The organism is Bacillus sp. JNUCC-21, from assembly GCF_041222765.1.
In the GTDB taxonomy this organism is placed as follows: Bacteria; Bacillota; Bacilli; order Bacillales; family Bacillaceae; genus Bacillus; species Bacillus velezensis.
Genome location: NZ_CP166019.1, coordinates 2,557,848 through 2,614,916 on the forward strand (window position 1 = coordinate 2,557,848; position 57,069 = coordinate 2,614,916).

Genomic DNA, 57,069 nt, shown 5'->3' on the forward strand with positions numbered 1-57,069 from the left:
GCGTCTGCAGTTTGATGAGCAGGCTCTCTACTCAATCATACCCAAGAAAAAAGTCACAGAACGAAAAGCCGGAATCAAATACGAGGCACTCAAAAAGATGTTTCCGGGATATGTGCTGTTTAAAACGAAGATGACAGAGCGGACATTTCATAAAATCAAAGAACTCCCCATTTCATGCAGAATCGTGAATAACGGCGCATATTATTCCAAAGAGCGTAAAACCTATTTCACGACAATTAAGGATGAAGAAATCCTCCCTATCATTAGGCTGATCGGAGAAGGAGACACTGTAGATTATTCAAAAGTCTATATTGAAAATTCAAAAGTAACCGTTGCCTCAGGGCCTCTTAAAGGAATGGAAGGCATTATTAAAAAGATCGATAAAAGAAAAAGACGCGCCAAAATCTGCCTGTCTTTTATGGGACTGGACAAAATGGTCAACGTCGGAATTGAGGTGCTCTCCAAACCCTAGCATTTCAAAAAAAGCATCAACAGCATATGCCGTTGATGCCCTTTTTATATACAAACGAAAGCCCGACACCGAAATAACCCCGCTCACCACCGTCACGGTCAAACTTTTTAGCATAGTTGACCTGAAGCCGGGCTGCGCCCATGAGGCAAAATCACATTTAGGGGAAGATACATTTTAATCAAGAGCGGTGAATTGACGGTTGAGCTTCATGACGAAAAGCATGTGCTGACTTCGGGCGATGCCGCACAGTTATTTTAATTCCTCGGATGAACCGGTGACATATTTTATGCTGTTCTACTATGCTGAACCGGCTTAAACGGTCCATCAGGCTTCTTCAGACAGAAGCCTGACGGACCGCAACCCATTCTTGTATGCATTGAATCAGTTTCTGGACAGAAGGTGTCTGCGTCTCCTTTGCATGAGCTGTCAAAATGCCGAGCTGCCTGGAGACATACCGGTCGAACCGTTTGATGAGCACATCACAATCATTCACCAAAAGCTGCGGCAAGATGCTGATCCCCAGATTGTTCCGCACCATTGCAATAATCGCTTCATCCCCTCTGATTTGATAAGCGACCCGCGGCGTAATCTTTTCTTCCTTCAGCACTTTCAGCACATCAAAATGTGTCTCCGGATAAGGCACGATACATTTGACGGACTCCATGACATGTAACGGAACCGTTTCACATTGCGCCAATTCATGCTGCGGGCTCATCACCGCTACAATCTGATCCTCGGCCAACGGGTAAAAATGCCACCTCTCGCTGTGGGATGTGCCGATCGCCGCATCAATCCGGTCATCTTTCAGCCATTCTTCCAGTTCAGTAGAATTTCCTTCAAACAAATGCACCTTAATGGAAGGATACAGCTCATTAAATTCCCTCAAAATTTTCGGCAGCCATTTTACCGCCACGCTCGTAACAGTGCCGAGCCGGACTTCCCCTCTTTCTAACCCATTAATATTATCAACGGTTTCAGACAGTTTTTCATAGTTTTTTTGAATTTCCTTCATAATATGTAACACTTTCAAGCCATTTGCGGTGGGCCTCACTCCATGCCGCTGTCTGATCAAAAGCGGAAAACCGTACTCTTCCTCTAATTTACTGATCATTTGGCTGATGTTCGGCTGTGTGTAATTCAATATGGCAGCGGCTTGGGTCAGGCTGCCGCTTTCAACCGTTTTAATAAAGGCTAAATGCTTCTTTAAATCCAACCGGCTTCATCTCCCAGATATCATTCTTTATTATCCAATGCATTAGTTATATTTAGTTTACTTATACATCAATCAAAAATAAAATGGCAATGTCTCCATCATTATACTTGATAACAAACAGAAGGTGAGCGTTTCAGCATGGGTTTTCTCATTCAATTTTTTATCGGCGGCACCGTTATGGTGGCCGCCGCGTATTTAAGCAAATCGAAATACTTATTCTTATCAGGCGTTATTACATTGCTGCCGATCATGACGTTACTGAATATTCACTTGCAGCTGAAAAATATGAGCCCCGACGATTTCAGAGCCGCTCAAAAAAACGGAATATTCGGTGCCTTCGGCGCAGTGATCTTCATCAGCAGTATTTTCATCCTGACAAACTGGTTCAAAGGAGGCCAGGCAGTCATCGGTGCGTTTCTCATCTATATTTGCTATATGATCGGCTGTAAATGCCTGTTATGAAGATACGGCCACGCTGTGTATAAAAAAATGCCCGTCCAGAACAATAAGAACGATGTGTTCAGTTGTGAGCAGTTTATATGACTGAATGATCATGAGTTGTTATAATCAATGTCTAAAAACATTCCGGGAGGCGAAATAAATGGCCAGAAAATTATTCACACCATGGACCGTTAAAGATGTAACGATCAAAAACCGTATTGTTATGGCACCGATGTGCATGTATTCCTCACATGAGAAGGACGGAAAACTGCAGCCTTTTCATATGGCGCACTACATATCGCGTGCAATCGGACAGGTCGGCCTGATTATCGTGGAAGCGACAGCCGTTAATCCTCAAGGGCGCATTTCCGATCAGGATTTGGGCATTTGGAGCGATGATCATATCGAAGGTTTTGCCAAACTGACGGAACAAGTGAAAGCGCAAGGATCTAAAATCGGCATTCAGCTTGCGCACGCCGGACGTAAAGCTGAGCTTGAGGGAGACATTTACGCTCCGTCAGCCATTCCGTTCGATGAGCAGTCCAAAACACCGGCTGAAATGACGACAGAACAAATTAAAGAAACCATTCAGGAATTCAAACAGGCAGCGGCGCGCGCGAAAGAAGCCGGCTTTGATATTATTGAACTTCATGCGGCACACGGCTACTTAATGCACGAATTTTTGTCCCCTCTGTCCAATCACCGTACAGACGAATACGGAGGCTCACATGAAAATCGCTACCGCTTCTTAGGCGAGACCATTGAAGCCGTCAAGGAAGTCTGGGACGGCCCGTTATTTGTCCGTATTTCTGCATCGGATTATACAGACAAAGGGCTGGACATTGCGGATCATATCGGTTTTGCGAAGTGGATGAAAGAACAGGGAGTCGACCTCATTGATTGCAGCTCAGGCGCACTCGTTCAAGCTGATATTAATGTCTTCCCAGGCTACCAAGTGAGCTTCGCAGAGAAAATCCGTGAACAGGCCGAAATCGCAACAGGCGCCGTCGGTTTGATAACGACGGGAACAATGGCGGAAGAAATTCTGCAAAACAACCGCGCTGACCTTATTTTTGTCGCGAGAGAACTTCTGCGCGATCCGCACTTTGCAAGGAGTGCAGCGAAGCAGCTGAATACTGAAATACCGTCACCGGTTCAATACGACAGAGCATGGTGATGAAATGGCAGCCGGAGTTTTTCGATCCGGCTGTCTCTTTTTTTATTTTTTGAGAAACGATTGCCGAAGCTTCTCCGTCTTCCCTATAGAACCAATTAGAGGGGATGACTCCAATGAAAGCAGCATGGATGGAAAGGACATATCTGATTGACGGGTGTCCGTTTTATACGAAACACCGTAAAGGCGCCGGCGAAGTGACGATCGTCTTTGAAGCCGGCTACGGCACTTCTTCTGAAACATGGACATCATTACTCGCTGACATAGATGAAGAATTTGGGGTTTTCACATATGACAGAGCCGGAATCGGCAAAAGCGGACAAAGCCGAAACAAGAGAACGGCGGACCACATGGTACAGGAATTAAACGCTCTTCTTCTGAAGGCCGGCGTCAAGCCTCCTTATCTTGTCGTCTCGCATTCATACGGCGCGATTATCAGCAGACTTTGGGCGAGCCGGAACCGCCGTGATATTCTCGGGATGGTGATGCTTGATCCGGTTTCTGAGGATCAGGAGACGAAAGTGCTTCCGCTTCTTCCCGAAGAAATGAAAGCCGCCTATTTGAAACAGTTCATATTGGAAGGATCACACGCGGAATTTTTGACGAGCCTTCGTCAGATCAAGCATCAGCAGATTCATTTCGGCGATATGCCGCTGTTGATTTTATCATCGGGAGAGCGGGATGAGCGCTTAAAGCACGCTCATGAACAATGGGTGAAACTGCACAGAAGCATGCTTGATGTCTCTTATCAAAGCGGATGGATTCAGGCCAAAAACAGTTCTCATGCCATTCACCACGATGAACCGCACATCGTCCACCTTGCCATTTATGATGTTTGGTGCGCGGTGCGCCAGCAAATGAATGCTCCTGCCTATCAGGCGGTAAACTGATAAAACAAAAGCCATTGTGCAACGGCACAATGGCTTTTGTTATCGTGATCTATTTTGTCTCACGATGCAACGTATACTTTTTCAACCGGGGGGAATACTTTTTCATTTCTAACCGGTCCGGATTCGTCCGTTTGTTCTTCGTCGTAATATAATTTCTGTCCCCTGTCTCTGTACAGGCCAATGTAACATTCACACGCATCATTTTCACCTCTTTAAATCGTAATTATTACGTTTTATTATATCTCACCAGAAAAAAATGTCAAGCATCCATTTTTTAAGACCGCTCCACAGTGACCTCCATGAAGTCAAATGCGATCTTACTGTTTTCAAATACCGCTTTCGCCTCATGTTCGAGACGCTCTATCGGCGATTCACCCTGATACCTTGCGCTGATATGAGTTAAGATCAGCTGTTTGGCGCCTGCTTTTTTTGCCGTTTGCGCAGCCTGTTCTGTCGTCGCGTGATAATAATTATGTGCGAGCTTTGCATCTTCCTTGGCAAATGTCGCTTCATGAACAAGCACATCCGCATTGCTCGCCAGCTCCGTTACCCGCTCTGATGCCCTCGTATCCCCGGAAAAAGCGACGATTCTTCCTTTTTTCGGGGGTTCCAAAAAATCCCGCCCGTTAATGATTCTGCCATCGTCAAGTGTGACCGTTTCGCCTTTTTTGATTTTCTGATAGACGGGTCCGGGCGATATATTCATTTCTTTCAATCTGCCGGCCTGCAATGCGCCGGGAATATCCTTTTCCTGAACCCGGTAGCCGAACGCTTCCACGCCGTGAATGACGGATGCTGCGGTAACAATGAATTGCTCATCTTCAAAAACCGTCCCCTCTTCGATTTCAAGTACGGTAAGAGGATACGTCAGATGAGTCGCCGTCACGTTCAGGCTTGTTTCGATAAAGGCTTTAATGCCTTTTGGCCCGTAAATCGTCAGCTCTTCTTCACCGCCCTGAAATGAACGGCTCCCCAACAGACCCGGAAGACCGTAAACATGGTCGCCGTGAAGGTGGGTGATGAAAATCTTCTCAATTTTCCTCGGTTTGATTGTTGTATGTAATATCTGATGCTGAGTGGCTTCTCCGCAATCAAACAGCCATACGGAACGCCTTTCTTCAAGAAGCTTCAGCGCGACGGACGTTACGTTTCTCGTCTTTGCCGGCATGCCGGCCCCCGTCCCTAAAAATAATAATTCCACAATGCTTCCTCCTAGATCTTTGTACTACTAAGGATACAGGATCAAGCTGAAAATGTGAATTCACCCGGGCCTTCTCCGGCCTGATTAATTTTTTTCCGCAAACCGCAAAAAACAGGCTGAAATGTTTGCTTTCAACGAATTTTAGATTTAAAATGAAGGAAATATGCGGGGTTTTAAACCATGCTTCAGATAAAGTGAGGTACTCTAAGTGAAAACAAACGACAAACCAAAAGCAGTAATTGTAATATTTGGTGCCACAGGGGATTTGGCAAAACGAAAACTTTACCCATCCATTCACCGTTTATATAAAAATGGTCAAATTGGTGAAGAGTTTGCAGTTGTAGGTGTTGGAAGAAGACCTTGGTCAAACGAGGACCTCCGGGAAACCGTTAAAACGTCTGTTTCTTCTGCCGGGCAAAAAGACATAGACGATTTCACATCTCATTTTTATTACCATCCGTTTGATGTAACGAATCCGGGTTCCTATCAGGAGCTGAATGTCCTGCTTGATCAGCTTGAACATACATATGAAATCCCGAACAACAGAATGTTTTACTTGGCGATGGCTCCTGAGTTTTTCGGCACTATCGCAAAATCACTTAAAAACGAAGGTGTCACAGCGACAAATGGCTGGTCCCGTCTCGTCATTGAAAAACCGTTCGGCCATGACCTGCCGAGTGCGAAAGAGCTTAACAAAGAAATACGCGAAGCTTTCACGGAAGATCAAATTTACCGGATCGACCATTACTTAGGCAAACAAATGGTTCAAAATATCGAAGTCATCCGGTTTGCGAATGCGCTGTTTGAGCCGCTGTGGAATAACCGCTACATCTCAAACATCCAGATTACGTCAAGTGAGGATCTCGGCGTTGAGGATCGTGCAAGATATTATGAGAAATCAGGCGCACTCCGTGATATGGTTCAAAACCATATTTTACAAATGGTCGCTCTCTTGGCGATGGAACCGCCGATTAAACTGAACACGGAAGAAATCCGCAGCGAAAAAGTGAAGGTGCTGAGGGCTCTCCGCCCTGTCGCCCCAAACGAAGTGAGCGACTACTTCGTCCGCGGACAATACCAAGCGGGAACGATTGACGGAAACTCCGTACCAAGCTATACAGATGAGCATAATGTAGCACCGGATTCCAATACGGAAACATTCGTGTCCGGAAAGCTGTTGATCGATAACTTCCGCTGGGCCGGCGTTCCGTTTTATATCCGCACAGGGAAACGGATGAAAGAAAAATCAACGAAAATCGTCGTTCAATTTAAAGACATTCCGATGAACCTTTATTACGGCAATGAAACGAATGTAAATCCGAACCTGCTTGTCATCCATATTCAGCCGGATGAAGGCATTACACTATATCTGAATGCTAAAAAATTAGGCGGAGCCGCTCATGCTCAGCCGATTAAGCTGGATTACTGCAGCAACTGCAGTGACGAAATGAACACACCGGAAGCCTATGAAAAATTAATCCATGACTGTCTGCTCGGTGATGCGACAAACTTTGCCCATTGGGACGAAGTGGCGCTTTCATGGAATTTCGTCGATGTGATTTCCGAAACGTGGGCAGCCGACAAAACCCTTTCTCCGAATTATGAAGCCGGGTCAATGGGACCGAAAGCTTCAGACGATCTTCTTGAAAAAGACGGTCTCCACTGGTGGAATATATAAGAAAACATCAAAAACCGCGGCGCCGTTCATGACGGTCCGCGGTTTTTAATATCAGAAAAGCCCCCGCAATAACTGCGGGGGCTTCTTCATTACTTCATCCATTCAGTATGGAAAATGCCTTCTTTATCTGTGCGTTCATACGTATGCGCGCCGAAGTAATCACGCTGCGCTTGAATCAAGTTTGCAGGAAGCACTGCCGTACGGTAGCTGTCGTAATACGCAAGTGCGCTTGAGAACGAAGGTACCGGCACGCCTTGGGCTACGGCAAGTGAAATCACTTGGCGAAGGGCGCCTTGGTAGCTTTCTGCAATGTTTTTGAAGTAGCTGTCTAACAGCAGGTTGTCAAGCTCCGGTTCACGGTCATATGCGTCTTTGATCTTTTGCAGGAACGCCGCGCGGATGATACAGCCGCCGCGGAAGATCATCGCGATTTCACCGTATTTCAGATCCCAGTTATACTCTTCAGACGCGGCTTTCATTTGGGCGAAGCCTTGTGCGTAAGAACAGATTTTACTCATGAAGAGCGCTTTTCTGACCGCTTCAATCAGCTCTTCTTTATTTTCAGTGACCGGCTTAACGTCTGGTCCGGACAGAAGGCTGCTTGCTTTCACACGCTCTTCTTTCATTGCGGAAATGAAACGCGCAAAAACAGATTCAGTGATAATCGGAAGCGGCACGCCTAAGTCAAGAGCGCTTTGGCTTGTCCATTTACCCGTTCCTTTTTGGCCTGCTTTATCAAGGATCACGTCAACAAGCGGTTTGCCCGTTTCTTCATCTTTTTTAGTGAAAATGTCAGCCGTGATTTCGATCAGATAGCTGTCAAGCTCTCCTTTGTTCCACTCAGCGAATACTTCGTGAAGCTCTTCGGCAGACAATCCGAGCACCTGTTTCAAAATGAAATATGACTCAGAGATCAGCTGCATGTCACCGTATTCGATACCGTTGTGCACCATTTTTACATAGTGCCCCGCTCCGTCCGGGCCGATGTATGTCGTACAAGCTTCTCCGTCCACTTTAGCAGAAATGGCTTCTAGAATCGGCTTCACGAGTTCGTGCGCTTCCTTTTGGCCGCCCGGCATAATAGAAGGCCCTTTCAGCGCTCCCTCTTCACCGCCTGATACACCCGTTCCGATAAAGTGAATGCCGCTTTCGGCAAGCTCTTTGTTCCGGCGCTGTGTATCTTTATAGTATGTATTTCCGCCGTCAATCAAAATATCGTCTTTTTCCAGATGAGGAAGAAGAGATTGAATCGTCGCATCCGTTGCAGTTCCCGCTTTAACCATTAATAAAATTTTACGGGGTGTTTCAAGAGACTGGACAAACTCCTCAATGCTGTATGTACCGACAACATTTTTGCCTTTTGCCTCTTCTAAAAACTCTTCCGTTTTGCTGCTTGATCTGTTGTATACAGACACAGAAAATCCCCGGCTTTCGATGTTAAGAGCCAGATTTTTACCCATTACCGCAAGACCGATAACTCCGATTTGTTGTTTTGACATATTCTAACGTCCCTTCTTCAAACGTTTAACCATTTTAAAATTTAAATTAAAATAAAATGATATTTATACTAAAGAAATTATCATACATAACCCCTTTTTTCAAGTTATTCACCTTTTCTTTTCATCCTGAAAAAAGTCTCTGTTAAAGCTCGTTCCCCTTGTTTTGCTTTCTTCTTTTTTTATAACGGCGCCTTTTCTGATCAGGTTTTGGCCGTACTTTTCATTCAGCTCGTTCATCATCTGAAAAATCGGCTCATCCTTTGCGTCCTCCTTGAATGAAAACAGATCAAGCTGTTTATACGCCTGCTGTTTTTCAACCAGTTCCGTTCCGGTGATGCCGAGAAGCCTTACCGGATTTTGGTTCCAGTGCTTGTCAAACAGTTCCATCGCCGCTTCCATGATGTCTTTTTTCTGATCAGCCGGATTGCTGAGGGTCATGCTTCTTGTGACCGTTTTCCAATCCGCATACCGAATCATGATGAACAGCCTGCAGGCCATGACCTCCTTACGCTGGAGCCGTTCGCTCACAGACAGCGCGAGCCGGTCAAACACGCCCGTTAATTCATCCCAGTCAGCCGAATCATGCGACAGGGTGGATGAGTTGCCGACGCTTTTAAATTCATATATCCGCTCGGGATTGACTTCTGCAGGATGAATGCCGTTCGCTTTATCCTTCAGCCTCGGGCCGTTTATGCCGAGAAGCGTTTTCAGCGCATGTTCATCTCCTTTTGCCAAATCACCGATCGTTTTGATGCCGAGCGTTTTTATTTTTTCCGCAGTTTTCGTTCCTATACCGTGCATCTCTTCAATCGGAAGAGGCCATAAGACGTCCGGCAGCTCTCTTTTTCTTAAAATGGTGATGCCGAGCGGTTTTTTCATGTCAGACGCCATTTTGGCGAGAAATTTATTCGGGGCGATGCCGATGCTTGACGGAAGCAAAAGCTCTTTTTGCAGTCTCGCCTGAATGTCTTCGGCTGTCTCATACGCCCTGTGTCTGTGCGGTGTGTCCGTAATATCCATGTATCCTTCATCAATAGAAACAGGCTCGACTAAATCCGTATACTCCCTCAGAATGCTGAACATTTCTTTTGACGAACTCCGATAGCGGTCAAAATTCGGAGGCACGACGATGAGTTCCGGACAGAGGCGTTTTGCCCGCCACACCGGCATGGTGGTCTTTACGCCCCGCGCTCTCGCTTCATAGCTGCAGGTGACGATGATTCCTTTCCGTTCCTTCACGTTTCCGGCAACGGCGATAGGTTTTCCTCTTAAAGACGGATCATACGCCATTTCTACGGAGGCATAAAAACTGTTCATATCGATATGAAATATTATTCTCCCTTTTCCGGCCACTCCCGGCGCCTCCTTTCCTTTCATAGACAACCTTATATATATGTAGTAAAATAAGAGCTGAATGGATGTGATAAAATGATTCTTGAGTCAATGAATGACTTTTTATTTTTAGTCGATTTTTTCACAATTATTCTTCCCGCTCTGACCGCGATCGGCATCGCTTTTCTTTTGCGTGAGCGCCGCGCAGGCGAGCATTGGAGAACGAAACGAATAGATGAACATCAAGCAGTCGTTCAGCTGAACCGAACAGACTTTCTTATTATTATATATCATCGCATTACAACTTGGATACGTAAAGTCATCCGCATGAATTCACCGGCGAATGATGATGAAGATGTCAGCTTCCTCCTTTTATAACGGCAAGTGAAGATAAAAAGGAGGAGACATAATTGTCTAAAACATATCAAAAATGGATCGCATTCGGATTGTTTTTTATCGTACTGTGCACAGGCCGCTCGGCTTTTGCGGCGACATCTCAGACTCAGACGGGAGGCCTCGGGAATATCGGGTTTTTCCACGATTACCTGATCGAGCCGTTTTCGGCACTTTTAAAAGGTGTGGCGGGCCTGTTCCACGGTGAGTACGGACTGTCGATTATTCTGGTGACGATTATCGTCCGGATCGTTGTATTGCCTTTGTTTGTGAACCAATTTAAGAAACAGCGGGTGTTCCAGGAAAAAATGGCTGTGATCAAACCGCAGGTCGACAGCATTCAGGCTAAAATGAAACAAACGAAAGATGCGGAGAAACAAAAAGAACTGCAAATGGAAATGATGAAGCTTTACCGTGAGCACAATCTGAATCCGATGGCAATGGGATGTCTTCCGATGCTGGTGCAATTCCCGATTTTGATCGGTTTTTATTACGCCATCCGCTCAACGCCGGAAATCGCTTCACACTCATTTCTGTGGTTCAGCTTAGGGCATTCTGATATTCTTGTATCACTGTGCGCGGGGGCCATGTATTTCTTACAGGCTTATATTTCCCAAAAATTAAACGAGAAATATTCACCGGCTGCTCAAAATCCGGCCGCGATGCAGTCAGCAAAAATCATGGTCTTTATTTTCCCTGTCATGATGACCATTTTTTCACTTAACGTACCGGCTGCGCTGCCGCTTTACTGGTTTACAAGCGGACTGTTTTTGACAGTGCAGAATGTACTTTTACAGCAGACGCATCATAAAAAGAAACAAGCTGCGGCTCAGGCGGAGCCCGCCAAATCATAATACTGAAACCCTGCCGGAACCTATCCGGCAGGGTTTTTTCTTGTATCTGCAAGGCTTTAAACCAATTATCATGAAGAATGAAAAAAGCACCCAAACAACTGGGTGCTTCGTTTTTAGTTGGCCGCTGTTTCGATAATGGCAACGACCATTTCCGCCGTTTTGACGAGCTCTTCAATCGGCATTTTTTCATTTTTCGTATGGATTTGTTCATAGCCTACTGACAGGTTGACTGTCGGAATGCCGTGGCCGGCAATGACGTTTGCGTCACTTCCGCCGCCGCTTGTCTGAAGTTCGCTCGGCCGGCCGATTTTTGCCGCCGCTTTTTTCGCGACTTCCACAACCTGATCGCCGTCCTGATATTTGAAACCCGGATACATGACCGCGATGTCCACTTCCGCGCGGCCTCCCATCTCAGCTGCAGCAGATTCGAAAGCTTCTTTCATTTTCTGCACTTGCGCTTCCATTTTTTCAGGCACTAATGAACGCGCTTCAGCCAGAATATCAACCTGATCGCAGACGATATTGGTTTGCGTGCCGCCTTCGAAACGTCCGATATTAGCCGTTGTTTCTTTATCAATACGGCCGAGCGGCATTTTAGAGATTGCTTTTGATGCGATTGTAATCGCGGAGATGCCTTTTTCCGGTTCTACCCCCGCATGAGCCGTTTTCCCGAAAATGGTTGCTCTCACTTTCGCTTGTGTCGGTGCGGCTACAATAATGTTGCCGACTTTTCCGTCTGAATCAAGCGCAAAACCGTATTTCGCGGTAATGTCTGAACGATCCATTGCTTTTGCCCCGACTAATCCCGATTCTTCTCCGGCCGTGATAATGAATTCAATGGTGCCGTGCTCGATGTTTTGTTCTTTCAGCACTTTAATGGCTTCAAACATTGCGGCAAGTCCCGTCTTATCATCAGCGCCGAGAATCGTCGTGCCGTCGGATTTTACATAGCCGTCTTCCACAATCGGCTTAACGCCTTTGCCCGGGACAACCGTGTCCATGTGCGATGTGAAATAAATCGTATCCGCATCTTTTGTGCCCTTTAACGTACAGATTAAGTTGCCGGCTCCATGCCCCGTCACTTCTTTTGTATCATCTTCTTTTACGCTCAATCCTAAATCAGTGAATTTTTGTTTGAGCACCTTGCTGATTTCCGCTTCATGTTTTGTCTCTGAATCAATTTGAACGAGTTCAAGAAATTCTTCAAGCAGACGTTTTTCGTTTACCATTTTCAGTTCCCTCCGTTTAAAGCGGTATATTACCGTGCTTTTTTTTCGGTCTTTCCTCTTCCTTATGCGCAAGCATGTCAAATGCCTGAATCAATTTTTTCCTCGAGTCTTCCGGCCGGATGATATCATCCACCATTCCGCAGGCCGCTGCTTTATACGGACCGGCGTTTTCCTTTTCGTATATGGCTTTTTTTTCGCGCTTCGTTTTCTCCGGGTCGTCAGAAGCCTGTATGTCTCTGCTGTATAAAATCGACGCCGCGCCTTCCGCTCCCATCACGGCGATTTCCGCATTGGGCCAGGCGAATACAAGATCTGCCCCGAGCCCTTTCGAATTCATGGCGACATAGGCGCCTCCGTAAGCTTTTCTGATGATGAGCGTCACTTTCGGCACCGTCGCTTCGGCAAAAGCATACAGCAATTTTGCTCCGTGACGGATGATTCCCGCATGTTCCTGCTGAAAGCCCGGAAGAAATCCCGGAACATCAGCGATCGTCAATAGCGGAATATGAAACGCGTCGCAAAAACGGATGAATCTCGACGCTTTGTCAGCGGCATCAATCGTGAGGCTCCCCGCCAAGTGTTTCGGCTGGTTTGCGACAACACCGACTGTACGCCGTCCGAGTTTCAGAAAACCGACAGCAATGTTTTTGCCAAAATACGGCTGAATGTCAAAAAACGTTCCGTCATCCGCCAGCTCTTTTATTACCTGTAACACATCGTAAGGTTTCGAACTGTCCGCGGGAACGAGGGTGTTTAATAACGGTCTGGCGTCTTCCTTTTTAACGGGCAATGCCGTCTGTCCGCCGTGCGGGAGATAAGAAAGCAGGGTTTTCACAGCGGAAAGAGCCTCTTTTTCCGTTCGTGCGGAATAGTGGGCATTTCCGCTTATCACATTATGTATTCCCGCACCGCCTAAACTTTCCGCGTCAATCTGTTCACCCGTCACCTGTTCAATGACTTTCGGGCCTGTAATAAACATGTGCGACGTATGCTCCGCCATAATCACAAAATCCGTCAAAGCGGGTGAATAAACAGCACCGCCGGCACACGGCCCAAGGATGACAGAAATTTGCGGAATCACTCCCGAGTAAAGGACGTTGCGCCTAAAGATATGACCGTATCCATTTAATGATACCACACCCTCTTGAATTCTCGCACCACCTGAGTCGTTCAGCCCGATGATCGGAGTTTTATTTTTCGCCGCCAGATCCATTACCGCCGCGATTTTTTCCGCATGTGTCTCGCCGAGCGTCCCGCCGAGTACGGTAAAGTCATGGGCAAACAAATACACGGGCCGTCCGTCAATTGTGCCGTATCCGGTAACAACGCCGTCTCCCGGAGCATTCTGGCATCCGGGCATGCGGCTTTTGGCAAACGGCTGCAGCTCTGAAAAACTGTCTTCGTCCAATAAATAGTCAATTCTTTCTCTTGCCGTCAGCTTGCCTTTTTTGTGCTGTTTTTCATTTTTTTCCGCTCCGCCGCCGTTTGTTAAAAAGGAACGTCTTTCATTTAAGTGTCTGATATGATCACTCATGCTCATCTTGAGTTTCTCCTTTTTCAATTGTTTCACAAAGCTCAATCAGGACCCCGTTCGCCTCTTTTGGAGAGAGAAATGTGATCTTCTTCCCGCCCGCTCCGTTTTGCGGTTCATGATGGATCAAAGTCATGCGGCATGCTTCAAGCTCCTTGATCGTTTCCTTCATATCGGCGCAGCGGAATGCCAAATGATGCAGCCCTTCGCCTCTTTTCTGTAAAAAAGAGCTGACGGGAGACGCGTCCGACAGCGGCTCAATCAGCTCAAGCTTTGTGCCTCCCGCTTCTAAAAAAGCAACTCTCACATTTTGGCCGCTTACCAGCTCGTCTCCCATATACGTAAGCCCGAGCATCCGTTCGTAAAATCCTCTCGCAGCTTCAATAGAGCTGACGGCAATGCCGACATGATCAAGTTTTTTCATAGCGCGGCCACCTGCTTTCCGCCATAGGATATGGCTTGTTCATACAAGCAAAACACGTTAAAATGATAGACAGTAATCTTAAGGAGTGAAACAATGTCTCAAAAATTTATGAAAAGCGCCGTCATCGTCATTTTGGGCGTATTTATACTTTCAACCCTCCTCTCAGGCATTATGATGTATTTGCGGTAAAAAAGCAGGCGCCTCATTGCAAGGGGGTTTCCTGCTTTTTTATGAGGGCTTTCCGCTCTATTGCGATGTCCTCGAATGAGCGGTTTTCTTTTGTAATCAACACTTTCGTTCCGGGAGGGATAATCCGGAAAATACGGATGACATCCCGGTTTTTCATACGGATGCAGCCGTTTGAAACAAACCCCCCGATCAGCTCTTCTCTGTTTGTTCCGTGAATGCCGTATATCCTGCCGTCGGTGCCTTTCGCGTCAAAACCGATCCAGCGGACGCCGAGCGGGTTTTCCGGCGCGCCTCCCTCTACATTTTTCTTCCGGTAATACGGATTGACGGCTTTGACCGTTACCGTAAATTCTCCTTCAGGCGTCAAATCATCCGTTTTTCCCGTCGCCACCTGATAAATGCCTTCTATTCGGTTATCCTTCACAACAGCAAGCGCATTTGTGGCTTTATTGACGATAATATAAGGGTCACCCGGCAAAGGGTTCGCGCCAAGCGGCCAAAGCGGAGACAGCAGCAGGGCGGCTGACAATAAAAAAAATCGCATGGGCTCCCCTCCTTTTTTCATTAGAATGACCAATGAAAGGAGGACTCATGCGATTGATCCATATGTTTTTTACAGCTTGATGCCTTTGAAATAACTTTTAATCACGAGATATTGTTCCATCTCACCGAGGAGATGGAACAAAGCCGCCCGCGCTTCAAACTCCTCGCGCGTTGCCGGGAGCGGCATTTCTTCAAATTCCGTTCTCATTTCTGCAAGTCTTTTTAAAAATTTATGAGCGGTATTGCCGGGGTGAATGGCTTCCCTTAATTCATGGATGAAATGGGCGATTATTTTGCCCTGCTCCACCGTTATTGAAATAGAGGTAATCTTCGGCAGCAGCCGTTCAATGATTTCAAATTGTTTCTGTCTCATCTTAAAATAATGATAGTAAAGATTTTCATGGCGCAAAATATGATTCTGCACGTCCCGATAGGCGAGGTTTTTCGCCTCTTGAATCATCTGATGCGTCTCCGGTATTTCCTTCCCCGACCAATCTTGCTCACCAGTTAACAAATACCGTTCGATTTCGGCGAAGATGACGGAAAAGTTGTCCTCGATTTTTTTCCGGTACGCCGCGAGTTTTCTGTCGAGGCTCGGCATATACAGATTCATTAACAGCGCGACGCCGATACCTACGGTAATCAGCTGGAACTCATTCCAGATAAACGCCATCGTAATGCCGCCGGACATATATAAATGAAGAATGATTACTGAGCTGGTGACGATCCCTTCGTTTATTTTTAAAACGACTGTAGTCGGAATGAACAGCACCAGCAATATTCCGATCGCAAACGGGTAATAGCCGATCAGCCCGAAAAAGACATATGAGAAGACGATCGCCAATAAACAGGCGGCAAATCGGGCCCACGAGGCCTGAAGCGACCGCTTTTGCGTAATCTGGATGCACAATATGGTGATGATTCCTGCGGATGCGAAGTTTTGCAGATGCAACAGCTGGGCTAAATAAATGGCCAGCGCCGTTCCAAGTGCGGTCTTTAGTGTGCGGTAACCGATTTTAAACATTGCTTGCTCCATTCTGTTTGTTTCTTTCTCAAAAAAAAGAAGAAGAGCATTCTTCTTCTTTTCTTCCAGTTATATTTTATAATATTTTTTCTAAAAAGTCCTGTGCTCTTTTTGACTTCGGAGAAAGAAAAAATTCTTCCGGCTGCCCGTCTTCCACGATCGTCCCTTCATCCATGAATAATACGCGGTCTGCCACTTCTTTGGCAAATCCCATTTCGTGCGTTACGATCACCATCGTCATGCCCGTCTGCGCGAGCTCTTTCATCACCTCAAGAACTTCTTTGACCATTTCCGGGTCAAGAGCCGAGGTCGGTTCATCAAACAGCATGATGTCAGGATTCATGGCAAGCGCCCGCGCGATGGCGACCCGCTGCTTCTGTCCGCCTGACAAACGGTTCGGATAGTCGTTCCGTTTGTCAAGCAGTCCGACTTTTTCAAGGAGGGCGCACGCCTTTTCCTCCGCCTCCTTTTTAGACTCTTTCTTCACGCTGACTGGCGCGTATGTGATATTTTCAAGCACCGTTTTATGAGGAAACAAATGAAAATGCTGAAATACCATGCCGATATTTTCCCGCACTTTCAGTTTATTCGTTTTAGCTGCGGTAATTTCATTTTCTTTAATGGCAATCGTTCCGCCGCTCGGGGTTTCCAGCAGATTTAAGCAGCGCAGAAACGTTGATTTGCCGGAACCGGAAGGGCCGATGACAGCGACGACTTCCCCTTCTTCGATCTGTGTTGAAATGTTTTTCAGTACTTCATGTTTCCCGAATGATTTTGACAGGTTGTCGACCTTAATCATTGGCTTTCAGCTTCCTTTCTACGCCTTTTCCGATGAATGCTAAGATCAAAACGAGCACGTAATAGATTAAGCCCGCCACAATAAGAGGTTCTAAATAGTTGTATGTTGCGGCGCCGGACTGGTAGGCCCGTCTCATAATGTCGCCAAGACCGATAACTGTGACGATCGCCGATTCTTTCGTTAAGGTGATTAATTCGTTAATAATAGCCGGAGAAATGTTTTTAAACGCCTGCGGCAGCAGCAGATCTTTCATCATTTTTCCGTACGGCACGCCGAGAGCGACGGCAGCCTCTTTTTGTCCTTTGTCAATTGCGTTGATTCCCGCTCTGATAATTTCAGAGACGTAAGCGGCTGAATTGAGCGATAATGCGGTGACCGCCGCCCAAAATTGATCGATCTGAAAGCCCAGAAGCTGCGGCATACCGAAATAGATGATCATCAGCTGCAGCACGAGCGGCGTGCCGCGGAATATCGAAGTATAAAAATCCGCAATCCATTTCAGCGGACTGATCGTGCTGATTTTAAATAAGCTGAGCACGATGCCTAATACAAGACCGATGACCGCTGAAACGAGCACAATTTTTAATGTGACCGCAAGGCCTTCCAATATAAAAGGAATTTGGGGGATTGTCGCTGAGAAATCCAAATTCATACGTGTGATCTCCTTTGTCTTTATTCAAGATAAAAAGCTCAACGAAAAGTTGAGCTTTCTTTTATTTCTCGTTGGTGAACCATTTTTTCTTCAGTTTTTCGATTTCTCCGTTTTTCTCCATTTCTTTCAGCGCTTTGTTGAACTTCGCTGTCAGATCACTGTCTTTGCGGAACGCAATCGCGGAACCCGATTCCTCTGATTTCGCATCTGCTGACGCAAAGCCCTGCAGATCTTGATTTGAACTGAAATAGCCTTGTGCTACGATGTCTTCGATAATCGCGGCATCAAAACGCCCGGATTTGATCTCTTCGGTTAAGTCTGAGATCCGGTTGCGGTCTTCGAGCTGAAAACCGTATTTCGAAGCGAGCTTCTTGCCTTTTTCCTCTTGAATGGAGCCGAGCTGAACACCGACGGTTTTGCCTTTCAGATCATTCAAGGATTTAATGCTGCTTCCCTTTTTCGTAACGATCATATTGTTAGCAGTATAATAAATATCAGAAAAATCAACTTGCTTTTTCCGTTCCGGCGTAGGTGTCATTCCAGATAATATCATATCTACCTGCTTGGACTTCAAGGCTGTAATCAGGCTGTTGAAGTCCATGTCCTGCACCTCAACGTCATAGCCGGTCTTTTTGCCCAGAGCTTTTGCCAGATCAACGTCAAACCCGGTGATCTGATCGCCGTCTTTATATTCAAATGGTTTATAGTCAGCCGATGTACCCATAATCAGCTTGTTCTTTCCGCCTTCTGAGCCTGAATTGCCTGATCCGCAGGCGGACAGCGCAAAGGTGATACATGCGGCAGCTAATACCAACAGCCATTTCTTCATGATTCATTTCCCCCATATCTACTGATCTCTTAAATTTGAATATTTATTCGTTAACTTGTATTTTAAACACTTTTTAATTGTGATGCAATACTATTTTTGAAAAATATATTTTCCTCTCTGTGTTTATTATAGTCATTGTTTTTCAGGTTAGTGACAGCTGAACGCCGATGTATAAATATTTATATTTATACAGATGCCATATAAAAAAACCCCGCAAGCGCTTGGCTCCGGGGTTTTTCTTTCACTTATACTTCTTCACAATATTCTTCAAATGCTTCCTGCAGTTTTGTGACGACGGCCATCGGCTCATGGCCTTCAATTTCATGGCGTTCCACCATTTTCATGATTTTCCCGTCTTTTAAAATGGCAAATGACGGAGAGGACGGCGGATAGCCTTCAAAGTATTCTCTCGCTTTGGCTGTCGCTTCTTTATCCTGTCCGGCAAATACCGTCACAAGCTGATCCGGGCGTTTATCGTAATGTACGGAATGGTACGCGGCAGGCCGTGCAATACCGCCTGCGCATCCGCACACAGAGTTGACCATGACGAGTGTCGTTCCTTTTTTCGAAAGCGCTTCGTCCACTTCCTCAGCGGTTTTCAGCTCTGTATACCCGGCGGCCGTGATTTCCTGGCGGGCTTGACGCACGACATCATTCATAAATAAATTAAAATCCATATTCAACTGGGACCTCTCCTTTTTGATCATCTCTTCTTATGATAGCAAGGAACCTCCCTATCGGCAAATGACACCGCTCATATCCAATTGTTTTTTGTCCCTTTTATGTTCCCGATGTAAGTTTATGACCCTTTAAAAACGGGAAACTTGTTAAGGAGATTGTCTGAAATAAAGGAGCAGTCATATGAGCCAACGGAAAGCAGTTTTAATTTATAACGGAAACGCCGGTCAAAAACAGATTGATAAAACGCTCGGCACGGTCGTCCCCATTTTGGCCCAGTCAGCTGATGAACTTTTGATTAAACCGACCAAACATCAGGATGATGCCCGTCAGTATTGTGAAAATCTCGACAGTTCAGTTGACCATTTATATATTTTAGGCGGAGACGGCACTGTGCATCAATGCATCAACAGCATCAGCAAGCTTGATCACAGACCCGCTGTCGGCATTTTGCCGGGAGGAACGTGCAACGATTTCTCACGGGCGCTCGGCATCCCGCAAAACCTTCAAAAGGCCGCTGAAGCGCTCGCGGCCGGACATAAACGGATGATTGACGTCTGTAAAACGGATGACGGCTATTTTCTGAACTTCTGGGGCATCGGACTGATCACCGAAGCATCAAGCCATATTAATGAAACTGAAAAAGCATGGCTTGGTAAAATCAGCTACTTCACGAGCGCCTTGCGGACGATGACAAGCGCGAACCCGTTTCCTGTCAAATTGACGATTGACGGCGAGGTGAAAGAAGACGAAGCCGTAATGGTGCTTGTCATGAACGGGCATTATATCGGGACAAACAGAGTTCCCCTGCCTGATGCCAGCCTCCAGGACGGCTTAGCCGATGTGTTAATCTGCCGCAACACAAGCCTTGCCGCGCTGCGGGAGCTGATGACGATGGAGCAGGGTTCGTTTGATGATTTCAAAGGGGAGCTGTCCTATATTCAGGCCTCCAGGATTGAAATCGAAACCGCACGTGAGATGGACGCGGATACAGATGGCGAGGTATACGGAACAACACCTTGTACGATCGAAGTGAAAAAACATCATCTCACTATGCTTGTTCCCGAGGATTCACAATGAAAATAAAAAAGCTCCTTTTGCCGCCCGGGCAAAAGGAGTTTTTTTAATAGACGGAAGTATGTTCATCAATGTTTTCTAAGATCTCTTTGACGCGTCCGAGGAATCGGCCGCACACGAGCCCGTCGAGCACTCTGTGATCTAAAGACAGGCAAAGATTAACCATATCACGAACGGCGATCATCCCATTATTCATGACAACCGGACGTTTGACGATAGATTCTACCTGAAGAATCGCCGCCTGCGGATGGTTGATAATGCCCATAGATTGAACTGAGCCGAAAGATCCCGTGTTATTGACGGTAAATGTGCCGCCCTGCATATCTTCCGCGGTAAGTTTTCCGTTTCTCACTTTTTTCGCAAGATCCGTTATTTCTCTGGCTATGCCTTTAATCGTTTTTTCATCAGCATGCTTAATAACCGGAACAAACAGCGAATCTTCCGTGGCAACGGCAATGGAGATGTTGATGTCTTTCTTTTGGACGATTTTGTCCCCCGCCCACATGCTGTTCATCTGCGGGAACTCTTTGAGAGCCTGCGCCGCCGCTTTTACAAAGAAAGCGAAAAACGTTAAATTGAAGCCTTCTTTCTGTTTAAATGAGTCTTTAATGCTGTTTCTGTACGCCGTCATGTTCGTGACGTCGACTTCCATCATCGTCCAGGCATGCGGAATTTCTGTTTTGCTTTTATGCATATTGGCGGCGATGGCTTTTCTGACGCCTGTAACCGGAATTTCAATATCACCGGCTGACAGAGCGGGTTGCGGCGCTTGTTTTTGCTGTTGTTTCGGCGCTTGTTGCGTTGTTTGAACGGCAGCCGGCGCCGGTGCTTCCGACTTCTGCTTCATTCCCGAATCAATGATCTTTTGAATATCTTTTCGCGTAATTCTTCCGCCTGCACCCGTTCCTTCAACTTCTTCAAGCTGAATGCCGTGTTCTCCCGCTAATCTGAGCACGGCCGGCGAATAACGCGCTTTATTTGACTGATCTTTACCTTGACGGTTTGCACCGGTGTCTGAAGGGGTATTCTGCTCTTCTTCCCGCTTCGGCGCCACTTCGGTTTCCGTTTCTTCTGTTTCAATTTTGCAGATGATCTCGCCGACTGCAAGAGTCTGGCCTTCTTCTCCTACAAGTTCTCTAATCGTACCGGTAAAAGAAGACGGCACCTCCGCGTTCACTTTATCTGTCATGACCTCCGCGATGGGGTCATATTTATTCACTTGATCACCGGGGGATACCAGCCACTTGCTGATCGTCCCTTCCGTCACGCTCTCTCCGAGCTGAGGCATAGCCATTTGTTCAATCGCCATGTCAAAAACCTCCTTACGTCTTTAAAACTCCGCTAATTCTCTCATCGCGGCTTCTGCTTTGTCAGAATTCATCATGAAGTATTTTTCCATTGTCGGCGCATAAGGCATTGCCGGAACGTCAGGACCTGCAAGCCGCTTGATCGGCGCGTCTAAATCAAATAAGCAGTTTTCAGAAATAATGGCGGCGACCTCGCTCATAATACCGCCTTCTTTCGTATCTTCTGTGATCAGCAATACTTTTCCTGTTTTAGACGCGGCTTCAATGATGGCTTCTTTATCTAACGGATAAACCGTACGCAAGTCTAATACGTGTGCGGAAATTCCGTCTTTTTCAAGGCGCTCGGCAGCCTGCAGAGCAAAATGGACGCATAATCCGTACGTAATAACAGTAATGTCGCTGCCTTCGCGTTTTACATCCGCCTTTCCGATCGGAAGGACGTAATCATCCGCAGGGACTTCGCCTTTAATCAGACGGTACGCCCTCTTATGTTCGAAAAACAGCACCGGATCTTCGTCACGGACTGCAGCTTTCAACAGCCCTTTTGCGTCATAAGGAGTTGAAGGCATGACAATTTTAAGGCCCGGCTGGTTGGCAAAAATAGCCTCCACAGATTGGGAATGATACAACGCGCCGTGCACGCCGCCGCCATAAGGCGCTCTGATGACCATCGGACAGCTCCAATCATTGTTTGAACGGTAGCGTATTTTTGCCGCTTCTGAAATGATTTGGTTGACCGCAGGCAGAATGAAATCGGCAAACTGCATCTCGGCAATCGGGCGCATGCCGTACATCGCGGCGCCGATGCCGACACCGGCAATCGCTGATTCAGCAAGCGGCGTATCCATCACCCGCTCTTCTCCGAACTGTTCATAGAGACCCGCCGTGGCTTTAAACACGCCGCCTTTTCTCCCGACGTCTTCCCCGAGAACAAACACGCGCGGATCTCTTTCCATTTCTTCTTTCATTGCTGCATTAATACTGTCAATATAAGACATTACAGACATAAGTATTCCTCCCTACTTCGCATAAACGTGATCAAGCGTTGATTCAGGAGATGCGTATGGCGCTTTCTCCGCTTCGTCTGTCGCTTCGTTTACGATAGCCATGATGTCATCCAGCATGGTCTTTTCTTCTTCTTCACCTAGAAGCCCGGCTTCTTGCAAGTATGCTTTGTATAAAAGAAGCGGATCTTGTTTCTTTGCTTCTTCTACTTCTTCGCGTTCTCTGTAGCTGCTGTCGTCGTCATCACTGGAATGCGGCGTCAAACGGTAGGAAACCGTTTCTATTAATGTAGGGCCTTCGCCTTTAGACGCCCGTTCGCGCGCTTCTTTTACGACCCGGTAAACTTCCAGCAGGTCGTTTCCGTCAACAGTGACTCCCGGCATGCCGTAGCCTGCCGCCCGGTCGGATATTTTCTCGCACGCCACCTGTCTGTCATACGGGACAGAAATAGCATACTTATTGTTTTCACACATGAAAATGACCGGCAGTTTATACACGGCGGCAAAGTTTGCCCCTTCGTGAAAATCCCCCTGGTTGGAAGATCCTTCTCCAAAGGTAACGAAAGAGACGATATCCTTTTTATCCATGCGTCCCGCAAGCGCGATTCCGACTGCATGAGGAACCTGCGTCGTAACAGGGGATGAGCCCGTTACGATTCTGTTTTCCTTTTGCCCGAAGTGGCCCGGCATCTGCCTTCCGCCTGAGTTCGGGTCAGCTGCTTTCGCAAAACCCGACATCATCAAATCCTTTGCAGTCATACCGAATGCAAGTACAACCCCTATATCTCTGTAGTACGGAAGCACATAGTCGGTATCACGGTTTAAGGCATAGGCCGCGCCTACTTGCGCCGCTTCCTGTCCTTGACATGAAACAACGAACGGAATTTTGCCCGAGCGGTTTAAGAGCCACATTCTTTCGTCGATTTTTCTGGCTAACAGCATGGTTCTATACATTTCAACGGCTTCTTCGTCAGAGAGCCCTAATGCTTGATGGCGGTTTGTAGTCATTCAAACCCCTCCTTCTTTCCTTTTAAAAATGAATCGCGTTTCCGTCTGCGGCTAACGCAGCTTCTCCAATCGCTTCTGACAGCGACGGATGCGGATGTATGGACTGGCCGATTTCCCAAGGCGTCGCGTCGAGCACCTTGGCAAGCCCCGCTTCAGAGATCATATCGGTGACGTGCGGGCCGATCATATGAACACCGAGAATATCATCTGTATTCCGATCGGCGACGATTTTGACAAAGCCGTCGTTTTCTCCGTATACAAGAGCCTTTCCGATCGCCATGAACGGAAACTTCCCGATCTTCAGTTCATGCCCTTTTCGAAGAGCTTCCTCTTCTGTCAGACCGACGCTCGCCGCTTCCGGATTTGAATAAATACATTTCGGCACAAGAGCGGCATCAAGCGGAGCCGGATTAAGACCCGCCATATGCTCAACGGCAATGATGCCCTCACGGGAGGCCACATGCGCAAGCTGCAGCCCGCCGACAACATCACCGATCGCATAAATGTGCGATTCCTTCGTCTGCCCGGCTTCGTTCACGATGATAGAACCGTTTTCCGCTTCAATATCCGTGTTTTCAAGCCCGATCCCTTCAATGTTCGGCTGGCGGCCGATGGAAACAAGCATTTGTTCCGCGTGATACGTTTCTTTTTTTCCATTCTTTTCAGCGGCAATTGAAACGCCGTCCGCTTTTTCCAATGTATCCGGAAGCACTTTCGCACCCGTCACGATCTTAATTCCTTTTTTCGTTAACAGTTTTTCCATCTCGCTTGAAATATCACGGTCTTCCGTCGGCAAAATGCGGTCCGCATATTCAATCACAGTGATATTGACGCCGAAATCCTTCAGCATGGATGCCCATTCAATTCCGATGACACCGCCGCCGACGATCATCATGGAGTGGGGCAGACGTTCAAGCTCTAACGCTTCATCTGATGTCAGAATATATGTACCGTCTGCTTCTAAACCCGGCAGCATTTTCGGCCTTGAACCGGTTGCGATAATCAATTGTTTCGGTATCAGCATGTCATTTTCTTCACCATTTGCGTATTCGACTGAAACCGTACCGGGAAGAGGTGAGAAGATGGAAGGGCCGAGCATACGTCCGTACCCGTTGAATACATCAATCTTCCCCTTTTTCATCAAGTGGGCGACACCGCCGGCCAGCCGGTCAACGATTCCCTGCTTTCGTTTTTGCACGCTGTCAAAGCGGAGGGAGACACCTTCCGTTTCAATGCCGAATGCTGCCGCTTCCTTTGCGGTTCGGTACACTTCCGCGCTTCTTAACAGCGCTTTACTCGGGATACATCCTTTATGCAAGCATGTTCCGCCAAGCTTTTCTTTTTCTACAACGGCCGTTTTTAAGCCGAGCTGGACCGCTCTGATGGCGGCTACATAGCCGCCCGTGCCGCCGCCCAGAATGACCACATCATACTCAGTCGCCATTTGTTTTCACTCCTTCGCCGATCTGATATTGCTTTGACTGCTCCTCACCGGCTAAAACCCGAAGCGCGCCTTGCGCGAGAGATTGCAGTTCATTTTCTCCCGGGTACACCAGTACATCCGAAATCCAATCTATGTACGATTTGATGGCGGATACGAAACTTTTCCCGTACGCCAATCCGCCCGTCAGGACGATAATGTCTACTTTTCCTTTTAAAACGGCGCTTGCCGCCCCGATTTCTTTTGCTACTTGATAAGCCATGGCGTCATAAATGAGACGCGCGTTTTCATCGCCGGCCTGAATGCGTTTTTCCACCTTCACCGCGTCCGTTGTCCCCAGGTAGCCGGAGAGTCCGCCCGTGCCGACAAGTTTTTTCATCATATCGGCTTTTGAATACTTGCCGGAAAAACACATTTCTACCAAATCACCCGCCGGAACAGTTCCCGCGCGCTCCGGGCTGAAGGGTCCTTCTCCGTGAAGCCCGTTGTTGACATCCGTCACCCGTCCGCAATCATGGACACCGACTGTGGTGCCGCCTCCCATATGAGTGACGATCATCTTCATCTGTTCATACCGTTTGCCGAGGGACGCCGCCGCCTGACGGGCAACAGCTTTTTGGTTCAAAGCATGGAAAATGCTTTTCCGCTTGATTTCAGGCATTCCTGATACTTTAGCGAGCGGAGTCATCTCATCCACCACGACCGGATCGACGATATACGCGGGGATATTTAATCCGTCAGCTATTTCCCTGGCAATAATTCCGCCCAGATTAGAAGCATGCTGGCCGTTGTAGCCGTTTTTCAAATCAGTGATCATGGCGTCATTCACTTCATATGTGCCGCCCTCAATCGGTCTGAGCAGGCCGCCTCTGGCACAAACGGCATCGAACTTTGAAATGTTGATGCCCTGTTCGTGCAAAGACTCAAGAATGCTTATTTTTCGAAATTCGTATTGGTCGATGATGCTGTTAAATGTTTTCAGCTCTTCTTCGGGATGCCGCAGCGTCTTTTCAAAGATACAGCGTTCATTGTGAAAGACACCGATTTTCGTTGATGTTGAGCCTGGATTCAGAATGAGAATGCGTTTTTCCTTTTCGAACATTTTCATACCTCCAGATCAAATTCCTATCGTCTGCTTAATATACTTTGGCCGTTTTGCAGAAACTGGCTTCTTGAACGGCGCATGCGCTCAATTCGTTCCTCAGCCAGACGGTCGGCCGCTAAGTATGTCGGAATGCCGTCACGCGCGGAAATATCGAGCACCCGCTCAATGTTTGCATAGATGCCTTCAACCTTTTTCAAAGCCCGCTCAGCATTGTAGCCGTAAAGCTCATCGGCCACATTGATGACCCCGCCTGCATTGATGACATAATCCGGAGCGTACACGATTCCCATTTCATGAATGGTATCGCCGTGACGTGTTTCTTTCAGCTGGTTATTGGCCGCTCCCGCAATGACTTTCGCCTTCAGCTGTTTAATCGTGTCATCGTTAATGACGGCGCCGAGAGCACATGGGGCATAAATATCGCACGCCTGTGAGTAAATGTCGCCGGGATCAACTGCGCGGGCGCCGAAGTCCTCAACGGCACGTTTAACAGATTCTTTATTGATATCCGTTACGATTAAAGAAGCGCCTTCTTCGTGAAGGTGGCGGCATAGATTGTAAGCCACATTTCCCACGCCTTGCACGGCAATTGTTTTACCTTCCAGTGAATCAGTGCCAAACGCCGCTTTCGCTGCGGCTTTCATCCCTTTGTAGACGCCGTACGCCGTAACGGGAGACGGATTTCCTGATGAACCGAATGCCGGAGAAATTCCGGTTACATAGTCTGTTTCATCATGAATGATGTCCATATCTTCAACGGTCGTGCCGACGTCTTCCGCCGTAATATACCTTCCGTTTAAGCCTTGGATGTACCGGCCAAACGCGCGGAACATTTCTTCATTTTTATCTTTGCGCGGGTCTCCGATAATAACAGTTTTCCCGCCGCCTAAGTTTAAACCGGCAGCCGCATTTTTATAAGTCATGCCTTTTGCGAGTCTTAGTGCATCTTCAATCGCCGCTTCTTCACTGTCATATGTCCACATTCTTGTTCCGCCGAGTGCGGGGCCGAGCGTCGTATCATGAATCGCGATGATCGCTTTTAATCCGGATTGTTCATCTTGGCAGAATACCAATTGTTCGTAATCATAAGTCTCCATATATTTAAAAATTTCCATTGGTTCGTTCCTCCTACTGTTCTTGTGATGCGCAAATCGCAAGCGCAATTGAATACAGTTTATTTTCTGCGGTATCCGCTCTGCTCGTTAATGCGATCGGCGCTTTTGCACCGGCGATGACGGCAGCAACACTTGCTTTCGCAAAATAAATCATTGACTTATAAAGCATATTTCCGGCCTCGATTGAAGGAACCAAGAGAATATCCGCCTGGCCCGCTACGCTTCCGGAAATCCCTTTTTGCAGCGCAGCCGCTTGGGATACGGCATTATCCAAAGCAAGCGGTCCGTCCGCAATGCAGCCAGTAATCTGTCCTCTGTTGCACATCTGGACGATCGCAGCCGCGTTCAGCGTCGCCTCCATTTTCGGATTAACCGTTTCAATAGCGGCAAGGACTGCGGCTTTCGGCATAGGGTTCCCTACTGAATGTGCAACGTGAACCGCATTTTGCAGAATATGCCCGAGCTCTTCAAGAGACGGGGCAATGTTCAGCGCTGAATCAGTCACATACATCAGCCGGTCATAGTCCGGCACCTCAAAAACGGCTACATGTGATAACACCCTTTTTGAACGAAGCCCTTCATGGCGGTTTAAAACCGATTTCAGAAGAGTTGAGCTCGGGAGATTCCCTTTCATTAAAACGTCCGCCTCTTGTTCACGCACTGCGCGCACTGCTTTTGCCGCAGATTCTTCGGGTGAATCGGCGTGGATGATTTCAGCATTGAACTTCGGTTCATTTGCCAGAAGCTCTTTCAGCTTTCCGCTGTCACCCGTCAGTAAAAATCGTGCCGACAAGTGTTCTGCCGCCATTTTGACGGCCTGGATCACTTCTTTATCTGCTGCGTGGGCCACTGCAATGGTTTTTGCGTTTTTTGCCGCGGCTTTTTCAACTAGGTCTCTCAGCTTCATTTTGTACCACCTTCCTTGTGCGAATCCGCTTTTAACAATGCAAGTTCCGTGCCAAATATGCGGGAGGGTTTATTCCGGCTTTCTTCAAGAAAACATGCAGCTGTTTGCGCTTTCTCTGCAATTTATTGCATGCCGTCATTTGCAAGGCCGTACTTGTCCATTTTGTAGTACAGATTCCGAATGCTGACACCAAGCGCTTTTGCCGTTTTTGTTCGGTTGAATTTATGCTTTTCAAGCGTTTTTTGAATGACGTGCGCTTCAAATTTTTCAACAGCCTGAGACAGCTTTTCCCCTTCCACATCCGGAAAATCACTTTGGGTGCCGTTTTTTTCATTCAGCTCTGATTCAAAAACAGGCAGGTGCTGCTGTTCGATCCGTTCCATGTGCGGCTCTAAAAATATCATTGCCCGTCCGAGAACATTTTCAAGCTCCCGGACGTTTCCCGGCCAGCTGTAGGCTGATAAAGCTCGCAGCGCGTTCGGCGTGAGCCCCTTTACATTGCGGCCGTAATCCTGATTGATTTTTTCAATAAGCCGAATGCTCAGCGCTTCAATATCTTCTTTGCGCTGCCGAAGCGGCGGGATTGAGATCGGATAGCGGTTAATCCGGTAATACAGGTCTTCACGGAATGCGCCTTCCGCCATGGCCTTTTCGATGTTGACGTTTGTCGCTGCGATAATTCTGACATTGACAGAAATCGCTTTAGCGCCGCCGACTCTGATAATTTCTTTTTCCTGCAGAACTCTGAGCAGCTTTGCCTGGGTGCTTTGGGTCAGCTCTCCGATTTCATCTAAGAAAATGCTGCCGTTATTCGCTTCCTCAAAAAGTCCTTTTTTGCCCCCGCGCCTCGCGCCCGTAAACGCGCCTTCCTCATAGCCGAAAAGCTCGGATTCTAGCAGTGATTCAGACAGGGCCGCACAATTGACCCGGATGAACTTATTGTATTTTCGGTCGCTTTCATTATGGATGGCGTGGGCGAAAAGTTCTTTTCCTGTGCCGGATTCTCCCCGCAGCAGAATCGTCGCCGGCGTTTTCGCCCCGAGCTTCGCCTGTTCAAGGGCGACCAGCATTTGTTCACTCGTGCCGATAATGTCGTCAAACGTATATTTCGCTTCAAGCGTGCGGATGATCTGGCGCGCCCGATTCAGCTCAGCAGTCAGCGTTTTAATTTCTGACACGTCGTGGATGACGCCGACGCTGCCTTTTAAAATACCGTCCACAATAACGGGGGCAACATTTACGATAACATCCTTTTTATTGGGGCCGACCTTCATTCTCACACCCCGCACGGGCCGCCTTGTCCCCAATACTTTCAGGTGCATGCTCTCCCCTTCTGAGATATCGGTGGAAGCGGGTTTTCCGATGACTTCGCTTTCTGACAGCCCGGTCATTTTTGTATACGCTTTGTTGATTAACATTCCGATGCCGTTTTCATCAACGACAGAAATGGCCTCGTCTGATGATTGTATAATCGCTTCAAGCATGGTGCGGATTTGTTTTAAGTTCGTGACCTCTTCCGCCAGTTCAACTGCGTCGGTGATATCTTTAAACACGCATAACGCGCCGAGAAGTTTTCCGCCTTCATCAATGATCGGCAGTCTTGTCGTGACAATCTGCAGATGCTTTCCGAGAAGCTGCTTCTGGTTATATTCCGGCTCTCTCGTTTCCAGAATCCGCGGCAACTTTGTGTTCGGCACTACATCTTTAATTTGGCGGCCGATGACATCCTCCCGTTTTCGGCCGACCATTTTTTCTGCCATCTGATTAAATAAAATGATCGTTTCGTTGACGTCTATAAAAATCATGCCGTCGTGCGTTGAATTAAAAATCCGGTCATGCTTATACGTCTGCGACTTCAGCATTTGGATAAGCTGCTGTTTTTCCTCCATCAGCTGAAACACCATGTACGCCAATTTTCCCGGCATGACGATGGTTTGTTCTTTTTTCTCATGGAGCAGCTCATCCATGACCGCTTTATCGCCTGTTGTATGGATGATAATATCTATATCTTCAGTTATGTAGGGTTTCCAATCTGATGAGGTTGCAATTCCATATCTCCGGGCTTCTTGCAGCCCTTGCGCCTCCGGATCTTGATCAACCACCGCAATAATCCGGATCAGCTTTGTTTTCATCAAAATCTGTAGGAGCGCCGTGCCTCCTTTACCAGCACCTATAATCAGCACCTTCTGCATCCCGATACCCCTTTATATGAAAAAATTTGCACACCTGTATTTCCCGTTGCAATAATTTGCACAACCCCTATGTTACCACGTTTTGATCTCTTGACAAAATATTTTTTCGATTGGACAATAAAGGAAAACATATCGTAAAGGGGTTTTCTGAATATGAGCCGGCTTGTTGCGCTTTTGATTCTGGTCCTCCCCGGCGCTGTCGCGGCGCTCGGCATTAAGCTGATGAGAGATGCATTATTCGGGCATGCGTTTTCCCCGTTTCCGTCCCTTTTTCTTCAGGGGGCGGCCGGATTGGCGTTTTTTTTGTTCGGCCTTTATGTTCTGGCCGGGTTTATTCTGTACAGAGATCGGAAACGCAATCAAGTCAGCCCGCGGTTCAGGAAAAAAAAGCTGTAAAAAAAGCCCTTGCAAAAAAAAGGGCTTTTTCAGTCGTCCGGCAGTATCGTTTTGGCAATGGATTGATCCAGTTCTTCATAGTCATCGTAAGCGATCGTTTCATATAATTCTTTTCTCGTCTGCATATCCGAAAGCCCCTCTTTTTGCGAGCCTTCTTCTTTCAGAAGGCGGAAAATACGCTCAAAAGCCTTGGCCGCCGTTCTGAGTGACGTGACCGGGTAAATGACCATCTGACAGCCCATATCGGAAAATTCATCAGCACTGTAATACGGCGTTTTTCCGAATTCAGTCATGTTTGCGAGAATCGGCACACTGATTTGTTTGGAAAACGCTCTGAATTCACTTTCGGATTGGAGCGCTTCCGGAAAAACAGCGTCAGCACCCGCTTTTATATAAGCGGACGCCCTTTTTAATGCCCCCTCCAATCCTTCCTGCTGTCTGGCGTCTGTTCTCGCAACAACAAGAAGAGTCGGCGCGGCCCGCTTGACCGCTTGGATTTTTTGCGCCATTTCTTCAATCGGCACGAGCTGCTTCCCATTCAGATGTCCGCATTTTTTCGGCAGGCGCTGATCCTCCATCTGGACGGCGGCCGCGCGCGCTTCATACATTTCTTTCGCCGTCCGGGCGGCATTCAGCACTCCTCCGAAACCCGTGTCAATATCGACAAGGACGGGCAGATCAGACGAGCGGACCAGATCTTTAACCCGTTCAGCCATTTCCGCCGACGTGATGATCCCTAAATCGGGAAGCCCTCTGCTCGCCGTGTAAGCCGCGCCTGATAAATAAAGAGCCGAAAACCCCGTTTTCTTGGCGATAAGAGCGGCCATCGCATCGTGAGCGCCGGGGATCTGCAATAGATCCGGCGCTGCCATCAGCGTACGGAACCGCTCTGCAAGCTCCTCTTGAGACGACTGCTTGCTGACGATCCACGTCATGTTTGTCACCCTCCTATTTTATACGAGAAATAAGTCCATAAATTCACTAACGCTGAGCTTCTGCATTCGGCCGCTATGTTCGCAGGCCTCTTTGATTTTACGCTGCTGCTTCAATGAAAAATGAGTGCTGATGTTTGCTGAAAACTTGGCAAGAATCTTCGGAACGGCTTCTTTTCTGCGGAACCGGTGCCCGAGCGGGTATTCACATTCAATCCGTCCCGTAGCCGTGCCGTCTGTAAAATGCACCTGTACGGCATTTGATATGGATCGCTTATTCGGGTCTAAGTAATCTTTTGAGTACGCTTTGTGTTCCGTCACCTCCATTTTGCTCCGCAATGTATCAATTCGCGGGTCAGACGCCGTTTCCTCTTCATAATGATCCGCCGTGATATCTCCGAAAAGCAGCCCGATTGCCGTAATATACTGGAGGCAGTGATCCCGGTCAGCCGGATTGTGAAGCGGCCCTTTTTTATCGATAATCCGGATAGCCGACTCATGGGTCATAATCGTGATCCTGTCAATGTCTTCGATGCGGTCTTTCACCTCAGGATGAAGCCGGACCGCGCATTCCGCCGCTGTCTGGGCGTGAAATTCAGCCGGGTAGGATACTTTAAACAAAACATTCTCCATCACATAGGACCCAAGCGGGCGGGCAAGCTTCATTTCCTGCCGGTTAAACAATACGTCTTGAAATCCCCACCCAGATGCGGTCAGAGCCGTCGGGTACCCCATTTCACCTTTTTGCGCCATAAGGGCCAAATATACGCCTCTGCTCGTCGCGTCGCCGGCCGCCCATGATTTGCGTGATCCGGTGTTCGGCGCATGACGATACGTTCTGAGGCTTGAATTATCAATCCAAGCGTGAGATACGGCGTTATTGATTTCCTCTTTTGAGCCGCCCAGCATTTGTGCGCAAACAGCCGCAGTCGCCACTTTCACAAACAGCACATGATCAAGCCCCACTCTGTTTAAGCTGTTTTCCAAAGCGAGAATTCCTTGAATTTCGTGCGCTTTGATCATTGCGCAAAGCACATCGCGCACGGTAAGCGGTTCTTTCCCTTCTGAAATCCGCACTCTGGATATATAATCCGCACAAGCCAATATGCCTCCGAGATTGTCAGACGGATGACCCCATTCCGCCGCAAGCCACGTATCATTATAATCGAGCCACCTGTTGATACAGCCGATATTAAAAGCAGCCGTGACCGGGTCTAAAACAAAAGGCGTGCCCGGGACTCTGCTGCCGTTGGGCACGGCGGTTCCCGGGACAATCGGGCCGAGCAGCTTTGTACATTCGGGATAGCTGAGCGCCAAAATTCCGCAGCCTATCGTATCAAGAAGCACATGTCCTGCCGTAGTAAAAGCTTCTGAACTGTCAATCTCCTGATGGAGCACGTAATCAGAGATCTCTTCGATTACAGCGTCCATTCGGCGGGGTTCTGTCATGTTTTCATCTTCCTTTCTCATCTGTTTACAGGCGCGCTCCGGTATAGCGGACACGCGGGCGGAAAAGCCGGTTTCGGCTGTGCTGTTCAATGACGTGGGCACACAGGCCGACCGTCCGTGCGCTGAAGAATATAGGCGTGTACAGCGGTATCGGGATGCCGAGCATGTAATAGACCGGCGCTGCGTAGTAATCTAAATTCGGATAAAGGCCTTTTTTCTCCCGCATGACGGTTTCGCCGGCTTCACACATATGATAAAGACGGAAATCACCTGAAAGATCAGACAGCTGTTTCAACGCTTCTTTCATCATGAGCGCCCTCGGGTCCATTTTTTTCATGTAGACACGGTGGCCGAAGCCCATGATTTTTTCTTTGTTTGCGAGTTTTTGAGTTAATAATTGTGTAAACCCGTCTGTATCCTTCGCTTCCTCAAGCATGTACATAACCGCTTCGTTCGCTCCGCCGTGAAGATTTCCCTTAAGCGAGGCGACGGCTCCGGTCAGCGCGCCGTAAATATCCGATTGCGTCGAAGCGATGACACGGGCCGTAAACGTTGAGTTCGGCAATTCATGCTCACTGTATAAAAGAAGCGACCGGTCGAAGATTTCTTCTTCCAAAGATGACGGCGTTTTTCCGGTAATCATATATAAAAAGTTTGCGCTGTATGATAAGGTTCCGACCGGCGCCAAAGGCTCCAGCCCGTTGATGACTCGATAGCTGTTGACCGTCAGATTCGGCATTTTGCCTATCAGTCCGCGTACGCGGTGCTGATTTACGGAAGATGAGCGGTCATCGATGTCCTTGTCAAAGCCTCCAAGCGCGGACAAACCCGTCCTCAGTCCGTCCATCGGGTGAGTATGATCGGGCAGCAGACGGCATATGTGCAAGATTTCCTCGGGAAGGTGTCCGCCGCGCCGAACGTCTTCTTCAAGCGCCGCCTTCTCTTTCACATCAGGAAGTCTGTCTTCCAATAAGAGATGAACAATGTCCATATAGCCGGCCGTTTTAGAAAGCTCAATCAGATCGTGGCCTTTGATTAAAATACTGCCCTGCTGTGTATCCAGGAAAGAAATCCCCGTTTCCACCGCAATGACGCCATCTAAACCGGGAGAATAAGATTCCATGGTTTCGCTCCTTTGCGCACTTTTTATTGAAGAAGATACTTAGAAATAATCAGCCTTTGAATCTCATTGGTTCCTTCATAAATTTGCGTGACTTTCGCATCCCGAAATAAACGCTCCGCGGGATACTCTTTCATATAGCCGTAGCCGCCGTGAATCTGCACAGCCTCCACCGCCGCTTTCATCGCCGCATCGGACGCGAATTGCTTCGCCATAGATGCTTCTTTTCCGCACGGAAGCCCTCGCTGATACAGATCAGCGGCATGATAGACCAATAATTTGGCAGCTTCCGCATTCGTCGCCATGTCAGATAATTTAAATGAAACGGCCTGATTCGAAGCGATGGGTCTGCCGAACTGGCTGCGGGTTTTGGCGTACTCCACCGAGCAGCCGAGCGCCGCTTCGATAATCCCGAGCGCCTGAGCCGCTATGCCGATCCGTCCGACGTCAAGGTTTTTCATGGCGATTGAAAAGCCCTCGCCCTCTTCGCCGAGCCGGTTTTCAATCGGAATTTCCGCTTGGTCAAACTGCAATTCGACAGTATTGGAACCTAACAGTCCGAGCTTTTTTTCTTTTTTTCCGACAGAAAAACCGGGTGTGTTTTTCTCAATGATAAACGCGGAAATTCCCTTTCTCCCCTTACCTGGATCGGTTATGGCGAATGTCAGATACAGATCTGCCGCTCCGCCGTTTGTAATAAAGATTTTTGAACCGTTCAGAATATATGAATCGCCTTTTCGCACGGCTCTTGTTTTCAGGCTCCCCGCATCAGATCCGGATTGAGGCTCAGTAAGCGCAAAAGCCCCAATATATTCGCCCGCTGCCAGCTTCGGAATATACGTTTGTTTTTGGGCTTCTGTCCCGAAATGCAAAATCGGGATTGTCCCTACCGATGTGTGGACGGACAAAATGACGCCGACGGCCGCGCTGACTTTTGATATTTCATGAATCGCTAAAATGTAAGATGTTGTATCAGCACCCGCCCCGCCGTAAGCTTCCGGGACGGGAATGCCCATCAATCCCGCTTCGCCCATTTTTTTAATCAGCCGCTCCGGAAATTCATCTGTTGATTCCATGAACTCAACCACCGGCGCGATTTCCTTGCGGGCAAAATCACGCACCATTTTTCTCATCATGATGTGCTCTTCTGTAAAATGCATGGCTGCCGTCTCCCCTCATGATCTTTACGTCATCTGCCGTACTCATAAAAACCGCGCCCGCTTTTTTTGCCGAGCCAGCCGGCGCTGACATATTTTCTGAGCAGAGGGCATGGGCGGTATTTCGGATCTCCGAGCCCCGCATAGAGAACCTCCATAATGGAAAGGCACGTATCCAGCCCGATGAAGTCAGCTAATGTTAAAGGACCCATCGGATGCCGCATGCCGAGCTTCATCACCTCATCAATCGCTTCCTTTGAAGCTGCTCCTTCGTAAAGGCAATAAACGGCTTCGTTAATCATCGGCATTAATATGCGATTAGATATAAAGCCCGGGAAGTCATTGACTTCGACAGGGGTTTTATTCATCCGGACGGCAAGCTTCTTTACTGTTTCCGCCGTTTCTTCCGATGTGGCGAGTCCTCTGATGACTTCGACAAGCTCCATGACAGGAACCGGATTCATAAAATGCATGCCGATTACTTTTTCAGGCCTTTTTGTGGCCGCGGCAAGCTCCGTAATGGGAAGAGAAGACGTATTGCTTGCCAATACGGCATGAGGGGGACAGATTTTATCAAGTGTGTCAAACAATTCCGCTTTTGCTTTTTTGTTTTCGGCAATGGCTTCAATGATAAAATCAGCATCTCCCGCTTCTGTGAGCTCCGCCGGGGAAATACGGCTGAATACGGCATCTGTCTCCTTCTGTGACTTCCGTCCTTTTGCCTGCTCTTTCTCCAGGTTTGTCTTTATGCGGTGAAGACCTTTTGTTACCGTTTCCGGCTCCCAATCGTATAACTTGACGGTAAACCCGGCTTCTGCGGCCGTCTGAGCGATGCCTGCTCCCATCTGACCGGCACCTGCGACCATGATTGTTTTCATCTTCATCCGGCGCTCCCTCCTTTGATCAGTACACCTCCAGCAGGACAGCATCTCCTTGAGCCGCTCCGCTGCATATAGCCGCTATGCCTAACCCCCCTCCGCGACGCTTTAATTCGTATATTAAACTCATGATGATTCTCGCTCCGCTTGCGCCGATCGGGTGGCCGAACGCGATTGCCCCTCCGTTTACATTCACTTTCTCCCGGCTGAACCCGGCTATTTTTTCACTCACGAGCACGACGGACGCAAATGCTTCATTTACTTCAAACAAATCAATATCGTCAACGGACAGTCCGGTTTTTTTCAAGAGCCGGCTGATGGCCTCTCCCGGCGCGCTTGCCAGCTCGGACGCTTCCAGTCCGACGGACGCAAAGCCAAGTATCGCTGCGAGCGGCCTGACATGCTGCTTCGCGGCTTTTTCCTCTGACATCAGCACAAATGCTCCGGCCCCGTCATTTACACCGGGAGCGTTTCCGGCTGTAACCGTTCCGTCGGCTGTAAAAATTGGCTTGAGCGCTGCGAGCTGCTCAAGGCTCGTATCAGGGCGCAGCCCCTCATCCGCTTCAACGGTATGCTGTTTGCCCTTTTTGCCGGTCCAGGTGACGGGGACAATTTCTTCACGCAATTTGCCCGCCTCGGCCGCCTCAGCCGCGCGTTTCTGGCTCAAAAGAGCGTAATGATCCTGTTCATCCCGGGAAATGCCGTACTTTTTGGCCGCAGTGCTTCCGTGGACAGCCATATGCACCTGGTCGAACGCACAGGTCAGCCCGTCATGAACCATTAAATCCTGAAACACCCCGTCCCCCATCCTCACACCCCAGCGGCCGGCCGGAATGGCGTACGGAATGTTGCTCATGCTTTCCATTCCGCCTGCAATCAGCACGTCCGCATCTTTCGCCCGGATCATTTGATCACAGATAGTAACGGCCCTGAGCCCTGATGCACAGACCTTATTAATGGTTTCAGCCGGAACGGACCACGGAAGCCCGGCATATCTTGCAGCCTGCCGTGCCGGAATCTGCCCGGCACCCGCCTGGACGACCATTCCCATCACCGTTCCTTCCGCTTCGCTTTCACTGATAGCGGCGCGCTTGATTGCTTCTTTTATGGCGATGCCGCCAAGCTCGGCCGCCTTTACCTCTTTTAATGCGCCGCCAAATTTTCCGAACGGCGTTCTTGCCGCACTGACGATAACCGTTTTTCCCACAATTTTGCCTCACTTTCAATAAGATAAAAGATAACGCTTACACAAAACGCCCTGTTACAATATATGAACCGGCTGACCGAGTTATGAGTGCACCGCCTTTTTCCCGCCCATAAAAAAAGAAGACTGTCTGAACAGTCTTCTCAGCTGCGGCATTCTTCTTTTATAGAAACAGCCAGCTTTGGATAATCGGTAAAAATTGCGTCTGCTCCCGCTTTCATCAGCTGCTTCATATCCTCAGGACGATTGACGGTGAACGGACGGAGCGCCGCTTGGTGTTTTGCAAGATGTTTGATCACTTCAGCGCTCACCGCCGGCGTACCGAGCTTCGGATGATAACCCGAAGCGGGAATGGCGGCAAGATACCGTTCAGGCCGGTACAGCACATCCATTGTCAGCACCGCCCGTTCAATTTCAGGCGCCAAGGCGTGGCAAACCGCAAGACTCTCATGATTAAATGAAGAAAAAATAACGCGCTTTTCCAGTCCGTAATATCTGACTTTTTTAATCACTTCTTCTTCCATTCCTTCGTAACGGAATACACTGTTTTTCAGCTCAATGTTTATCAGAAAATCACCACGTTCCGCAAAACGCAGCACATCTGACAAAAGCGGAATTCTGACACCTTTAAAAGCATCTTTCCATTTTCCGGCGGCATCGGCGGTTCTGATTTTGTCATACGCCGTATCTTTCACAAATCCTTTCAAAGACGTCGTGCGGTCGAGTGTTTCATCGTGAATGACCACGATCCGGCCATCTTTTGTCATCTGTACATCAAGTTCGATTCCGTCAGCCCCGTCCTCAATCGCTTTTTTGAACGCGGGCATCGTATTTTCAGGGCAGTCGCCCGACGCCCCCCGGTGGGCAAAAATATTCGTCATATGTGTCACCTCAGGTGTTTGTCATCGGTTTTCTCTATTATAATCGTTATGCACATAAGGAGGGCGCTATTTACACATATTTTATAATTACCGTCCGCTGTAATAGGTTTCGATTCCGTTTACAACGGCGTCCGCGGCGTGCTCTTGTCCGTTATCGCTTTTCAGCTTGTCCGCATCTTGAGGATTTGTGATAAAACCTAATTCAGCCAGCACACTCGGCATCTTTGAATATGTAATGACATAAAAAGGAGCTTCTTTTACGCCTCTGTCCTTCATCCCTAAAGACGTGACAAGCTGCTGCTGGATGTCGGAAGCAAGCCTTTCGCTGTCTGCTCCTTCATATGTCGAATTAAAATACGTTTCCGTGCCCGATGCCGTTGAGACGGCTGAATTCGTATGGAGGCTGACGAATAAATCGGATTGGCTGGCGCTTGCTTTCGCCACCCGCTCGTCCAAACGTAAAAAAGTATCGTCAGTCCTTGAAGCAACAGGTTTTGCGCCTTCTGTCTCCAATTTGTCGATCACCTTGTTTGACACCGCTAAATTGATGTTTTTCTCAAGCAGTCCATTTCCGCCGGCCCCGCTGTCTTCTCCGCCATGTCCGGCATCGATATAAATGGTTTTCCCTTGCAAAGGTTCAGCTGCATAAGCAGACGGCGCAAGCAGAAGCAGAGCGGCACCGAAGGCAGCAGCGCTTTTTGTCAGTAAACCCACGTTTTTTCCTCCCCGTTTTCACATATCTGTTTCTTTTTTCAGTTCCTCAAGCCGTAATTGTCCGTTGCTCTCTTTTTTATAGGTGATTTGCACCGCCGTATGTTCAGGCAGAGACTGACATTCAAACCGCTTAGCGAAAGGCACCTTCACCTCTTGCCTTTCTCCGTCAATTTCGACCGCGATCGTATCGTTTCCGGCCGCTTTTATAAATGTTCCTTCCTGTGTAAATGACGGCGCCGCATCAGCCTCCGCGGTATACTCGCAGCCTGATAACAGCCATGCGGTGAAGATCAGAAGTATGACAGACTTCACACAGATCACCTCACGTTTTCTCATTCGGCTTTATCTTTGAACAGAATAGCCGATTTGTAAAGGGAGCCTCCATTCCTCCAGCGCTTTTCCATATTTGGAATGAAGGCTATCTGACCTGCTGTTTACCTGAACTTAGAAAGAAAACAAGCTGATCAGTCTATGAAAAAGGTTCTGTCTGAAGGCCGAATATGCAGAATTTAACGGAAACGGACGACTTTCTGTTCATTTTGAAAAAATATCAGATCGGCAAAAAAAGAGAGCCGCGTCATGCGCTCTCCCGAATAGAAACATTCATATTTATTTTGAGCTTTTCATAAAATGAACGGGACAACTTAAAAGAGCAGCGTATTGGCGGCAATGATGAGAATAATCACTCCGCTCAGCACCGTGCTGAACTGTCCGACGTGAAAAGAACCGATGCGCAGTGACGCGGCTTTTTTTCCAAGCGAGCAGCCGATCCATATGGTCAGAAAGCTTCCGACCGCCGCAGTGATGGAAATGGCAGCGGGAGAAAGCCCGATCAACCCCGCGCTTAATCCGTTGGTCAGCGCATTTGCGGATACGGCCACCCCGAGAACCATGGATTCCAATATACCGATTTCTCCCGAACCGTCGGCATCCGCTGCCTCCGGATTTTGCAGCAGACCGGCAAAACGGCCTTTTTTTCCTGACGCGCCAACACGCGCTGTTTTTCTCGGCACAGCCAGCAGAATGATGCGGATACCGATGACAGATAAAATAAACGCCGCCAGTAATACAGGAAGAAAGCCCGGTAAAACGGCTGAAATCCATTTGCCGAAATAAATTCCGATATAACTGAATACAAAACAGATAAAAGCGATCATCATATTTGACGCATGCGATATTTTGATTTTTCTGATGCCGTATGACATCCCCACTCCTAAATTATCAATGCTCGAGGACACTGCCAAACCTAAAATCAATAACCAAGCCATGTTCGTTTCTCTCCATTCTTTGATGTCTTTTCAACATGTTGTGCCGTTGAATCTACACTATCCTATTCAGCAGCACAGAAAAGGTACCTATTCTGCAAAAATTATTGATTAATGATCATCATTCCGGCGGAAACGAGGTGACACCCTTGACAGAAAATAAAAATACGACACTGGGGCCCCTTTTAAAATCACTGCTTGATAAGCACTCGCTCTCCATGAGAAAACTCGGCGCCTTAACAAACATTGATACGGCCACCATCTCCCGGATTATAAACGGCAAGCAGAAGGCCAATTTAAAGCATCTTCAGGAATTTTCAAAACATCTCCGCACCCCGCTGGAGGAATTGCTTGAGGCGTCAGGCATAGACATCGGCCATGAAAAAGAAGCTGCGCCGCAAGACCCGATGCACGCGATTCAGGATATGCTGAATATGGCCGAGATGTTTGATCAGCCTTTTTCCCGGGAGCAAATTGAGCGCGAACTGACCAGATATGAACAATATGCCAAAACCCAGCAGGGCCATCGCCTGATTTGCGATGAGTTTCAAAAGAAAATGGACAATGAAGAAAGCGTCGGCCCTTTTATTGATCATTTGAAAAACATGCATCATCAGTATATGGATGAATCAACACCGGCTGAAGACCGCGCGATTCTCGGGAGCGCGCTGCTGTATTATATTTTAGCGACCGACGTCATTCCGGATTACATGTTTCCGATCGGCTACCTGGATGACGCCATCGCCGTTCAAATCGCTTTGAACCGGCTGAAAAAAAAGTAAAGGCGCTTAAAAAAGCGCCCTTTTTGTGTTGAAAAATATGAAACACCGCATTACGGTTTTGTCAAAACAGAGACAGCTGTCATATGATACATCAACCTAACAAAAAGGAGGGTGTCTTCTATGGACAGCAACACAGTTGTGGCAGTGTGCGCTCTGTTAAGTGTTGTGATTCAGATCGGAACGATATTCGCCGCAGGAAAGTGGAAAAAAGAATAAATAAAAACAAATTGACGGTTTTTTCGCACAAGCGTATGCTTATAAATAACCTTGTAAAAGATAAGAAAGAAGATATGTATATGAAAAAAATCATTCTCCTCTTCGCCGCCGCTGTCATATTCAGCTCGATCGGCCATCAAATTTCAGGAGGATATAAAGATCCTGAAAAGGAACGGAGAAAACCGTTTCATTCGTTTAAATGGTTCAGCCGGTCATAACCTCAGGAAGAAGAACAAGCAAAATAATTGCACACAATTAAAACATAAGCTAGAATACGGACGAGTTAAACTCCTAAGGAAGAAGGCGAAATGATGAAGCAAACTTATAAACCGCTGTTTGAACCTTTTACGTTCGAAAGCGGCGTCACCATACCAAACCGTATTTCAGTTGCACCGATGACACACTATTCATCAAATGATGACGGAACAATTTCCGACCGTGAATTAAGCTACATTACTCCCCGTTCAAAAGAAATGGGCATGGTCATTACGGCATGTGCAAACGTAACGCCGGACGGCAAAGCGTTTCCAGGCCAGCCCGGCATCTATGATGATTCTCACATTCCCGGCTTGAAAAAACTCGCTCAGGCGATCCAGTCTCAAGGAGCGAAAGCCGTTGTGCAGATTCACCACGGAGGATTGGAATGCCCTCCTGAACTCGTGCCAAACAACGACGTCGTCAGTCCGAGCGGCTCAGAAGAAGACGGGAGACAAACGTCCCGGGCTCTCACCGAACAAGAAATTGAGCACATCGTGAAAGCATTCGGCGAAGCGACACGCAGAGCGATTGAAGCCGGCTTTGACGGTGTTGAAATTCACGGGGCAAACGGATACCTGATTCACCAATTTTATTCACCGAAAACAAACCGGCGCACAGACCGCTGGGGCGGAAGCGATGAAAAGCGCCTTGCGTTCCCGCTTGCAGTCGTTGACGCTGTCAAACAGGCAATTGATACACACGCTGAAAATCCATTCGTTCTCGGCTACCGCCTGTCACCGGAAGAGCCGGAAACACCGGGGCTTACAATGAAAGAAACATTCATGCTCGCCGACGCGCTTGCGGAAGAGAACTTGGATTATCTGCATATTTCACTGATGGATGTCAACTCCAAAGCCCGCCGCGGGGCGGATTCTTCACGGACGCGGATGGATTTGTTAAACGAACGCGTCGGCCATAAAGTGCCGCTGATGGCCGTCGGTTCCATCTATACCGCGGACGAAGCACTTGCTGTATTAGAAAGCGGAATTCCGCTGGTGGCTCTGGGACGTGTCATTTTGATTAACCCCGAATGGGCGGTGCTGGTCAAAGAAGGCCGCGAACAGGAAATCGAAAAAGCCATTCAAGCATCTGAAATTGAGAAATACCGACTTCCTGAACCGTTATGGGAAATGATTCAGAATACAGGCGGCTGGGTGCCGTTTGAAAAGTAGACTAAAAAAACTGCCGGATGTCCGGCAGTTTTTTTGATTTACAAGTTTTTACCGCTTTGTTTACTCCTATTTCTAATACACAGCGTACATATAGTAAATAGATTAATAGAAAGGAGACCGTATATGATGGCTGGTTTTCCTATTACGATTAACAGTCTTTCCGGAAACGGGGTTGTCAATGTCGGCGGTGCGTTTTCGATAAGTCCTTTAACCGTATCAAAAACCGTCTACGGCTCAGGTGGGGGAAATACAGGGATGGTCCTGCAAATGAATCAATCCAGTACATCTCAATCTTCAAGCTCTCAATACTCTGATCAAAATGTAACGAAAACATTATGACATCCGTATTTCCCTCCCTTTCCGGCTGGCAGCAGCCGGATTCTTTTTGCCGTTTTGTTTAATCTTATTCCATATCACAGCGTACATATAGTTAGTAGACTGTGAGAGAAAGGAGAAAAAATAGAATGAGCGGTTGCCCGATTACGATAAACAACGTATCAGGAAACGGAGTTGTCAATGTTGGCGGCGCCATATCCATCAGTCCGCTGACTGCATCAAAAACTGTTTTCGGTGCCGGAGGGGGAAATATCGGCATTGTCATTCAAAACAATGCTGTAAGCCAGTCCAAAATGTTTGAACATCAATTTTCAGATCAGAATATTGTAAAGTCAATTTAAGGGCTGCCATGCAGCCCTTTCAGCATAAATAAAGCAGACACACTGATTTCCCAAAAACTTGATTTTTAAACATCAGCGATCACCTTCCCTTGTTTTGAATGATTTCAGTTCAAGGTGAATAGAATGCAGATTGAAAGCATGAGTACTGAAACTCATTAAGGAAAGAAGGAATCGTGATGAAAAAACTTTGCCGGGAAGTTTGGATTGAAGTTGACCTTGATGCGATAAAAAAGAACGTACGGGCGATCCGCCGCCATATTCCGAATACGTCTAAAATTATGGCCGTCGTAAAAGCGAACGCTTATGGCCACGGCTCTGTGGAAGTAGCGCGGCAGGCACTGGAAAGCGGGGCAAGCGAGCTCGCTGTCGCCAGCGTCGAAGAGGGAATTGTGTTACGGAGAGCGGGAATTACGGCACCTATTCTTGTGCTCGGCTTCACAGCTCTCAGCTGTGTGAAAAAATCTGCCGTTTGGAACATAACATTATCAGCGTTTCAAGTCAGCTGGATCAAAAAAGCGAATCGGATATTGGAAAAAGAAGCAGATTCGAAACGGCTGTCCATTCATATCAATGTGGATACGGGAATGGGCCGGCTGGGTGTGCGTACGGAAGAAGATCTTTTAGCAGTGGTGAAAGCGCTCAAGTCGAGTACATATCTGTCATGGGATGGCATCTTTACACATTTTTCAACAGCGGATGAACCGGACACTGAGCTGACGATGCTGCAGCACGAAAAGTTTATCAGCTTTCTCCGCTTTTTAAAAAATCAAGACATTACGCTGCCTACCGTGCATATGTGCAATACAGCCGCCGCTATCGCATTCCCGGAATTCAGCGCCGACATGATCCGTTTAGGCATTGGGTTATATGGTTTATATCCGTCCGCCTCGATAAAGGAACTGAACCTCGTGGATCTCACACCCGCACTAAGTTTAAAGGCGCGTATCGCTTATGTGAAAGCTATGGTGACAGATCCCCGGACCGTCAGTTATGGCGCCACATATATCGCCGAACCGGGTGAAATCATCGCGACGATTCCGATCGGCTATGGTGACGGTTACTCCCGCGCCCTGTCCAACCGCGGGTTTATTCTTCACCGCGGCAGACGGGTGCCGGTGGCGGGGAGAGTGACAATGGATATGATCATGGTCAGTTTAGGTGAGAATGAGGGCAAACAAGGAGAAGAAGTCGTCATCTACGGTAAACAACAAGGTGCCGAGATTTCCGTTGATGAAATTGCCGAAATGCTCGGTACGATCAGCTACGAAGTCTTATCTGTGTTAAGCCGCCGCGTCCCCCGCTTTTATTTCAGAGACGGCAAAATCATTAAAATATCAGCTCCGGTATTATACGTGTAGACGGCATAGATCCCGCATTTATGTATAGAACAAGTAACGGCGTGAGTGATTTCCATTGTTTTCGCCAGCAAAATTTCAAAACGCCTTCTCTTCCGCGTTCATGCACGGAATAGAAGGCGTGAAAAAGACATCTAGCCAAAAGCTTGCGTTACGAAGCTTTATGCTCCAATCTCAGCTTGTCAGCAACCATCGCGATGAATTCCGAGTTGGTTGGTTTTGCTTTTGTCATGCTTACCGTATATCCGAACAGTGAAGAAATGGAATCAATATTTCCCCTGCTCCATGCGACTTCAATGGCGTGGCGGATGGCCCGTTCTACACGGCTTGCGGTCGTGTTAAATTTTTTGGCGATGTCGGGATAAAGGACTTTTGTGATGCTGCCGAGGAGTTCAATATCGTTATACACCATGGAAATGGCTTCACGCAAATAAAGATAGCCTTTGATATGGGCAGGCACACCGATCTCATGGATAATGCTTGTAATGCTGGCATCGAGATTTTTCCGCTTCGGCTCAGGCTGGCTGCGGATAATGCTGCTTTGCGCAGACGGCGCACGGTGTGTGACACTGCTGACATTTCCGCTTACCTGGCGGATATGGCCGACAAGGTTTTCCATATCAAACGGCTTCAGGATGAAATAGGACGCGCCTAAATCGACGGCTTTTTTCGTAACGTCTTCCTGACCGAATGCCGTCAGCATGATGACGTTCGGCTGCTTCTCGAGCTCTGATTCCCGCAGACGCTCCAAAACCGCAAGTCCATCCAGATGCGGCATGATAATGTCTAAAACGAGCACATCTGGATTCTTATCTTTAAACAAAGAAAGACATTCCTGTCCGTTATAAGCAACGCCGATCACTTCCATATCATCCTGTCCCTCTATATATTCACTCAACAGGCTTACAAGCTCTCGATTATCATCAGCAACACAAACTTTAATTTTCTCCACGTTTCTTCCTCCCCCAATGTATTAACAGGACGCAACCCATTTGACTGCTACATGTTACATTCGACAAAACCACTACTTCCCCTTTTAAAAAATCCATATTTACCAATAATAGTGGTATATCTTTGTTTTTCTAGCATTTTCTAGGTTTTTCGACTAAAAATTAAGTTTGACAAATCAGGAAACGTGAATTTGTCGAAAAATCTTCATGTCTTATTTTACATGAATCCAGGAAAGAAGTGAAGAACGCATCACATAAAAAAACTGCCGGATCATCCGGCAGTCAGCTTGCTTTGTCTTTCCCGTAAACATCAACACCCGCTTCAGACAGCATCCATTCGATATGAACGCCGTAGCCGCTTGTCGGATCATTGACAAATACGTGGGTTACGGCTCCGACGACCTTTCCGTTCTGGATGATCGGGCTTCCGCTCATCCCCTGAACGATTCCGCCGGTTCTTTTCAGCAGTTTCGGATCTGTCACTTTCAACACCATTCCCTTTGTCGCCGGGAATTTTTGCGGCGTGGTGCTGACGATTTCAATATCAAATTTCTCTACTTTATCGTTTTCGATAACCGTCAGCATTTGCGCAGGTCCTTTTTTTACTTCATTTGACAAAGCAATCGGAAGCGCTTTGTCGGAAATGTTGTTTTTAATCGGCTGATGCAGTGTCCCGAAGATGCCGAACGGGCTGTTGCGGTTAATATCGCCGATCGTTTTCCGTTCTGACGAAAACCTTGCCAGTTTTTCGCCGGGATTGCCGCCTTTTCCTTTTTCAATTGATGTTACAGTTGAACGGACGATTTCTCCGTCTTCTACAACAATCGGTTTTTTTGTATCCATATCAGAGATGACGTGGCCCAATGCGCCGTATTTTTTTGTTTTCGGTTCAAAAAAAGTCATGGTGCCGATGCCGGCTGCCGAATCGCGGATATAAAGGCCGATTCGATATTTCCCCTCGGCTTCGTCCTTTGTCGGAATCAGCTTTGTTTTGATTTTTTGCTTATCGCGTTTCACCAATAAATCCAAAGATTCACCGGTTTTGCCCGCTTTTTGAATAAACGGGGCGATGTCGCTCATTTTTTCAATTTTATGTCCGTTCATTTTAATAATGATGTCGCCAGATTCAATTCCCGCTTGTTCTCCCGGAGACTTTTTTCCATCCTTTGTCATCACTTGGTGAAAACCGACCACCAAAACACCGACTGAATGCAGTTTTACACCGATGGACTGTCCGCCCGGAATGACCTTCAATTCTGGAAGGACACGCACTTTCGTTTTTTTAATGGGAAATCCGGCAAGATCATATACTACTTCTGACCGGCCTTGTGTTTGCCCTGTTATGTTTGCATGGCCGTGCTCTTCTTTCAGCGTAAAGGCTTCTGATAATTCGCCCTTTTCAGCGCTTATTGATGCATTGACCGAAACGGCCTGTGTCTGGTTTTCAAAGACGCTCATTTCTGATGGTATCAGTAAATATTCTTTAAATGGCTTAAAAAAGCCTACACTTAGTAAAGAAACAAGGAGAATTACACCTATTGCTTTCCTCATGTTATCGTGCATTCATTCCTTCACTCTCCTCGCTCCTATCCCACACCACTTTCTTTTTCTGCTACATCTATACTTTTGCCTTCCTGCGCTTGATTTATAACCGGCATACGAAGAAAAACATTGGATACACTGTTAGAGAAATGGAACAAAAAAATAAGCTGCCTGTATCAGCAGCTTATCCTGTCGTTTTTACCTGTCCGGCCTGTTTTAAAAGCTCTTGTGCATGCCGTTTTGTCAGATCGGTCACTTCGACGCCCGCAATCATGCGGCCGATTTCCGCTACCTTGTCCTGTTTGGAAAGCGGCGTGACATGCGTTGTCGTCCGGCCGTCTTTGAATTCTTTTGCGATTAGAAGGTGCGTATCCGCCATAGCGGCAACCTGCGGCAGGTGTGTAATGCAGAGCACCTGTGAACCGGTCGATACTTTATGGATTTTTTCCGCGATGGCTTGGGCAACCCGCCCGCTTACACCGGTGTCCACTTCGTCAAAGATGATGGAGGTGACATCCTGCTGGGAAGAAAAAATACTCTTCATCGCCAGCATCACCCTTGAAAGCTCGCCTCCGGAAGCGACCTTTGACAGCGGTTTTAAAGGCTCACCGGTGTTTGTTGAAATTAAAAACTTCACAAGGTCAATCCCCTTTTGGGTAAGCTGCACGGGCTGCCCGTTAACAACCGGTGCTTCACTGGCTGACGGATCGGTTTTCACGAGAAATTCCGTATCAAACGTTGATTTGCCCATATACAGACTTTTTAATTCCTGATGAATCGCTTCCGCCAGTTTCTTAGCCCAAGCTTTTCTGATTTTTGATAAATTGGCGGCTTCTACGGCCACATCTTTGCCGACCGACTCCAATTCCTTCTTCAGCGCTTCAAGGTGGCTGTCGCGGTTCTCGATTTGATCGATTTCCTCTTCTATTTTAGAGCCGTATTCCAAAATGTCTTCTACCGTCGCTCCGTATTTGCGCTTCAGCTGTTTAATTTCGTTTAAACGGGTTTCAATAAAATTCAGCCGTTCCGGGTCATATTCCAGATCATCTAACAGATTGCGCATCTGAAAGGTTGCATCCTCCAGCAGATAATAGGAACTTGACACACTTTCAGACAGCTTTTGCAGCGGTTCATTGATATCCGAAATATCTTCAAGCTGGGCAGAGGCCATTCCGACCCAGTCAAGCCCCCCCTGCTCGCTGCGGAGCGCATTATAGGCGTTTTGCAATGATTCATAAATTTTTTCGAAATTGGATATCTGCTTCCGTTCTTCCTGAAGAAGCTCGTCTTCATTCAATTCAAGCTTCGCCGACTCGATTTCTTCAAGCTGAAATTGAATCAGGTCTAACCGATGCGCCATTTCCTGCTCGCTTTCTGACAGCTTCTTCACTTTTTTGAGCAGCTTCATATAACGCTCATAGCCTTCATGGTAAGCCTGAAGCGCGGATTCGGCCTCAGCGCCCGCAAACCTGTCCAACAGCTCTAAGTGTTTATCGTCCTCCATTAACAGCTGGTTATCATGCTGTCCGTGAATATCTAATAAAAGTCTGCCGATTTCCCTCAAAGCCGCAATCGTCACTAATTTTCCGTTGACACGGCAGACGCTTTTTCCTCCGGCATTAATGTCCCTTCTCATGACAATCATGTCGTCAGATGCGTCTATTCCCTGCTCACGGCATACTTCAAAAACGGGATGACCGCTGTCCAAAAGAAACAGTCCTTCAAGCTCGGCCTTTGTTTCACCGTAACGGACAAATTCAGACGAGCCGCGGCCGCCGACTAATAGGGAAACGGCGTCTATAATAATTGACTTGCCGGCCCCTGTTTCTCCCGTCAGGACGGTGAGCCCCCGTTCAAACGAAATCGTCAGTTCCTCTATAATGGCAAAGTTTTTTATTGATAGTTCAGCTAACAAACAGCATTCCACCTTTTATCTGATAATTACGCTACAGCAGCTCCAAAAGACGGCTTTGAACGCCCTCCGTATCTTCAGGCGTCCTGCAGATGATTAAGATCGTGTCATCTCCGCAAATCGTGCCCATGATTTCTTCCCATTCGAGATTATCCATCAGAGCGCCGATTGCCTGAGCATTCCCCGGCATCGTTTTTAATACGATCATATGGCTTGCTGAGTCAATTTTTACGAACGCATCCATTAATGAACGCTTCAGTTTTGACAGCGGATTGAACCGCTGATCCGCCGGCAGGCTGTATTTGTAGGAGCCGTTGTTTGTCGGCACCTTAACGAGATGCAGCTCTTTAATGTCTCTGGAGACAGTCGCCTGAGTTACCTTATATCCTTCTTCTCTCAGCATGTCAACTAAGTCATCCTGCGTTTCAATCTCATGGCTTGTAATAAGCTCTCTGATTTTTATATGCCTTTGGCCTTTTGTCATGTAAGCACCTCTGTTTTCAAGCTGTTCTTGTCATTATGTTAACCGCTTCTTGATAAAAAGTACATGATGGCAGAAAAAAGGAATAATAGCCCCCTATTATTCCGGTACATCTGTCTTTTTGGCTTTTAATGTCTCATGTGCTTCGCGGACGGTACGGAGAATGTCTTCTTCCGGCAGTTCAGCGCCGTTTCCGTCTTCTCCGCCCCATTCCAAATGAAGCAGAAACTCAATATTGCCGTCTCCCCCTGTAATCGGTGAGAAGGACAGTCCTTTCACTGTATATCCTTCAGAAGCGGCAAATTGATTCATGCGGCGGAGAACGTCAGTATGAACGCCGGGATCTCTGACAATGCCTTTTTTTCCGACGGATTCCCGCCCGGCTTCAAATTGCGGCTTCACCAGTGCGATACAATCGCTCCCCGGTACAAGCAGCGTTTTTAAAACCGGCAGAATGAGGCGGAGTGAGATGAAAGAAACATCGATTGTCGCAAATTCCGGCAAACCCTCTGTGAAATCGGAAGGCTCGGAATAGCGGAAATTCGTTCGTTCCATGACGACGACCCTCTCGTCCTGTCTGAGCTTCCAAGCAAGCTGATTATAGCCGACATCCACTGCGTAGGACCGCTCGGCTCCGTTTTGGAGGGCGCAATCCGTGAATCCCCCCGTAGACGAGCCGATGTCAATCATCGTTTTGCCTTTTACCGAGACGGGAAACACTTCCAGGGCTTTTTCAAGCTTTAATCCGCCTCTGCTGACGTATTTAAGAGGGTTTCCTTTTACCGTTAACGGAAGATCCCGGGCGATTTTTTCACCCGGTTTGTCCAATCGGTTTTCATTTGAGTATACGATGCCCGCCATAATGGCGCGTTTCGCTTTTTCCCGCGTTTCCGCAAGGCCTTTTTCTACAAGAAGTACATCTAATCGTTCTTTTTTTGCTGTCATGATCCAATTCCTTTATGTGTCTTCGGCGGCATCAGCAGTTTGATCCGGTTCATAACCTCAGCCTTAGTGAGACCGATTTCTTCAAGCAGGGCGGTTACGCTGCCGTGTTCAATAAACCGGTCTGGGATGCCCATTCTGTCAATCGGTGTATGATACATGCCGAGGTCATGAGCGTATTCAAGAATCGTGCTGCCGAATCCGCCTTCAAGCACGGCTTCTTCTATCGTTAAAATCGGCAGACCTTCATTAAGAATGGCCTTCATCATTTGTTTATCAATCGGTTTTATGAACCGCGCATTCACGACACGCACGGACAGGCCTTCTTTTTGCAGTTCTTCAGCCGCTTCCAGCGCCATTTCAATGGTCGTACCGAATGTTAAAATGACCGCGTCTTTTCCGGGACGGAGCACTTCCCATGTTCCGATCGGAATGGTTTTCAGCTCTTTATCCATCTTTACGCCGAGCCCGTTTCCGCGCGGGAAGCGCATCGCGATCGGACCCTCCTCATAATTAAGGGCTGTATTGACCATATGGCGGCCTTCATTTTCATCCTTCGGCATCATTAAAACGAGGTTTGGTATATGCCGCAAAAAGGCGATGTCAAAGACGCCTTGATGCGTCTCCCCGTCAGCGCCGACCAAACCGGCGCGGTCAATGCCGATAAATACATTCGCGTTTTGACGGCAGATGTCATGGACGACCTGATCGTACGCCCGCTGCAAAAAGGTCGAATAAATCGCAAGAAACGGCTTCATGCCTTGGAGCGCCATTCCAGCCGCCATCGTCGCCGCATGCTGTTCTGCGATTCCGACATCAAACATGCGTTCAGGGAATTCTTTCGCAAACCCTTCCAGTTTGGAGCCGACCGGCATGGCCGGTGTAATGGCGACAATTCTGTCATCCTCACGTGCCAGCTCCTGCACGGTGCCGCTGACAAGTCCGCTCCATGAAGGCGCCGCGGCTTTCGGCTTGACGAAATCACCCGTATTGATTTTATAAGGACCCGTTCCGTGCCATGTGCCGATTGTGTCGGTCTCAGCCGGTTTATAGCCTTTGCCCTTTTTCGTGATGACATGTAACAGGACAGGGCCTTTCGTTTTTTTGGCGTATTGCAGGTTTTCAAACAGTTCGTGGTAGGAATGACCATCAACCGGGCCTAAATACGTAAAGCCCAGCTCTTCAAAAAACATGCCTGACACAAGCATATATTTCAAACTGTCTTTTATCCGTTCAGCTGTGGCGGCCAATTTTCCGCCGACGGCCGGGATGCGCTTAAATAAATATTCAAGCTCGTCTTTTACCCATTGATATTTGCCGGCCGTGCGAAGCCGTCCCAGCATAGAATGAATCGCCCCGACATTCGGCGCAATGCTCATCTCATTATCATTCAGGATGACGATCATGTCTTTTTTCTCATCACCGATATGGTTCAGCGCTTCAAGCGCCATTCCTCCGGTTAAAGCGCCGTCTCCGATAATCGGGATGATATATTCTTTCGATCCTTTAATATCACGGGCGGCAGCCATTCCCATCGCGCCTGAGAGCGAGGTTGAGCTGTGGCCTGTTTCCCATACGTCATGTTCGCTTTCGCTGCGTTTCGGGAAACCGCAAAGCCCTTTATATTGGCGCAAGGTTTCAAACTCCTTGCCGCGTCCGGTTAACAGTTTATGAACATAGGACTGATGTCCGACATCCCATAAAAATTTATCTTTCGGACTGTCAAATTCTTTGTGAAGCGCAATTGTCAGCTCGACAACCCCGAGGTTCGGCCCGATATGGCCGCCAGAGGCAGACAGCGATGTGATGAGGAAATTGCGGATCTCCTCACTCAGCTCTTCCAGCTGTTCAATTGACATCTTTTTAAGAAATGACGGGTCCTGTATTGATAAAAGATCCAAAGCGGATCAACTCACTTTCAGCATGAATTTCTGCAAATTAAACAGTGTCTTTTTGAAAAAAGAAAAAGACTCCCTTTGTATTTTCATCGAAACTGCTTACATTTTACCATAGGAGCGGCAGCCCCTTCAAATCAGGACCGTTTTTAATGATCTCTCGCCGCGATTAAATCACAGAGGTCATGCAGCAGTTCTTTCTGAAGAGAAAGGCCGCTGATGATCTGTTTCGCCTCGCTGATATGATACGCAAGCTTTTCTTTCGCGCCTTCAAGCGTTAAAAGCGACGGATACGTTGATTTTTCGTTCGACGTATCTGAGCCGACCGGTTTGCCGATCCTCTCCTCATGCCCTTCAATATCAAGGATGTCGTCTCTGATTTGAAATCCGATGCCGATATGGCTGCTGAACAGACGCAGCTTTTCGACTTCATCCTCCGGCGCATCTGCCAAAATGGCGCCCGCCGTCACGGAAAAACCGAGGAGCTTGGCCGTTTTCCGCTCGTGGATGGATTCCAGCTCCTCAAGCGTTATCCGCTTTTGTTCCGCTTCCATGTCGGCAGCCTGTCCGCCGACCATTCCTTCCGTTCCCGCCGCGCTGATCAGCTCATCGACGAGACGGAGTCGTTTTTCTGCTGAAACCGCCTCAGACACATGAGATGTGATCAGTTTAAAGCTTTCTGTCAGAAGCCCGTCTCCGGCCAATACGGCTGCCGCTTCTCCGAAGACTTTATGGTTTGTGGGCTTTCCCCGGCGCAGATCATCATCGTCCATGCAAGGCAGATCATCATGGATTAAAGAATACGTATGAATCATTTCGACAGCGCATCCGACCGGAATCCCGTCTTTTTCATCTTTTCCGTAAGCATTCAGAACGGCTAAGACGACGAGGGGGCGCAGCCTCTTTCCGCCCGCTTCCAAAGAATACAGCATAGATTTTTTGAGGGTTTCCGGCATCGCAAGCCGTTCTGTATACAAAGAAAGCTGCTGTTCAATCAGTTGTTTGCGCGATGCTAAAAATGCGTCCAGTTTATTTGTCACCTTCGTCTTCCTCCTGAACGCTGAAAGGTGCAAGTTCGCCGTTATCTTTTAAAATAAAGTCCATTTGCTTTTCGACATGCTGAAGCTTTTCATGGCACATTTTTGAAAGGGCCATCCCTTCCTGAAAATAATTAATCGCCTGCTCCAGCGGCACGTCTCCTTCTTCAAGCTTTGCCACAATGCCTTCAAGGCCTTTCATCGCCTCTTCAAATGTCAGCTCTTCACTTTTTTTGGTTTCTGTCATTATCGTTCGCCTCTCTTTTGCAATACTTCACACGTCAGAACGCCGTCTGTCATCTTTACTTCAAGCGTATCATTTTGTTCCACTTGATCAACGCTTTTGATCAGCTCTTTGTCTTTATAGGCCAGGCTGTATCCTCTCTCCATCACCTGAAGGGGACTTAATGCATTCAGTTTACCAAGAACCGTCTGAAACTGCGAATGAAGCTGCTTCAACTGGACATTCATGCTTCGGGCGAGCTGATTTGAGCGCTCCTCGTACCGTTTTTTCGCCTGTTTCAGCTGGGTTTCAGGGTGAAGCGCCGTTAATCTGTACGTATTCCGCTCCAGCTGCCTTTGTTTCCTGTCCGTAAGCCCTGTGAGCTGTGATTGGAACTGCTGATACAAAAGGTCAAACTGCTGTTCTTTTTGGGTATACAATCGTTTCGGAAAACGGAACGCGTAGGATGACTGGAGCGATTGAACCCGTTCTTTTTTCTTGCTGATATGCTGCTGCATCGCTCTTGTCAGGCGGACTTCCGCCGTTTTTGTCCGTTCCATTAAGTCCGTCGTGTGGGGGACGGCGATTTCTGCCGCTCCTGTCGGCGTTGCCGCCCGGATATCCGCGACGAAATCACTGATTGTAAAATCTGTTTCATGTCCGACGGCTGATATAATCGGAATGGCGGAAGCAAAAATCGCCCGGGCCACGATTTCTTCGTTAAATGCCCACAATTCTTCGATCGAGCCCCCTCCCCTTCCGACGATCAGGACGTCACACATTTTTTGTGCATTGGCTTCTTCAATGCGCTTCACAATCGATCTGCTGGCATTTTCACCTTGAACGAGCGCGGGAAGCACAATGACTTTCACAAGGGGGTATCTTCTTTTGAGTGTGGTAATGACGTCTCTGACGGCTGCTCCCGTCGGTGACGTGACGACCCCGATCGTGGCCGGAAAAGCGGGGATGGCCTGCTTATGCCGGTCATCAAACAACCCTTCGCCGGCAAGTTTTTTCTTTAATTCTTCATATGCTAAGTAGAGCGCCCCCACACCGTCCGGCTGCATTTCTTTCGCGTACAGCTGATAGCTTCCGCTCGGTTCATAGACGGAGATGCCGCCTCTTACGATGACCTTCATTCCGTCTTCTGGCTTAAACGCAAGCCTCGAACTTTGCCTCTGAAACATGACGGCCTGCATGCGGGCATGCTCATCTTTTAATGTAAAATAGATGTGGCCTCTCGTATGAATTTTAACATTGGAGAGCTCACCCTTAATCCAAATGTCTTCAAGATGAGGGTCCACATCGAATTTTCGTTTAATGTATTTGGTCAGCGCGGAAACCGTGACATATGCCGCTTCACTCACATCCTGCACTCCTTTCATAAAGGCTTTTTGCCCTAAACTAAGAAAACCCGCTCTGGCTGAAAGGAGCCTTAAGAAGCGGGTATCGTGCTCATTGTCACAATTTTTGTGACTGTCTCCGGTTATCTATGATAACGTACGTCTGGCAGATTTAACAGTATTATGCGCAAGCATTGTGATGGTCATCGGACCTACTCCGCCCGGCACCGGCGTAATGAAAGATGCTTTTTCTTTCGCTTCATCAAACTGAACGTCTCCGCAGAGTTTTCCGCTTTCGAGACGGTTGACGCCGACATCAATGACAATGGCGCCCTCTTTGATTTGATCGGCTTTGATGAAGTTCGCTTTACCGACCGCTACCACAAGAATATCTGCTTTTTTCGTATGCTCAGACATATTTTTCGTGCGGGAATGGCAATATGTGACGGTCGCGTTTTCGTTCAGCAGCAGCTGGCCGACCGGTTTACCGACAATATTGCTTCGTCCGACTACAACAACTTCTTTGCCGGAAAGATCTACGTTCGTCTTTTTCAATAACTCGACAATTCCGTGCGGCGTGCATGGAAGAAATGTATCTTCGCCAAGCAGCATTTTCCCGACGTTGAGAGGGTGGAAACCGTCAACATCCTTATCAGGGGAGATCCGCTCGATTACGGCTTTTTCAGAAATATGATCCGGGAGCGGCAGCTGGACGAGAATGCCGTGGAATTCCGGATTTTGATTATACTGATCAATCACTGTTAAAAGCTCCGCCTCGGTTAAGCTTGAGTCAAAGCGGTCAAGCTTAAATTTCATTCCCATTGTTTCAGCGGCTTTTTTCTTGCCTGTCACATATGAAACAGAAGCGGGATCGTCTCCGATTAAAATGACCGCCAATCCAGGCACTACGCCTTGTGCTTTCAGCTCTTCTACTTCTTTTGCCAATTGTTCGCGTTTTTCTTTAGCCGTTTCTTTTCCGTCGATGATTGTTGCAGTCATTTTCTTTCCTCCTATGATTCGATATCAGTTTTAATGTTAGAAAGAACCCCGTTTACGAATTTTGCAGCTTTATCGTCGCCGAACCGTTTTGCCAGCTCGATTGCTTCGTTTAATGACACGTTAGCAGGAATGTCGTCAGAATAAACCATTTCATACACCGCCAGACGCAGGATCGCGCGGTCTACGTTTGCAATCCGGTCAAGCTTCCAATTGACGAGATGGCCGGAAATCATTTCATCAAGCTGAACCTGATGTTCGATCACTCCGTACACCAGCTGTTCAAAGAAGGCATCTGTTTTTTCACCATCAAGCGCGTGCTCAATGGCATCGTTCGGTGCAATATCGCTGACATCAATCTGAAAAAGTGCCTGCAAAGCTTTTTCTCTAGCTGTTCTTCTTTTCATTTTCTTTCTCCTTCAGATCCGCTTTATCCGCTTGTCGTTAAGCTTAAAGAGATCATAACATATTTTTTTCTCAATCGCATGTCGAAATTTAGGTTTTTTCACCCTAATGCCGAATATTTTCACAAACCGTATTAATTTCATTCGGATTTCACAGCATGAAGAAACTCGGCTGCCGTTTGTAAGCCGGCTTTCTTCATGCCTGAAATGACGGGAAACGTATAAAAAACCAAAGGGCTGCCCATCCCCTTGGTTTTTATACGCTCATTACATTTCTTCGTCGATTTCGACTTCTTGGGCTTTCGTGTCAAATTGAATGCCGACGATATGAATATTGATTTCATTAATGGTCAGAGACGTCATGTTTAATAAGGTTTGGCGGATATTCTCCTGAACGCTTGCCGCCACTTTCGGGATCGAGATCCCGAATTGAACGACGCAATAGACGTCGATGGTAATCCCGTCATCGGCTAAATCGACCTTTACGCCTTTGCCGTGATTGATTTTGCCGAAGCGTTCTACGACGCCCGTGGCGAAATTGCCGCGCATTTCAGCAACTCCTTCAACTTCGGAAGCGGCGATGCCGGCAATGACTTCAATGACCTCAGGAGCAATTTCAACCTTGCCTAAATGAGCCTCATCATGATCCATTTTAAGCACACTGTTGTCTTCCATTCAATTCACCTC

General features: G+C 47.7%; 60 protein-coding genes (1 of these 60 cut by a window edge). 16 read left to right on the plus strand and 44 right to left on the minus strand.

Annotated features, from left to right (window positions below; genetic code table 11):
* Positions 1-472, plus strand: partial view of an antiterminator LoaP gene (gene loaP, locus JNUCC21_RS12655; RefSeq protein ID WP_007408401.1) — the 3' portion only. 59 nt of this gene lie to the left of the window's left edge; the window shows 472 of its 531 coding nt (coding positions 60-531); its start codon lies off the left edge, out of view; its stop codon occupies positions 470-472.
* A gap of 334 nt (positions 473-806) precedes the next feature.
* Here the strand turns inward: loaP and JNUCC21_RS12660 are convergent, their stop codons facing one another.
* Positions 807-1,685, minus strand: a complete 879-nt coding sequence (locus JNUCC21_RS12660; RefSeq protein WP_032866381.1) for a LysR family transcriptional regulator — start codon at positions 1,683-1,685, stop codon at positions 807-809.
* Between the two features lie 138 nt (positions 1,686-1,823).
* Here JNUCC21_RS12660 and JNUCC21_RS12665 point away from each other — a divergent pair, with 138 nt between their 5' ends.
* From JNUCC21_RS12665 to JNUCC21_RS12675, 3 genes are all read left to right on the plus strand, one after another.
* Positions 1,824-2,147, plus strand: a complete 324-nt coding sequence (locus tag JNUCC21_RS12665; protein ID WP_369878197.1) for a GlpM family protein — start codon at positions 1,824-1,826, stop codon at positions 2,145-2,147.
* 139 nt (positions 2,148-2,286) lie between these two features.
* Positions 2,287-3,303: an NADPH dehydrogenase NamA gene (namA, locus tag JNUCC21_RS12670; protein WP_003153250.1), complete on the plus strand. Its 1,017-nt coding sequence runs from the start codon at positions 2,287-2,289 to the stop codon at positions 3,301-3,303.
* 113 nt (positions 3,304-3,416) lie between these two features.
* Positions 3,417-4,190, plus strand: a complete 774-nt coding sequence (locus JNUCC21_RS12675; protein WP_012117933.1) for an alpha/beta fold hydrolase — start codon at positions 3,417-3,419, stop codon at positions 4,188-4,190.
* 49 nt (positions 4,191-4,239) lie between these two features.
* On the opposite strand, the gene rpmG is transcribed toward JNUCC21_RS12675, so the two are convergent.
* Together rpmG and rnz are read right to left on the minus strand one after the other, a co-directional pair.
* Positions 4,240-4,389 (minus strand): 50S ribosomal protein L33, encoded by a 150-nt coding sequence (gene rpmG / locus JNUCC21_RS12680; protein ID WP_003153246.1) that lies wholly within the window; start codon positions 4,387-4,389, stop codon positions 4,240-4,242.
* 75 nt (positions 4,390-4,464) lie between these two features.
* Positions 4,465-5,391, minus strand: coding sequence for a ribonuclease Z (gene rnz / locus JNUCC21_RS12685; protein WP_369878198.1), 927 nt, complete (start codon positions 5,389-5,391; stop codon positions 4,465-4,467).
* 208 nt (positions 5,392-5,599) lie between these two features.
* On the opposite strand from rnz, the gene zwf reads away from it, so the two are divergent.
* The gene (zwf, locus tag JNUCC21_RS12690; RefSeq protein ID WP_020956056.1) at positions 5,600-7,069 is read left to right on the plus strand and encodes a glucose-6-phosphate dehydrogenase; all 1,470 of its coding nucleotides are present in this window, start codon (positions 5,600-5,602) and stop codon (positions 7,067-7,069) included.
* Between the two features lie 89 nt (positions 7,070-7,158).
* Here zwf and gndA read toward each other — a convergent pair whose 3' ends face one another.
* Both gndA and JNUCC21_RS12700 read right to left on the minus strand, forming a co-directional pair.
* The gene (gene gndA / locus JNUCC21_RS12695; RefSeq protein ID WP_007408395.1) at positions 7,159-8,568 is read right to left on the minus strand and encodes an NADP-dependent phosphogluconate dehydrogenase; all 1,410 of its coding nucleotides are present in this window, start codon (positions 8,566-8,568) and stop codon (positions 7,159-7,161) included.
* A 108-nt stretch (positions 8,569-8,676) separates the two neighbouring features.
* The gene (locus JNUCC21_RS12700) at positions 8,677-9,921 is read right to left on the minus strand and encodes a DNA polymerase IV (protein WP_029973901.1); all 1,245 of its coding nucleotides are present in this window, start codon (positions 9,919-9,921) and stop codon (positions 8,677-8,679) included.
* Between the two features lie 75 nt (positions 9,922-9,996).
* Here JNUCC21_RS12700 and JNUCC21_RS12705 point away from each other — a divergent pair, with 75 nt between their 5' ends.
* Positions 9,997-10,278 carry a hypothetical protein gene (locus JNUCC21_RS12705; protein WP_003153239.1) on the plus strand — a complete coding sequence of 94 codons (282 nt, stop codon included), beginning with the start codon at positions 9,997-9,999 and terminating at the stop codon, positions 10,276-10,278.
* Positions 10,279-10,310: 32 nt separating this feature from the next.
* Positions 10,311-11,147 (plus strand): membrane protein insertase YidC, encoded by an 837-nt coding sequence (locus JNUCC21_RS12710; protein ID WP_020956057.1) that lies wholly within the window; start codon positions 10,311-10,313, stop codon positions 11,145-11,147.
* 113 nt (positions 11,148-11,260) lie between these two features.
* Here JNUCC21_RS12710 and JNUCC21_RS12715 read toward each other — a convergent pair whose 3' ends face one another.
* From JNUCC21_RS12715 to mce, 3 genes are read right to left on the minus strand one after another with little or no spacing between them, the layout of a single operon-like run.
* Entirely contained in the window at positions 11,261-12,376 is a 1,116-nt protein-coding gene (locus JNUCC21_RS12715) for a tripeptidase T (protein WP_003153237.1), read from the minus strand.
* A 16-nt stretch (positions 12,377-12,392) separates the two neighbouring features.
* Positions 12,393-13,916: an acyl-CoA carboxylase subunit beta gene (locus JNUCC21_RS12720; protein ID WP_369878199.1), complete on the minus strand. Its 1,524-nt coding sequence runs from the start codon at positions 13,914-13,916 to the stop codon at positions 12,393-12,395.
* Entirely contained in the window at positions 13,903-14,331 is a 429-nt protein-coding gene (gene mce, locus JNUCC21_RS12725; RefSeq protein ID WP_369878200.1) for a methylmalonyl-CoA epimerase, read from the minus strand. Before mce ends, JNUCC21_RS12720 begins: the two co-directional genes overlap by 14 nt.
* A gap of 93 nt (positions 14,332-14,424) precedes the next feature.
* Between mce and prli42 the strand changes: the two genes are divergently transcribed.
* The gene (gene prli42 / locus JNUCC21_RS12730; protein WP_007408390.1) at positions 14,425-14,520 is read left to right on the plus strand and encodes a stressosome-associated protein Prli42; all 96 of its coding nucleotides are present in this window, start codon (positions 14,425-14,427) and stop codon (positions 14,518-14,520) included.
* A gap of 13 nt (positions 14,521-14,533) precedes the next feature.
* Here the strand turns inward: prli42 and JNUCC21_RS12735 are convergent, their stop codons facing one another.
* From JNUCC21_RS12735 to brxB, 6 genes are all read right to left on the minus strand, one after another.
* Positions 14,534-15,064, minus strand: coding sequence for a L,D-transpeptidase (locus JNUCC21_RS12735; protein ID WP_003153233.1), 531 nt, complete (start codon positions 15,062-15,064; stop codon positions 14,534-14,536).
* 69 nt (positions 15,065-15,133) lie between these two features.
* Entirely contained in the window at positions 15,134-16,087 is a 954-nt protein-coding gene (locus JNUCC21_RS12740) for an aromatic acid exporter family protein (protein ID WP_007408388.1), read from the minus strand.
* Between the two features lie 76 nt (positions 16,088-16,163).
* Positions 16,164-16,886 (minus strand): amino acid ABC transporter ATP-binding protein, encoded by a 723-nt coding sequence (locus tag JNUCC21_RS12745; RefSeq protein ID WP_003153229.1) that lies wholly within the window; start codon positions 16,884-16,886, stop codon positions 16,164-16,166.
* Positions 16,879-17,538 (minus strand): amino acid ABC transporter permease, encoded by a 660-nt coding sequence (locus JNUCC21_RS12750; RefSeq protein ID WP_003153227.1) that lies wholly within the window; start codon positions 17,536-17,538, stop codon positions 16,879-16,881. The genes JNUCC21_RS12745 and JNUCC21_RS12750 overlap by 8 nt, the downstream gene beginning before the upstream one ends.
* A 61-nt stretch (positions 17,539-17,599) precedes the next feature.
* Positions 17,600-18,367: a transporter substrate-binding domain-containing protein gene (locus JNUCC21_RS12755; RefSeq protein ID WP_098081571.1), complete on the minus strand. Its 768-nt coding sequence runs from the start codon at positions 18,365-18,367 to the stop codon at positions 17,600-17,602.
* 245 nt (positions 18,368-18,612) lie between these two features.
* Positions 18,613-19,050, minus strand: coding sequence for a bacilliredoxin BrxB (brxB, locus tag JNUCC21_RS12760; protein WP_003153223.1), 438 nt, complete (start codon positions 19,048-19,050; stop codon positions 18,613-18,615).
* A 178-nt stretch (positions 19,051-19,228) separates the two neighbouring features.
* On the opposite strand from brxB, the gene JNUCC21_RS12765 reads away from it, so the two are divergent.
* Complete coding sequence (locus JNUCC21_RS12765) at positions 19,229-20,125, plus strand: YegS/Rv2252/BmrU family lipid kinase (protein ID WP_150941303.1); 897 nt, start codon at positions 19,229-19,231, stop codon at positions 20,123-20,125.
* Between the two features lie 43 nt (positions 20,126-20,168).
* On the opposite strand, the gene JNUCC21_RS12770 is transcribed toward JNUCC21_RS12765, so the two are convergent.
* The 8 genes from JNUCC21_RS12770 to JNUCC21_RS12805 all read right to left on the minus strand — a co-directional run bounded on the left by JNUCC21_RS12770 (position 20,169) and on the right by JNUCC21_RS12805 (position 30,201).
* Positions 20,169-21,431: a dihydrolipoamide acetyltransferase family protein gene (locus JNUCC21_RS12770; RefSeq protein ID WP_369878201.1), complete on the minus strand. Its 1,263-nt coding sequence runs from the start codon at positions 21,429-21,431 to the stop codon at positions 20,169-20,171.
* A gap of 21 nt (positions 21,432-21,452) precedes the next feature.
* Positions 21,453-22,436 (minus strand): 3-methyl-2-oxobutanoate dehydrogenase subunit beta, encoded by a 984-nt coding sequence (bfmBAB, locus tag JNUCC21_RS12775; protein WP_059368141.1) that lies wholly within the window; start codon positions 22,434-22,436, stop codon positions 21,453-21,455.
* Between the two features lie 12 nt (positions 22,437-22,448).
* A complete protein-coding gene (locus JNUCC21_RS12780) occupies positions 22,449-23,441 on the minus strand; it encodes a thiamine pyrophosphate-dependent dehydrogenase E1 component subunit alpha (RefSeq protein WP_015240177.1) in 993 nt (330 codons plus the stop codon).
* A gap of 22 nt (positions 23,442-23,463) precedes the next feature.
* Positions 23,464-24,885 carry a dihydrolipoyl dehydrogenase gene (gene lpdA, locus JNUCC21_RS12785; protein WP_369878203.1) on the minus strand — a complete coding sequence of 474 codons (1,422 nt, stop codon included), beginning with the start codon at positions 24,883-24,885 and terminating at the stop codon, positions 23,464-23,466.
* Positions 24,875-25,990, minus strand: a complete 1,116-nt coding sequence (buk, locus tag JNUCC21_RS12790; protein ID WP_095532169.1) for a butyrate kinase — start codon at positions 25,988-25,990, stop codon at positions 24,875-24,877. Before buk ends, lpdA begins: the two co-directional genes overlap by 11 nt.
* Before the next feature lie 17 nt (positions 25,991-26,007).
* A complete protein-coding gene (gene bcd / locus JNUCC21_RS12795; protein ID WP_003153209.1) occupies positions 26,008-27,102 on the minus strand; it encodes a branched-chain amino acid dehydrogenase in 1,095 nt (364 codons plus the stop codon).
* 13 nt (positions 27,103-27,115) lie between these two features.
* Positions 27,116-28,009 (minus strand): phosphate butyryltransferase, encoded by an 894-nt coding sequence (yqiS, locus tag JNUCC21_RS12800; protein WP_039063302.1) that lies wholly within the window; start codon positions 28,007-28,009, stop codon positions 27,116-27,118.
* Positions 28,010-28,131: 122 nt separating this feature from the next.
* Positions 28,132-30,201: a sigma-54-dependent Fis family transcriptional regulator gene (locus JNUCC21_RS12805; protein WP_007612462.1), complete on the minus strand. Its 2,070-nt coding sequence runs from the start codon at positions 30,199-30,201 to the stop codon at positions 28,132-28,134.
* Positions 30,202-30,354: 153 nt separating this feature from the next.
* On the opposite strand from JNUCC21_RS12805, the gene JNUCC21_RS12810 reads away from it, so the two are divergent.
* Positions 30,355-30,597, plus strand: coding sequence for a DUF2627 domain-containing protein (locus JNUCC21_RS12810; protein WP_007408378.1), 243 nt, complete (start codon positions 30,355-30,357; stop codon positions 30,595-30,597).
* Between the two features lie 29 nt (positions 30,598-30,626).
* Here JNUCC21_RS12810 and prpB read toward each other — a convergent pair whose 3' ends face one another.
* The 10 genes from prpB to ytaF all read right to left on the minus strand — a co-directional run bounded on the left by prpB (position 30,627) and on the right by ytaF (position 40,200).
* Complete coding sequence (prpB, locus tag JNUCC21_RS12815; protein WP_015417790.1) at positions 30,627-31,532, minus strand: methylisocitrate lyase; 906 nt, start codon at positions 31,530-31,532, stop codon at positions 30,627-30,629.
* A gap of 18 nt (positions 31,533-31,550) precedes the next feature.
* Positions 31,551-32,978, minus strand: coding sequence for a bifunctional 2-methylcitrate dehydratase/aconitate hydratase (locus JNUCC21_RS12820; RefSeq protein WP_025284981.1), 1,428 nt, complete (start codon positions 32,976-32,978; stop codon positions 31,551-31,553).
* Between the two features lie 25 nt (positions 32,979-33,003).
* Positions 33,004-34,101 carry a citrate synthase gene (gene mmgD / locus JNUCC21_RS12825; protein ID WP_150941305.1) on the minus strand — a complete coding sequence of 366 codons (1,098 nt, stop codon included), beginning with the start codon at positions 34,099-34,101 and terminating at the stop codon, positions 33,004-33,006.
* 23 nt (positions 34,102-34,124) lie between these two features.
* Positions 34,125-35,258, minus strand: a complete 1,134-nt coding sequence (locus JNUCC21_RS12830; RefSeq protein WP_033574138.1) for an acyl-CoA dehydrogenase — start codon at positions 35,256-35,258, stop codon at positions 34,125-34,127.
* Between the two features lie 29 nt (positions 35,259-35,287).
* On the minus strand, positions 35,288-36,139 hold the full coding sequence (locus JNUCC21_RS12835) for a 3-hydroxybutyryl-CoA dehydrogenase (protein ID WP_003153196.1): 852 nt from the start codon (positions 36,137-36,139) through the stop codon (positions 35,288-35,290).
* 19 nt (positions 36,140-36,158) lie between these two features.
* On the minus strand, positions 36,159-37,340 hold the full coding sequence (locus tag JNUCC21_RS12840; protein WP_369878204.1) for an acetyl-CoA C-acetyltransferase: 1,182 nt from the start codon (positions 37,338-37,340) through the stop codon (positions 36,159-36,161).
* A gap of 140 nt (positions 37,341-37,480) precedes the next feature.
* On the minus strand, positions 37,481-38,218 hold the full coding sequence (locus JNUCC21_RS12845; protein WP_007408370.1) for a glycerophosphodiester phosphodiesterase: 738 nt from the start codon (positions 38,216-38,218) through the stop codon (positions 37,481-37,483).
* 87 nt (positions 38,219-38,305) lie between these two features.
* Entirely contained in the window at positions 38,306-38,932 is a 627-nt protein-coding gene (locus JNUCC21_RS12850; RefSeq protein ID WP_069007149.1) for an N-acetylmuramoyl-L-alanine amidase, read from the minus strand.
* A gap of 18 nt (positions 38,933-38,950) precedes the next feature.
* Positions 38,951-39,268 carry a hypothetical protein gene (locus JNUCC21_RS12855; RefSeq protein ID WP_014721488.1) on the minus strand — a complete coding sequence of 106 codons (318 nt, stop codon included), beginning with the start codon at positions 39,266-39,268 and terminating at the stop codon, positions 38,951-38,953.
* A gap of 308 nt (positions 39,269-39,576) precedes the next feature.
* The gene (ytaF, locus tag JNUCC21_RS12860) at positions 39,577-40,200 is read right to left on the minus strand and encodes a sporulation membrane protein YtaF (protein WP_007408366.1); all 624 of its coding nucleotides are present in this window, start codon (positions 40,198-40,200) and stop codon (positions 39,577-39,579) included.
* A 146-nt stretch (positions 40,201-40,346) separates the two neighbouring features.
* On the opposite strand from ytaF, the gene JNUCC21_RS12865 reads away from it, so the two are divergent.
* The 6 genes from JNUCC21_RS12865 (at position 40,347) to alr (ending at position 44,660) form a co-directional block, all read left to right on the plus strand.
* Positions 40,347-40,979 carry a helix-turn-helix domain-containing protein gene (locus JNUCC21_RS12865; protein ID WP_007408365.1) on the plus strand — a complete coding sequence of 211 codons (633 nt, stop codon included), beginning with the start codon at positions 40,347-40,349 and terminating at the stop codon, positions 40,977-40,979.
* Between the two features lie 296 nt (positions 40,980-41,275).
* Positions 41,276-41,413 carry a hypothetical protein gene (locus JNUCC21_RS12870; protein WP_014470646.1) on the plus strand — a complete coding sequence of 46 codons (138 nt, stop codon included), beginning with the start codon at positions 41,276-41,278 and terminating at the stop codon, positions 41,411-41,413.
* Positions 41,414-41,506: 93 nt separating this feature from the next.
* On the plus strand, positions 41,507-42,625 hold the full coding sequence (locus tag JNUCC21_RS12875; protein ID WP_015240192.1) for an NADH-dependent flavin oxidoreductase: 1,119 nt from the start codon (positions 41,507-41,509) through the stop codon (positions 42,623-42,625).
* Positions 42,626-42,751: 126 nt separating this feature from the next.
* Complete coding sequence (locus JNUCC21_RS12880; protein WP_007408362.1) at positions 42,752-42,964, plus strand: spore germination protein; 213 nt, start codon at positions 42,752-42,754, stop codon at positions 42,962-42,964.
* Between the two features lie 125 nt (positions 42,965-43,089).
* Positions 43,090-43,302, plus strand: coding sequence for a spore germination protein (locus JNUCC21_RS12885; protein ID WP_003153181.1), 213 nt, complete (start codon positions 43,090-43,092; stop codon positions 43,300-43,302).
* Positions 43,303-43,478: 176 nt separating this feature from the next.
* Positions 43,479-44,660: an alanine racemase gene (gene alr, locus JNUCC21_RS12890; protein WP_012117960.1), complete on the plus strand. Its 1,182-nt coding sequence runs from the start codon at positions 43,479-43,481 to the stop codon at positions 44,658-44,660.
* Between the two features lie 148 nt (positions 44,661-44,808).
* Here the strand turns inward: alr and spo0A are convergent, their stop codons facing one another.
* From spo0A to JNUCC21_RS12950, 12 genes are all read right to left on the minus strand, one after another.
* Entirely contained in the window at positions 44,809-45,609 is an 801-nt protein-coding gene (gene spo0A, locus JNUCC21_RS12895; protein WP_003153177.1) for a sporulation transcription factor Spo0A, read from the minus strand.
* A gap of 280 nt (positions 45,610-45,889) precedes the next feature.
* Entirely contained in the window at positions 45,890-47,170 is a 1,281-nt protein-coding gene (gene spoIVB / locus JNUCC21_RS12900) for a SpoIVB peptidase (protein WP_043020798.1), read from the minus strand.
* A 163-nt stretch (positions 47,171-47,333) separates the two neighbouring features.
* Positions 47,334-49,064 (minus strand): DNA repair protein RecN, encoded by a 1,731-nt coding sequence (gene recN / locus JNUCC21_RS12905; protein ID WP_007408359.1) that lies wholly within the window; start codon positions 49,062-49,064, stop codon positions 47,334-47,336.
* A 31-nt stretch (positions 49,065-49,095) separates the two neighbouring features.
* Positions 49,096-49,545, minus strand: coding sequence for a transcriptional regulator AhrC/ArgR (gene ahrC / locus JNUCC21_RS12910; protein ID WP_003153173.1), 450 nt, complete (start codon positions 49,543-49,545; stop codon positions 49,096-49,098).
* Positions 49,546-49,641: 96 nt separating this feature from the next.
* Positions 49,642-50,487 carry a TlyA family RNA methyltransferase gene (locus JNUCC21_RS12915; RefSeq protein ID WP_007612503.1) on the minus strand — a complete coding sequence of 282 codons (846 nt, stop codon included), beginning with the start codon at positions 50,485-50,487 and terminating at the stop codon, positions 49,642-49,644.
* Positions 50,484-52,385: a 1-deoxy-D-xylulose-5-phosphate synthase gene (dxs, locus tag JNUCC21_RS12920; RefSeq protein WP_012117963.1), complete on the minus strand. Its 1,902-nt coding sequence runs from the start codon at positions 52,383-52,385 to the stop codon at positions 50,484-50,486. The genes JNUCC21_RS12915 and dxs overlap by 4 nt, the downstream gene beginning before the upstream one ends.
* Positions 52,386-52,528: 143 nt before the next feature.
* Complete coding sequence (locus JNUCC21_RS12925) at positions 52,529-53,419, minus strand: polyprenyl synthetase family protein (protein ID WP_007408353.1); 891 nt, start codon at positions 53,417-53,419, stop codon at positions 52,529-52,531.
* Positions 53,409-53,663 carry an exodeoxyribonuclease VII small subunit gene (locus tag JNUCC21_RS12930; RefSeq protein ID WP_007408352.1) on the minus strand — a complete coding sequence of 85 codons (255 nt, stop codon included), beginning with the start codon at positions 53,661-53,663 and terminating at the stop codon, positions 53,409-53,411. The genes JNUCC21_RS12925 and JNUCC21_RS12930 overlap by 11 nt, the downstream gene beginning before the upstream one ends.
* Positions 53,663-55,006, minus strand: a complete 1,344-nt coding sequence (gene xseA, locus JNUCC21_RS12935) for an exodeoxyribonuclease VII large subunit (protein WP_007408351.1) — start codon at positions 55,004-55,006, stop codon at positions 53,663-53,665. Before xseA ends, JNUCC21_RS12930 begins: the two co-directional genes overlap by 1 nt.
* Positions 55,007-55,129: 123 nt before the next feature.
* A complete protein-coding gene (gene folD / locus JNUCC21_RS12940; RefSeq protein WP_007408350.1) occupies positions 55,130-55,981 on the minus strand; it encodes a bifunctional methylenetetrahydrofolate dehydrogenase/methenyltetrahydrofolate cyclohydrolase FolD in 852 nt (283 codons plus the stop codon).
* An 11-nt stretch (positions 55,982-55,992) separates the two neighbouring features.
* Positions 55,993-56,385: a transcription antitermination factor NusB gene (gene nusB / locus JNUCC21_RS12945; RefSeq protein ID WP_007408349.1), complete on the minus strand. Its 393-nt coding sequence runs from the start codon at positions 56,383-56,385 to the stop codon at positions 55,993-55,995.
* A gap of 264 nt (positions 56,386-56,649) precedes the next feature.
* On the minus strand, positions 56,650-57,057 hold the full coding sequence (locus tag JNUCC21_RS12950) for an Asp23/Gls24 family envelope stress response protein (RefSeq protein ID WP_003153156.1): 408 nt from the start codon (positions 57,055-57,057) through the stop codon (positions 56,650-56,652).
* Between the last annotated feature and the right edge of the window lie 12 nt (positions 57,058-57,069).

Excerpts from the sequence above, each read along its gene's own strand:
- prli42 (WP_007408390.1), top strand. The coding sequence starts at position 14,425 with ATGTCTCAAAAATTTATGAAAAGCGCCGTCATCGTCATTTTGGGCGTA.
- JNUCC21_RS12675 (WP_012117933.1), top strand. The coding sequence starts at position 3,417 with ATGAAAGCAGCATGGATGGAAAGGACATATCTGATTGACGGGTGTCCG.
- JNUCC21_RS12755 (WP_098081571.1), bottom strand. The coding sequence starts at position 18,367 with ATGAAGAAATGGCTGTTGGTATTAGCTGCCGCATGTATCACCTTTGCG.
- nusB (WP_007408349.1), bottom strand. The coding sequence starts at position 56,385 with ATGAAAAGAAGAACAGCTAGAGAAAAAGCTTTGCAGGCACTTTTTCAG.
- JNUCC21_RS12750 (WP_003153227.1), bottom strand. The coding sequence starts at position 17,538 with ATGAATTTGGATTTCTCAGCGACAATCCCCCAAATTCCTTTTATATTG.
- folD (WP_007408350.1), bottom strand. The coding sequence starts at position 55,981 with ATGACTGCAACAATCATCGACGGAAAAGAAACGGCTAAAGAAAAACGC.
- JNUCC21_RS12810 (WP_007408378.1), top strand. The coding sequence starts at position 30,355 with ATGAGCCGGCTTGTTGCGCTTTTGATTCTGGTCCTCCCCGGCGCTGTC.
- yqiS (WP_039063302.1), bottom strand. The coding sequence starts at position 28,009 with ATGAAGCTGAGAGACCTAGTTGAAAAAGCCGCGGCAAAAAACGCAAAA.
- JNUCC21_RS12705 (WP_003153239.1), top strand. The coding sequence starts at position 9,997 with ATGATTCTTGAGTCAATGAATGACTTTTTATTTTTAGTCGATTTTTTC.
- JNUCC21_RS12735 (WP_003153233.1), bottom strand. The coding sequence starts at position 15,064 with ATGCGATTTTTTTTATTGTCAGCCGCCCTGCTGCTGTCTCCGCTTTGG.
- gndA (WP_007408395.1), bottom strand. The coding sequence starts at position 8,568 with ATGTCAAAACAACAAATCGGAGTTATCGGTCTTGCGGTAATGGGTAAA.
- JNUCC21_RS12665 (WP_369878197.1), top strand. The coding sequence starts at position 1,824 with ATGGGTTTTCTCATTCAATTTTTTATCGGCGGCACCGTTATGGTGGCC.
- JNUCC21_RS12845 (WP_007408370.1), bottom strand. The coding sequence starts at position 38,218 with ATGACGAATATTTTTGCCCACCGGGGGGCGTCGGGCGACTGCCCTGAA.
- JNUCC21_RS12930 (WP_007408352.1), bottom strand. The coding sequence starts at position 53,663 with ATGACAGAAACCAAAAAAAGTGAAGAGCTGACATTTGAAGAGGCGATG.
- JNUCC21_RS12885 (WP_003153181.1), top strand. The coding sequence starts at position 43,090 with ATGAGCGGTTGCCCGATTACGATAAACAACGTATCAGGAAACGGAGTT.
- JNUCC21_RS12855 (WP_014721488.1), bottom strand. The coding sequence starts at position 39,268 with ATGAGAAAACGTGAGGTGATCTGTGTGAAGTCTGTCATACTTCTGATC.
- ahrC (WP_003153173.1), bottom strand. The coding sequence starts at position 49,545 with ATGACAAAAGGCCAAAGGCATATAAAAATCAGAGAGCTTATTACAAGC.
- JNUCC21_RS12880 (WP_007408362.1), top strand. The coding sequence starts at position 42,752 with ATGGCTGGTTTTCCTATTACGATTAACAGTCTTTCCGGAAACGGGGTT.
- bfmBAB (WP_059368141.1), bottom strand. The coding sequence starts at position 22,436 with ATGTCTGTAATGTCTTATATTGACAGTATTAATGCAGCAATGAAAGAA.
- ytaF (WP_007408366.1), bottom strand. The coding sequence starts at position 40,200 with ATGGCTTGGTTATTGATTTTAGGTTTGGCAGTGTCCTCGAGCATTGAT.
- JNUCC21_RS12765 (WP_150941303.1), top strand. The coding sequence starts at position 19,229 with ATGAGCCAACGGAAAGCAGTTTTAATTTATAACGGAAACGCCGGTCAA.
- JNUCC21_RS12770 (WP_369878201.1), bottom strand. The coding sequence starts at position 21,431 with ATGGCGATTGAACAAATGGCTATGCCTCAGCTCGGAGAGAGCGTGACG.
- JNUCC21_RS12830 (WP_033574138.1), bottom strand. The coding sequence starts at position 35,258 with ATGCATTTTACAGAAGAGCACATCATGATGAGAAAAATGGTGCGTGAT.
- spoIVB (WP_043020798.1), bottom strand. The coding sequence starts at position 47,170 with ATGCACGATAACATGAGGAAAGCAATAGGTGTAATTCTCCTTGTTTCT.
- namA (WP_003153250.1), top strand. The coding sequence starts at position 2,287 with ATGGCCAGAAAATTATTCACACCATGGACCGTTAAAGATGTAACGATC.
- mmgD (WP_150941305.1), bottom strand. The coding sequence starts at position 34,101 with ATGGAATCTTATTCTCCCGGTTTAGATGGCGTCATTGCGGTGGAAACG.
- JNUCC21_RS12805 (WP_007612462.1), bottom strand. The coding sequence starts at position 30,201 with ATGCAGAAGGTGCTGATTATAGGTGCTGGTAAAGGAGGCACGGCGCTC.
- prpB (WP_015417790.1), bottom strand. The coding sequence starts at position 31,532 with ATGACGTGGATCGTCAGCAAGCAGTCGTCTCAAGAGGAGCTTGCAGAG.
- JNUCC21_RS12875 (WP_015240192.1), top strand. The coding sequence starts at position 41,507 with ATGAAGCAAACTTATAAACCGCTGTTTGAACCTTTTACGTTCGAAAGC.
- JNUCC21_RS12715 (WP_003153237.1), bottom strand. The coding sequence starts at position 12,376 with ATGGTAAACGAAAAACGTCTGCTTGAAGAATTTCTTGAACTCGTTCAA.
- lpdA (WP_369878203.1), bottom strand. The coding sequence starts at position 24,885 with ATGGCGACTGAGTATGATGTGGTCATTCTGGGCGGCGGCACGGGCGGC.
- JNUCC21_RS12745 (WP_003153229.1), bottom strand. The coding sequence starts at position 16,886 with ATGATTAAGGTCGACAACCTGTCAAAATCATTCGGGAAACATGAAGTA.
- rpmG (WP_003153246.1), bottom strand. The coding sequence starts at position 4,389 with ATGCGTGTGAATGTTACATTGGCCTGTACAGAGACAGGGGACAGAAAT.
- JNUCC21_RS12835 (WP_003153196.1), bottom strand. The coding sequence starts at position 36,139 with ATGAAGATGAAAACAATCATGGTCGCAGGTGCCGGTCAGATGGGAGCA.
- JNUCC21_RS12720 (WP_369878199.1), bottom strand. The coding sequence starts at position 13,916 with ATGAGCATGAGTGATCATATCAGACACTTAAATGAAAGACGTTCCTTT.
- JNUCC21_RS12780 (WP_015240177.1), bottom strand. The coding sequence starts at position 23,441 with ATGACTACAAACCGCCATCAAGCATTAGGGCTCTCTGACGAAGAAGCC.
- bcd (WP_003153209.1), bottom strand. The coding sequence starts at position 27,102 with ATGGAAATTTTTAAATATATGGAGACTTATGATTACGAACAATTGGTA.
- JNUCC21_RS12915 (WP_007612503.1), bottom strand. The coding sequence starts at position 50,487 with ATGACAGCAAAAAAAGAACGATTAGATGTACTTCTTGTAGAAAAAGGC.
- buk (WP_095532169.1), bottom strand. The coding sequence starts at position 25,990 with ATGAAAATGTTCGAAAAGGAAAAACGCATTCTCATTCTGAATCCAGGC.
- JNUCC21_RS12820 (WP_025284981.1), bottom strand. The coding sequence starts at position 32,978 with ATGACAGAACCCCGCCGAATGGACGCTGTAATCGAAGAGATCTCTGAT.
- mce (WP_369878200.1), bottom strand. The coding sequence starts at position 14,331 with ATGAAAAAACTTGATCATGTCGGCATTGCCGTCAGCTCTATTGAAGCT.
- JNUCC21_RS12950 (WP_003153156.1), bottom strand. The coding sequence starts at position 57,057 with ATGGAAGACAACAGTGTGCTTAAAATGGATCATGATGAGGCTCATTTA.
- alr (WP_012117960.1), top strand. The coding sequence starts at position 43,479 with ATGAAAAAACTTTGCCGGGAAGTTTGGATTGAAGTTGACCTTGATGCG.
- JNUCC21_RS12870 (WP_014470646.1), top strand. The coding sequence starts at position 41,276 with ATGAAAAAAATCATTCTCCTCTTCGCCGCCGCTGTCATATTCAGCTCG.
- JNUCC21_RS12740 (WP_007408388.1), bottom strand. The coding sequence starts at position 16,087 with ATGTTTAAAATCGGTTACCGCACACTAAAGACCGCACTTGGAACGGCG.